Origin of the sequence: Streptomyces aurantiacus, assembly GCF_027107535.1 — a bacterium.
Classification (GTDB): domain Bacteria; phylum Actinomycetota; class Actinomycetes; order Streptomycetales; family Streptomycetaceae; genus Streptomyces.
In genome coordinates this window covers 401,039-458,709 of record NZ_CP114283.1, presented here as the reverse complement: position 1 = coordinate 458,709, position 57,671 = coordinate 401,039, and the positions used below count along the sequence as shown (strand labels likewise).

Sequence of the window (57,671 nt, the reverse complement as noted above, 5' to 3'; positions counted from 1 at the left end):
CGGGACCACCGACGGGCCGACGCCGTCCATCACGAAGTCGGCGTGTCCCTCCAGGAGGGACATCACCGCGGTGAGCCGGCCGAGGATCTCGCGCTGGGCGGGGGTCTGCACGATTTCGACGAGGGAGCGTCCCTCTTCGCCCTCCTCGCCCTCGGGGCGGCTGCCGGCGAGGGACTGGGCGGCCTCGCGGACGCGCTCCAGGACGGTCATGGGGTCGACCTCGGTCTCCGCCAAGAAAGACTGGATTTCGCCCTCGAGGTGGTCGCGCAGCCAGGGCACGGCCGTGAACTGCGTGCGGTGGGTCTCCTCGTGGAGGCAGACCCAGAGCCGGAAGTCGTGAGGCTGGACGTCGAGTTCGCGCTCCACGTGCACGATGTTCGGTGCCACCAGGAGAAGCCTGCCGCCACCGCTCGGTGAGCCGGGAGGGCCGCCCGCCGGCAGGTCCCGTGTGGCCGGGGCGAAGGTCTCGTACTGACCGAGGACCCTGGAGGACAGGAAGGACAGCAGCATGCCCAGCTCGACGCCGGTGACCTTGCCGCCGACGGCGCCGAGGACGGCTCCGCCCGGGGTGCTGCCGCGACGTTCCTGCATCTTGTCGAGCAGCGGCTTGAGGATCTCCCGGAACCCTGCGACGTTCGCCCGGACCCAGCCCGGGCGGTCGACCACGAGGACCGGGGTGTCATGGAGGTCGTCGCCGCCCATCCGCGTGAAGCCGCGGACGTGCTCCTCCGACGCCTTGGCGTGCCGGCGCAGCTCGGCGACGACAGCCCTGGCCTCGTCGCGGCTCACCTCCGGGCCCGGCCGTACCAACCGGGTCGCGGTCGCCACCGCGAGGTTCCAGTCGACCATCTCCGCACCACCGATGCTCGTCATGCAGTCAACCGTACGTGAGCGCTGCCGCTTGGGGCAGGGAGTGGACCGCAGGGGCACGCTCACGGGTCACGTGCGGGTCCGCCGCGGCCGGTCGCGCGGTTGCGCGCGCGCCCCCTGAAGGGGCGCCCTTCCAGGGGGCGTCAGTCGCAGCCGCAGGACGCCAGTGTCGATGCCAGGCGGTCCAGGCCCCGCTGGGTCGTCACCGCGTCCGTGGGCGGGTCGGAGGCGGTCAGGAAGGCGAAGGCCAGCAGGCGGCCCTCGGCGTCGACCACGGTGCCCGCGAGGGCGTGCACGCCGGTCAGGGTGCCCGTCTTGGCGCGTACGACGCCGGTGCCGGCCTGGTCGGTGTAGCGCTTGCTGAGGGTGCCGGTGAAGCCGGCCACGGGGAGGCCGGTGAGGACCGGGCGGAGGGCGGGGCGGGCCGGGTCGGCGGCCTCGGCCAGCAGGGCGGTGAGCAGGCCCGTGGTGAGCTTGTCGGCGCGGTCCAGGCCACTGCCGTCGGCGAATTCCACGCCCTTGAGGGGCATTTCGAGCTTCTTCAGCTGCTCACGGGTCGCCGCGCCGCCGCCCTTGAAGCTCGCCGGCTCACCGGAGGCCAGGGCGGTCTGGCGGGCGAGGGCCTCGGCGATGTCGTTGTCGCTGCTGGTCAGCATGCGTTCGACCAGTGCGGACAGGGGCGGGGACTTCACCGTGGCGAGGGCCTTGGCGCGGTCGCTCGCCTCGGCGGGGCCGGGAGGCGCGGTCTTGATGCCGCGGTCGCCCAGCAGGTCCGCGAACCTCTTCGCCGCCTCGGCCGCAGGATCGTCACTGCGGTCAGCGGTGCCGCTGGTGGAGTCGTCGAGGCGGCCCTCGTCGACCATCAGGGCGGTGACCGGGGCGACGTTGTCGTTGTCGGGCCCGATGGGGTGCACGACGGGACCCTCGTAGAGCGAGGTGTCGTACGAGAGCGTCACCTCGTCGGTCTTGCGGGACTTGAGGGCGCGGGCCGTGTCGTCGGCGAGGGTGCGCAGGCTCGCGTTGCCGTTCGCGTCCTTGCGGGCGGTCAGCGTGGGATCGCCGCCGCCGACGAGGACGACCTTGCCCTTGCCGGGTTCCAGGACCGTGCGGGTCGCGATGCGGTGGTCCGCGCCGGCCGCGGTGAGCGCCGCGACGGCCGTGGCGATCTTCGTGGTGGAGGCCGGGGTCAGCGCGTCGTCCGCGCCCTTGCCGTACAGGCGCTCGCCGGTGGCCAGGTCGACGACGGCGGCCGAACGGTCCGAACCCAGCGAGGCGTCGGCGAGCAGCGGATCGAGGACGTCCGCGAGGGCCTTCGGGGTGGGGGAGGGCGCGGCGCCCACCGCGCCGCCCAGCCCGGCGAGCACGGAACGGGCACTGGGCGCGGGCGCCGGCGCCTTTCCGGACGTACCGGACACATGGCCGTGATCTGCGCCACCTGCGCGCTCCCGCGATGCGGCCCAGTCGCGCTCCGCCGTACGCTGACCGGTGGAGTCCCAGGGCCCGGCCGCGGTGACCACGGTGGCGGCCACGACGAGTCCGAGGGTGGCGGCACCCGTCGTGAACTGCACGGTCGACGGCCGCTTGACCAGCGGTTTCACGGCTCCTGCGGCCCGCGTGAGTGGTGGCTTCACGACTCCCGCGGCCCGTACGAGTTGCGGTCTCACGGATCGCGCGACCCGCACCACATGCGGTCTCGCGGCCCGCCAGGCCCTCAGCTCCGGCACGACCACCAGCCCCTTTCGCGATCACACACCTGCGTGAGGGACACTTAACCACCAGAACTATGTGCTGATCATGGAGGAGCCACCGGTGGAGTTCGACGTCACGATCGAGATTCCGAAGGGTTCACGGAACAAGTACGAGGTGGACCACGAGACCGGTCGGATCCGTCTGGACCGTCGCCTCTTCACCTCGACCAGTTACCCGGCCGACTACGGCTTCGTCGAGAACACTCTCGGCGAGGACGGAGACCCGCTGGACGCGCTGGTCATCCTGGACGAGCCGACCTTCCCGGGTTGCCTCATCCAGTGCCGCACCATCGGTATGTTCCGTATGACGGACGAGGCCGGCGGCGACGACAAGCTGCTGTGCGTGCCCGCGCACGACCCGCGGGTGGAGCACCTGCGGGACATCCACCACGTGTCGGAGTTCGACCGGCTGGAGATCCAGCACTTCTTCGAGGTCTACAAGGACCTGGAGCCCGGCAAGTCCGTCGAGGGCGCCAACTGGGTGGGCCGTACGGACGCCGAGGCCGAGATCGAGCGGTCGTACAAGCGTGCCAAGGAGCAGGGCGGGCACTGACTCTCTGTGGCCTGCGGGCCGCGTGACCCCGACGGGGTCACGCGGCCCGTTCGTCTGTCAGTGCGCATACTGGGGCGTACTGGAGGTGCGATTCGGGAGTAGTGGGTGACGGAGCCGGAGGCGGAAGACCGCAAGCCGCAGTCGGACGAGGCGCGCAGCGCCTTCATTCCGCCGAGCGGTGTGGTGGCGCAGGCCCCGCAGGTCGAGGAGGAGTCGTCGACGACGTCCGAGTTCGCCCTGCCCAAGGGGTTCGGCGTCCTGCAGACGCCCGCCGCCGAGTCGGAGGGGTCGGCGTTCAGCATGCCCCGGACGTACAGCTCCAGGCACGCGCCGCCCGCCTTCACCCCGCCGGCAGGCATACCTCGGGTCGATCTCACGAAGGACGCACCCTGGCAGGACCGGATGCGCACGATGCTGCGCATGCCGGTCGCCGAGCGGCCCGTCCCCGAGACGGTGCAGAAGTCCGAGGACGAGGGCCCGGCCGTGCCGCGCGTCCTCGACCTGACCCTGCGTATCGGCGAGTTGCTGCTTGCGGGCGGCGAGGGCGCCGAGGACGTGGAGGCGGCGATGTTCGCCGTCTGCCGCTCCTACGGTCTCGACCGCTGCGAGCCGGGAGTCACCTTCACCCTGCTGTCCATCTCGTACCAGCCGTCACTGGTCGAGGATCCGGTGACCGCCTCGCGGACCGTACGGCGCCGGGGAACGGACTACACGCGTCTCTCCGCCGTGTACCGGCTCGTCGACGACATCAGCGACGACGAGACGGAGGTCTCCCTCGAGGAGGCCTACCGGCGGCTCGCCGAGATCCGCCGTAACCGGCACCCGTACAACGGCTGGGCGCTGACCACGGCCACCGGGCTGCTCGCGGGTGCGGCCTCCGTGCTCGTCGGCGGTGACCTGATCGTGTTCGTCGCGGCGGCCGTCGGCGCGATGCTGGGCGACCGGCTGGCGTGGCTGTGCGCCGGGCGCGGGCTGCCGGAGTTCTACCAGTTCACGGTGGCCGCGATGCCGGCCGCCGCGATGGGCGCCGCGCTCACGGTCGCGCACGTCGACGTGCGGGCGTCCGCGGTGATCACCGGCGGGCTGTTCGCGCTGCTGCCCGGGCGGGCCCTGGTGGCGGGCGTGCAGGACGGACTGACCGGTTACTACATCACCGCGGCGGCCCGGCTCCTGGAGGTCATGTACTTCTACGTCGGCATCGTCATCGGGGTCCTCGTCGTCCTGTACTTCGGCGTGGCGCTGGGCGCCGAGCTCAATCCGGACGCGGCTCTGCAGTCCGCCGAGCGGCCGTACTGGCAGATCGGCGCGTCGATGCTCCTGACGTTCACCTTCGCGGTGCTGCTCCAGCAGGAACGATCCACCGTGCTGATCGTGACCCTCAACGGGGGCGTGGCGTGGAGCGTGTACGGGGCGATGCACTACGCGGGCGAGATCTCGCCGGTCGCCTCGACGGCCGTGGCGGCCGGTCTCGTGGGGCTCTTCGGACAGCTTCTGTCGCGCTACCGGTTCGCTTCCGCGCTCCCGTACACGACCGCCGCGATCGGGCCGCTGCTGCCCGGCTCGGCCACCTACTTCGGGCTGCTCGCCATCGCGCAGAACAACGTGGACGAGGGGCTGGTGTCGCTCACCAAGGCGGCCGCGCTCGCGATGGCCATCGCGATCGGGATGAACCTGGGGTCCGAGATCTCACGGCTGATTCTGCGCGTGCCCGGCGCCACCGCCGGTGCGCGGCGTGCCGCGAAGCGGACGCGCGGGTTCTGAGCCGCGGGGGTCCGAACCGCGGGGAACTGCGCGGGGTTGACGGCCGTCGTCCTGCGGCCGGCGGCCGTCGTGGGCCGGTCACGCCGGTCCCCGCGCCTCCGAAGGGCGCGGGTTCCGCCGGGGTCAGTTCCGGGGACGGTCCTGGCCGTACGGATAGGGCTGCCGCCCCTGCTGCTGTTGTCCCTGCGGGTACTGCTGGTCCTCGGGGTACTGCTGCTGGTCCTGCCCGTATCCCTGGGGGTACTGCGGCGCGTAGGGCTGGTTCTGCGGATTGCCGTGGTTCTGGTCCGAGCCGTACGCCGACGGCTGTTGCTGCTGCTGGTGCTGTTGCTGCTGCTGGTGCTGCTGGTGCTGCTGGTGCTGCTGGTGCTGCTGGTGCTGCTGGTAGTGATCCTGGCCCTGGTTGCCGTACTGCTGGTCCTGGTTGCCGTAGCCCTGACCCTGATCGCCGTACTGCTGACCCTGATCGCCGTAGCCCTGGCCCGGGTTGCCGTACTGCTGGCCCTGGTTGCCGTAGCCCTGACCCTGATCGCCGTACTGCTGACCCTGGTTGTTGTAACCCTGACCCTGGTTCCCGTACTGCTGGCCCTGGTTCCCGTACTGCTGACCCTCGTTCCCGTACTGCTGACCCTGGTTGCCGTAGCCCTGGTCATGACCGCCGTACTGCTGGTCCTGGCCGTTCTGGCCGTTCTGGTCGGCCGGCGGCACGCGGCGGAGCTGGGCCGTGTGGTCGTCCATGGCGGGGCCCGCCGGGGGAACGTGGGCGCCCTGGGACTGGGCCTGGGGCTCCTGCGGGTTCTTCTTGGACTGACTCCGGGCCCGCATGAACTCGATGATGATCGGGACCACCGAGATGAAGACGATCAGGAGCAGGATCGCCTCGATGTGCTTCTGCACGAAGTCGATCTGACCGAGCCAGGAGCCGAGCAGCGTGACGCCCGCGCCCCAGAGGATGCCACCGACCACGTTGAAGATCAGGAACGAGCGGTACTTCATGCCGCTGACGCCGGCGATGATCGGCGTGAACGTGCGCACGATGGGCACGAAGCGGGCCAGGACCAGGGACTTCGGGCCGTGCTTCTCGAAGAACTCGTGGGCCTTGACCACGTTCTCCTGTTTGAAGAGGCGGGAGTCCGGGCGGGTGAAGAGCGACGGGCCGACCTTCTTGCCGAACATGTAACCCACCTGGTCGCCGACGATCGCGGCGACGCAGATCAGGAGGATGGCGGCCCACAGCGGGAAGTCCAGCTGCCCCGAGGTGATCAGCAGACCCGCCGTGAACAGCAGCGAGTCGCCCGGCAGGAAGAAGCCGATGAGCAGGCCCGACTCCGCGAAGACGATCAGGAGCAGGCCCCAGATGCCGAACGAGTCGAGCAGGTAGTCCGGATCCAACCAACTTGGGCCGAGAGCAAGCGTCGTCGTCACTGTTCCGGGCTCCTGAAGGGTGGTGGATACGGCGGTCGGCGAAGGTGTGGCCGACCAAAGTTATCAACGCGGCAAGATGTGACCAGGTTCCACCGACTCCTACAGGATGCACTGTGCCCCGTCTGGGACAAAGCTGTGAGCCATGGGTATCGAAGAATACGGCGGCGGTCAGGGACCCCAGCCCGACGTCCTGGTCCTGACGACGAACGACGCACCCGGCTACCGGGTCGAACAGGTCATCGGGGAGGTCTTCGGGCTGACCGTCCGCTCCAGGCATCTGGGCAGTCAGATCGGCGCGGGACTGAAGTCGATGATCGGCGGCGAGCTGAAGGGCCTCACCAAGACACTGGTGGAGACCCGCAACCAGGCGATGGAACGGCTCGTCGAACAGGCACGGGCCCGGGGCGCCAACGGCGTGCTGGCGTTCCGTTTCGACGTGACCGAGGCGTCGGACGTGGGCACGGAGGTGTGCGCGTACGGCACGGCCGTGGTGATGGTCAAGGAATAGCGCGACCTACCGGTGAGTACGGGTAAGGGGCGCCCGCCATTGCGGACGCCCCTTACCCGCGGGCGGAGGGAATGCGAGCACCCGCGGGCGGATGCCGTGCGAGCCGCCGCTCGCGGCTTACCTCCGGTCCTCGTGCCGTGCCGCGTTCGCCGTGATGGCCTCCCTCAGGTGCTCGGCCAGCCCGGGGCGGGTGGAGTCGTAGAACGCCTTGAACCGCTCGTCCGACACGTACATCTCACCCAGGCACCGGTGCATCTCGTACGAGCAGTGGTAGAACCACTGCCCGATGTGCTGCCGGTGCTCCTCGGCCATGTCCATGGCCCGCTCCCCCGTGGCGGGCTCACCGGCCTCCATGAGGGCGTCGTAGCGCTCGCCCCAGGAGGCGACCTCGGCCTGCATCCGCTTCCAGTCGTCCTTGGTGTAGCGGGCGGCGCGCCGCTGCGACTCCGCGTACGCCTCCGTGCCGCCCCAGCGGCGCTCGGCCTCCTCCGCGTGCTCGTCGGGGTCCTTGTCGCCGAAGACCTCGAACTTCTCCTCGGGTGTGAGGTTGATTCCCATCGTGCGTGCCTCCATGGCCTGCTCCACGGCCGTGGCCATCTTCTGCAGCTTCTCGATCCGGGCGGTCAGCAGGTCGTGCTGGCGGCGCAGGTGCGCGCGCGGGTCCGTCTGCGGATCGTCGAGCAGGGCCGCGACCTCGTCGAGCGGAAACCCCAGCTCCCGGTAGAACAGGATCTGCTGCAGCCGGTCGAGGTCGGCGTCGCTGTAGCGCCGATGGCCCGCGTGGCTGCGCCCGCTCGGTGCGAGCAGCCCGATCTCGTCGTAGTGGTGCAACGTCCGCACCGTCACCGCGGCGAATCCGGCGACCTGTCCCACGGAGTAGCTCATGGTCTCCGCTCCCTCCTTTTCGGTACGCACCTCAGGCTGGTGCCTCACGTCGCGTGAGGTGCAAGCCGGAAATCCATCGGGCGCCATGTCGGTTTTACCCGCTTATGACGGGGTGGTGGCTCACCATGGAGGCCCCGACCCCGAGGACCGGAGGCATCATGCCGCTCCACAAAGGCCCCGCGAAGCCCGACGAGCGTCCCGTGACCGTCAACCCCTTCTACGGGGAGGCGAATCCGATCGGCGGCATGACCGAGGCCCCGCCCCAGCACCGGCTGCCGGACGGGCCTCTGGCGCCCTCCACCGCCTATCAGCTGGTGCACGACGAGCTGATGCTGGACGGCAACTCCCGACTGAACCTCGCGACCTTCGTCACCACCTGGATGGAACCGCAGGCGGACGTGCTGCTCGGCGAGTGCCGGGACAAGAACATGATCGACAAGGACGAGTATCCGCGCACGGCCGAGCTGGAGCGCCGGTGCGTGGCGATGCTCGCCGATCTGTGGAACGCGCCGGATCCGGCCGCCGCCGTGGGCTGCTCGACGACGGGGTCGAGCGAGGCGTGCATGCTCGCGGGCATGGCGCTCAAGCGCCGCTGGGCCAAGCGGAACGCCGACCGGTATCCGGGAGCCCGCCCGAACCTCGTCATGGGTGTCAACGTCCAGGTCTGCTGGGACAAGTTCTGCAACTTCTGGGAGGTCGAGCCGCGCCTCGTGGCCATGGAGGGCGACCGTTTCCATCTCGACCCGCAGGCGGCCGCCGAGCTGTGCGACGAGAACACCATCGGTGTCGTCGGCGTCCTCGGCTCCACCTTCGACGGGTCGTACGAGCCGATCGCCGAACTCTGCGCCGCGCTGGACGCGTTGCAAGGGCGCACGGGCCTGGACATCCCCGTCCACGTGGACGGGGCGTCCGGCGCGATGGTCGCCCCTTTCATCGACGAGGACCTGGAGTGGGACTTCCGACTGCCGCGCGTCGCCTCCATCAACACCTCGGGGCACAAGTACGGGCTGGTCTACCCGGGCGTCGGCTGGGCGCTGTGGCGCTCGGCCGCCGAGCTGCCGGAGGAGCTGGTCTTCCGCGTGAACTACCTGGGCGGCGACATGCCGACCTTCGCGCTCAACTTCTCCCGCCCCGGAGCCCAGGTGGTGGCGCAGTACTACACCTTCCTGCGCCTCGGCCGCGAGGGTTACCGGGCCGTCCAGCAGACGACGCGGGACGTCGCCCGGGGGCTCGCCGAGCGGATCGGGGCCCTCGACGACTTCCGGCTGCTCACCCGGGGCGACGAGTTGCCGGTGTTCGCCTTCACCACCGCCCCGGACGTCACGGCGTACGACGTCTTCGACGTGTCCCGGCGCATGCGGGAGCGGGGCTGGCTGCTGCCCGCGTACACCTTCCCCGCCAACCGTGAGGATCTGTCCGTGCTGCGGGTGGTGTGCCGCAACGGCTTCTCCTCCGATCTGGCCCAGCTGTTCGTCGAGGACCTGGAGCGGCTGCTGCCGGAGCTGCGCCTGCAGCCGAACCCGACGACGCGGGACAAGGACGCGGCGACGGGCTTCCACCACTGACCCGGGCCGCGACCGCCCTGCCGGCTTCCGTCCCGGGCACGGACGTCCGGATGTCCGGGCCGAGCCGACCTCCCCTACGAGGGAGGACCGGCTCGGCCCGCTTCCCGGCCCGCGGGCCGGGCGCCGTTACTTGCTCAGCGCCGAGAACCTCCGTACCGCCAGCGGGAAGAACACCGCCAGGAGTGCCAGCGGCCAGGCCACCGCCGCCCACACGTGCCCCGCCTCGCCGCCCTCCCCGCCGAGCAGGTCCCGTACGGCCGTGGCCGTCTGTGACATCGGGTTCCATTCGACGACCGTGCCCAGCCAGCCCGGCATGGACTCGGGGGTCGCGAGGGCGTTGGAGAGGAATCCGACGGGCCAGATCAGGATCTGCACGGCCTGCACCATCTCCGGTTTTCCGGCCACCATCGCCAGCAGGATGCCGATCCACAGCATCGCGAACCGGAACAGCAGGAGCAGGCCCATGGCCCCCAGGAAGGCTCCAGGGGTCCCGTGCACGCGCCAGCCGAGCGCGAGTGCGACCCCGACGAGCACGAGCAGGCCGAGCACCGACTGGAGCATGTCGGCGACCGAACGGCCGACCAGCACCGCTCCGTCGGCCATCGGCATCGACCGGAAGCGGTCGATCACTCCCTTGTTGAGGTCCTGGGTGACGGCCAGCATCGTGCCTTCGAGGCCGAAGGCCATGGTCAGCGCGAGCATGCCGGGCACCAGGAAGTCGACGTAGTCGCCGTCGACGCCCCGGCCGCCACCGATCAGGTAGCCGAACATCAGCAGCAGCATCACGGGGAAGACCAGACCGACCAGGACCTGGGCCGGCTGCCGTGCCCAGTGGGCGAGTTCACGGCGGGTCATGGTCCAGGAATCACTCAGCACGTACGTGGTCACACGGCCTCCTTCACAGGGTCGTCGCCCGCGGTGAGGCGCAGGAACACCTCGTCGAGCGTGGGCCGCCGCAGGGCCACGTCCTCCGCCTCCAGGCCGGCCTCCTCCAGCGCCCGTACGACTCCGGCGAGCACCCTCATGCGGTCGGTCACCGGGGCACTCAGCAGACGCCGGTCGACGTCGACCGTGATCTCCTCCTTGTCGAGCGGCAAGAGGGCGACCGCGGCTCCCAGCCGGCCGCCGTCCCGCAGCACGACGTCGATCCGGTCGCCGCCCGCCAGGGCCTTCAGCTCGTCCGCGGTGCCGCCCGCGACGACCTTCCCGTGGTCGACGAGCGAGATCCGATGGGCCAGCTGGTCCGCCTCCTCCAGGTACTGGGTGGTGAGCAGTACCGTCGTGCCGCCGCCCACCAGGGAACGCACCGCCTCCCACACCTCCGCGCGGCCTCGCGGGTCGAGGCCCGACGTCGGCTCGTCCAGGAAGAGCACCTCCGGTTCGGTGATGAGCGAGGCCGCGAGGTCCAGGCGGCGGCGCATGCCGCCGCTGTACCGCTTCACCGCTTTGCGGCCCGTGTCCGCCAGGCCGAAGCGCTCCAGGAGCTCGTCGGCCCGCACGCGGGCGCGGCGCGTGCCGAGGTGGTAGAGGCGCCCGAACATCTCCAGGTTCTGCTGCCCGCCGAGCTCCTCGTCGAGCGCCGCGTGCTGGCCGAGGAGGCCGATGCGGCGACGCACCTCGCGCGCGCGGGTCACCACGTCGTGTCCCGCCACCTCGACACGGCCGCCGCCGGGCCGCAGCAGTGTGGACAGGACCCGGACCAGGGTCGTCTTGCCCGCGCCGTTGGGGCCGAGCACCGCGTGCACCGTGCCGCGCCCGACCCGCAGGTCGAGCCCGTCCAGCGCGTGTTTGTCTCCGTACTGCTTCCGTACGCCCTCGACGACGATCGCGTCGGTCATCGAGCTCCCTTCGTTCCAGGTAATCAAACTTGACTACCAACCCAGCGACAGACGGTATGCCCGCACGGCGGTTTAGTCAAACTTGATTACTTGGCATCCTCCGGATGCGTCTCCCCCGTCGCGTACGGGTTGTCCTCGCCCTCCGCGAGCACCCCCACGAACGGCTCGCCCTCGCCCGCGAAGGTGTACGCGCCGCCCTTGATGCGCTGGATCAGGCCGCGGGTCCACTCGGCACCGCTGTCGGCGGAGTGCACCCAGAAGTTCATGATCTCGCCGATGTGACCCAGCTGTTCGGGACCGTCCTCCGGGACGTAGTGCTCGGTGACGGCCGAACGCCACTCCTCGATGACGCGAACGCGCTCCTCCAGGAGTTCGAGCGCCTCCTCGCGACCGAGGTCCACCACGAAGCCGAGCGCCGCGGAGAGGATGTCCGGCTTCTGGTCGTACGAGGTCAGGGACTCGCGCAGGAGCGTGAAGTACTCCCCCGTGCCCTTCTCCGTGATCTCGTACTCCGTGCGGGGCGGGCCGCCGGCCGTGGAGGGCGCGATCTCGTGGGCGATCAGCATGCCCTGCTTCGCCATCTGCTTGAGCGCGTGGTAGATCGAGCCGGGCTTGGCGTTGGACCACTCGTGCGCGCCCCAGTACTCCAGGTCGTTGCGCACTTGGTAGCCGTGGGCCCGGCCGTGCTGGCGTACGGCACCCAGGACGAGGAGGCGGATCGCTGACATGCGGTCAAGCGTAGGACGCGCCGCGTCGCCCCGGGCACCTGCCCCGGCGGGGGCTCAGCCCCAGCCCTGCTGCTGCGCGACGAGCTCGAAGGCCGTCCTGCCGTCGAGGGACTCGCGGATGACGTCGGCGTGGCCGGCGTGCCGGGCCATCTCGGCGATCAGGCGCAGCAGCAGCCAGCGCATCGAGACGGCCTCGTCGTCCGGGAACCAGGGCTGGTCGGGCAGCGGGAAGGTGTCGTTCAGGCTGGGCACGGCCCGGATGAAGTCCTCGGTCTGCCGGGCGCCCTTCTCCCAGTAGGCGAGCATCGACTCGACCGTCTCGTCGCCGGTCAGCCTGAAGCTGTCGCCCCAGGTCTCCTCGGAGCGCTGGACGTCGGGCGCCACCTGCTGCGCCCTCGACAGCCAGCCCTGCTCGGTCTCGGCGACGTGCTTGAGCAGCCCGGAGAGCGAGAGTTCGCTGGCGCTCGGGCGGCTCGCGGCCTGCTCGTCCGTCAGCCCGAGCAGGGTCCGGCGGATGCCGCCGCGCTGCTCGTCGAGGAAGGCGAGCAGCGCGCCGCGCTCGTCGCCGTGGGCTTCTGCGCGCACGTGCATGACCATGGGAGCCGCCTTTTCGTGGGTGCCGTTTCCTTCTCGACACCCACGAAGTTACGGGCCCTTGCGGTCAGCTTCTGTCCGCAAGGGCCCGCCACGGGAAAGGAATCGGAACCGGGATCAGAACGGGAAGAAGCTGCGTCCGTGCTGCACCGAGATCCACTTCTGGGTGCTGAACGCCCCGACCGTCGCCTCGCCGTTCAGGCGGCCGAGACCCGAGGACTTCTCGCCGCCGAAGGCGACCAGCGGCTCGTCGTGCACGGTGCCGTCGTTCACGTGGAACATGCCCGTGTCGATCTGCTTGGCGAAGGAGACACCGCGCTCGACGTCGGCGGTGTGCACGGCGCCGCTCAGCCCGTAGGGGGTGTCGTTGACGATCCGTACGGCCTCCTCCTCGCCGTCGAACGGGACGAGGAGCGCCACGGGGCCGAAGATCTCCTGCCGGAGGATGTCGGAGTCGGCGGGCAGACCGGTCAGGACGGTCGGCTCGACGAGGTTCTCGTTGACGCCGCCGTGCACGAGGGCGGTGGCGCCCTCGGCGATCGCCTGGGCCACGACGCCCGAAACGGCGTCCGCCTGGGAGGAGTTGATGAGCGGGCCGATGACGGTCTGCGGGTCGTTCGGGTCGCCGACCTTCAGCGTCCTGACCTTGGCGACGAACTTCTCGGTGAACTCCGCCTCGACCGAGCGGTCCACGAGGACGCGGTTCGCGGCCATGCAGACCTGCCCCTGGTGCACGTACCGGCTGAACACGGCGGCGTCCACGGCGTAGTCGATGTCCGCGTCGTCCAGGACCACCAGCGCGCTGTTGCCGCCCAGTTCGAGGACGGAACGCTTGAAGTTCGCGGCGCAGACCGTGGCGACGTGGCGGCCGACCTTGTCGGAGCCGGTGAAGGAGATGACCTTCGGGACCGGGTGCTCGATGAAGGCGTCGCCGATCTCCGCGATGTCGGTGATCACGACGTTCAGCAGACCGGCCGGCAGACCCGCGTCCTCGAAGATCTTCCCGACCAGCGAGCCGCCCACGATCGGGGTGTTCTGGTGCGGCTTGAGCACCACGCCGTTGCCCAGGGCCAGGGCGGGCGCGACGGACTTCAGCGACAGCAGGAACGGGAAGTTGAAGGGGCTGATCACACCGACGACGCCGACCGGGACGAGGTAGAGGCGGTTCTCCTTGCCGTCGACCGGCGAGGGGATGATCTTGCCCTCGGGCCGCAGCGCCAGGTTGATCGACTCGCGCAGGAACTCCTTGGCGAGGTGCAGTTCGAAGCCGGCCTTCAGATGCGTACCGCCGAGCTCCGCGATGATCACCTCGGCGATCTCCTGCTCGCGCTCCTCGATGATCCGCAGGGCCTTCTCGAACACGGCACGACGCGCGTACGGGTTCGTCGCGGCCCATTCCTTCTGGGCGCGGGCGGCGGCGCGGTAGGCCTGATCCACCTCGTCGACCGTGGCTATCGTGATCGAGGCGAGCTTCTCACCGTCGTAGGGGTTGAAGTCGATGATGTCCCAGGAACCGGTCCCCGGGCGCCACTCGCCGTCGATGTACTGCTGAGCGAGGTCGGTGAAGTAGGACGACATGTGATCCCTCAATCCCTTGCTGCCGCGGCAGCCAGCCTGATCATCTTCACGGTCTGATCACACGTCATCGTACTGGTGTCGCAAGGGAGTTGAGGCCGACCTCGACAGAGAGGGAGCGGGGGACGGCGTCAGGAGAGCTGGAGCAGGCCCCTGAGCAGGTCGCGGCTCTCGTCGGGGCCCGGACTGTCCTGCTGGAGCTCCTTCATCGCCTTCTCGTACTGGGTGACGTCCTCGCGCTTGTCCAGGTACAGCGCGCTGGTGAGCTGCTCCAGGTACACGACGTCGGACAGGTCGGACTCGGGGAAGCTGAGCACCGTGAAGGCCCCGCTCTCGCCCGCGTGCCCGCCGAACCGGAACGGCATGACCTGGAGCCGTACGTTGGGGCGCTGCGAGATGTCGATGAGGTGCTGGAGCTGACCGCGCATCACACCCGGGTCGCCGTACGGCCGCCGGAGCGCCGCCTCGTCCAGCACGACGTGGAACTCGGGCGCGCTCTCCGACACCAGGTACTTCTGGCGCTCCAGGCGCAGGGCCACGCGCCGCTCGATGTCGGCCGCGCTCGCACCCCGCATCCCGCGGGCGACGACGGCGTGCGCGTACGCCTCGGTCTGCAACAGGCCGTGCACGAACTGGACTTCGTACGAGCGAATCAGGGACGCGGCGCCCTCCAGGCCCACGTACGTCGGGAACCAGCTGGGCAGGACGTCCGAGTAACTGTGCCACCAGCCCGCGACGTTGGCCTCCTTGGCGAGGGAGAGCAGCGAGGTGCGCTCCGCCTCGTCGGAGATCCCGTAGAGCGTCAGCAGATCCTCGACGTCCCGCGTCTTGAAACTCACCCGGCCCAACTCCATACGGCTGATCTTCGATTCGGAGGCTCGGATCGAATAACCGGCCTTCTCCCGGGTGATCCCGCGCGACTCGCGCAGCCGCCTCAGGTGAGAGCCGAGCAGCATGCGCCGTACCACCGATCCCGACTCCTGCGCGCTCACGTTCGTCCGCCTCCCCAACCCGTTCTCAAGGGCCGCAGTCTGCCACTAAAACACTTCAAGCAGTACTCGTTCGGTTACAGAAACGGCAAGCTTTCAAGTGAGACGCACAGGAATCGGCAAGGAGAAGACAAGCCAGACCCGAGAAAGCGGCAAGAAGATGGCGGAAAAAATGACCCAGAAGCGGTATGGGAAGGCCTAATTCGGGCGCGTGCACGTGCATCTGCCCTTGCATCTGCTGAACGCATTCGGAACGATGGTCTCGCGCCACCGCTGCATCGCAACGACCGCGAACCCCGGGAGTGCCTCGCATGGGGACGAATGGATCGACCATGCTCGAGCCGTTACGGCAGGGGCTTCCGCCACTGGACCCCGCGGCCGTGTCCAACGCCGCCTCCTGCGCCCTTCCGCCCCGTTACGAAGCGGTGCGCGACGCACGGCAGTTCACCCGCCGCACGCTGGATCAGTGGGATGTCGGAAACCGCTTCGACGACGTCTGTCTGGTCGTCTCGGAACTCGTCACCAACGCGCTGCGGCACGCGCTGCCCGCGGACACCCCACGCCCGGCCGACCAGGGCCCGCCCGTACGGCTGCACCTGATGCGGTGGACCGAGCGGGTCGTGTGCGCGGTGCGCGACCCCAGTCACGACAGTCCGGTCGCGGGCGACTCCGAGGACTTCTCGGCGGAGTCCGGACGCGGCCTGTTCCTCGTCGACTCGTTCGCCGACAGCTGGGGATGGCACCCGCTGGCCGGCACGCTCAACGGCAAGGTCGTGTGGGCGCTGTTCCGGCTGGGGCCTTCCGCCTGAGGGGCCGCGGCGCTTTTTCGGGCCTCGGTTCTACGCGCGTTACGCGCTCCGGGGGCAGGCCGGACACCCCGAGCGCGCGGGCGCTCCGGGCGGCTTCGGCCGTCAGCCCGCGACCAGGTGGTCGAACTCGCCGTCCTTGATGCCCAGGAGCATGGCCTCGATCTCCGCACGCGTGTAGACGAGGGCCGGGCCGTCGGGGAAGCGCGAGTTGCGCACGGCCACCTCACCGCCGGGCAGGCGGGCGAACTCCACGCAGGATCCCTGCGAGTTGCTGTGCATGCTCTTCTGCCAGGCCGCCTCGTGCAGCTCCGTGGCAGCCATGCCGTTGTACACGTCGTGGTCCACAGGTCGCTCCCCGGTGGTGCATTGGCGTCTGTTGCCATTGATTCAGCGATCAACTGCCCCGGATCATAGCTGCCTTCACATGCAGATGCATGGGCAGATGCACGTGCACGGGGGGTGGTCTCCTGATTACAGCTTTGACGGCGGCGGGGTCCGAATCGTTCCCATGCCGTCCCCCACCGGTGAGAGAGACGCGCGCCGGGCCGTTCCTGTTCCAGAACAGCCCTGTCCCGTCCGTTCGATGAACGGACGGGACAGGGCTGTGGGGGCCGTTGCGGCCGACGGGACCGCCGGGGCTACCGCGACGCGTACGGCAGCAGGGCCATCTCACGGGCGTTCTTGATCGCGCGGGCCAGCCGGCGCTGCTGCTGGACGGAGACCCGGGTGACCCTGCGGCTGCGGATCTTCCCGCGGTCGGAGATGAACTTCCGCAGGAGGTCGGTGTCCTTGTAGTCGATGTACGTGATCTTCGCCGCGTCCAGGGGGTTCGGGCGGGGCGACAGCTTGCGCTCGGGCTTGCGGGGCATGGTCAGACCTCCAGGAGGGTGTCGAAGGCGGGCGGGAGCCGCTTCCAGGCGGGACGGCCGGCGGCGTACTCCGCGTCGGTCAACAGGCAGGACTCCAGGAGCAGTTCGAGTCCGTCGCGGTCCAGGCCCGGCGAGGTGAAGACGAGGTGCTGGCAGCAGTCGCCGTGCTCGGGGTGCCAGTCGAGCGCGGCGGCGGCCCGGCGCACCGGCGGAACCATGTCCCAGGCCGCGTCGGGCAGGGAGGCCAGCCACGGCCCGGCGCTCTCCACGCACAGGGCGCCGCCGGCCGCGTCCCAGTGCAGCAGCGTGTCGGGCCGGTCCGCGAGCCAGAACCGGCCCCGGCTGCGGGCGGCCGCGCAGGTCAGGTCCTCCAGCGCCGCGTACAGCCGCTCCGGGTGGAACGGCCGGCACCGGTGCCATACGAGCGTGGAGACCCCACATTCGTCCGCCTCGGCCGGCAACAGGGCACACGCCGGATGCTGGGCCGCGGCGGCCGCCTCCACGTCGAACCCGGCGAGCGCGAGTTCCGCGAGCGCGGAACCCACGGGCTCGGGGGTCACGGACTCGGAACCAGCGGGCTCGGGAGCCGTCGGAACCGTACGGCCGCCGGGACCATCACGGCCTTCGGAGCTCGCAGCGTCGTCTCCGGCGCCTTGCCCCGCCGGCCCGGGGTGCCCGGAACCCTCGAAGTCCGGACGGTCGGTCGTGGGCGCCGCGCCGGAGTCGGCGGCACGCGGGTCCTCGCCTTCCCGGCCCGCGCCTCCCCGGCCCGCGGATTCCTGGCCCGCGAACCAGGACTCCCAGCCCCACGGGTCCGGCAGCGCGACGGGGCCGATCGGTACCTGGCGGGCTGTCGGGTGGAGCTGGACCAGCAGCGCGCGGTCCTCGTCGTCGGCCTCCTCCGAGTCGGCGAGGGCCAGGACCGGGGCGTACTCCAGCTGCCGGGCGAAGGTGTCGGCGACGGTGCGCTGGTCGGTCGCGGCCGCGGCGAGGCCCGCGTCGGCGAGGTCGTCGCCGTTGCCGAGGTACGGGAGCACCAGCGCGGGATCGACCGCGGTGATGACACCGGTGAGGTGGAGACCCGCGCTCGCGACCACCTCGGCCATCGCCTTCGGCTCGACCGAGTCCCACAGCTCGACGATCGCAAGGCGGGTCAGACCGTCCGCCGCGAGCCGCTCCAGCTCCGGGACCAGGTCCTCGCGCAGGGCGCAGCACGCGCAGTCGTTGACCAGCGGTGCCTCACCGGCCGAGACGATGCCGGTGTGGTCGCGGACCGTGCGGACCACGGTGCCCTGTACGGCGGTCGAGAGGTCGTGGTGCAGCGCCACGGCGCCCGGCACGTCGACGAGCAGCCGCTCCACCGCCTGCCTGCGGGCGTCGGCGTGCAGTCCGCCGACGATGGCGACGCTCAGCATCACTGCTCCCCGCTCACGGCGTCCCGCTTGCCGTCCGCTTCGCCGTCGCGCCCGGCGTCCCGCCCGCTCTCCCGGTTGTCGGCCCGTCGGCCGTCACGCCGGCCGAACCGTCGCTCGAAGCGCTCCACGCGGCCGGCGGTGTCCATCACGCGGGCCGTGCCCGTGTAGAAGGGGTGGCTCACGTTCGAGATCTCGACGTCGACGACCGGGTAGGTGTTGCCGTCCTCCCACTCGATGGTCTTCTCGCTCGTCATGGTCGAGCTGGTCAGGAAGGCGTGGTTCGCGGCCCGGTCCCGGAAGACGACGGGCCCGTACGCCGGGTGGATTCCCTCGCGCATGACGCTCAGCGCTCCTCTCGGAAGTCGACGTGCCGGCCTGCGACCGGGTCGTACTTGCGCAGGGTCATCCGGTCGGGGTCGTTACGGCGGTTCTTGCGGGTGACGTACGTGTAGCCGGTCCCGGCCGTGGACCGGAGTTTGATGACCGGGCGGAGTTCATTGCGTGCCATGTGGCTAGTATATGAAAACGAATCCCATTATCGACAACGGAGAGAACAGAGAGGTACGTCACTCACATGTCCGCGCACTGCATGCTGACCGGGACCCGGCCCCGCTTCGGCAACTCCATCTCCCACTCGCACCGGCGCACGTCGCGCCGCTTCGACCCCAACATCCAGAGCAAGCGCTACTGGCTGCCCAGCGAGGGCCGGTACGTACGGCTGAAGCTGAGCACGAAGGGCATCAAGACGGTCGACGTCCTCGGCGTCGAGGCCGCCGTGGCCCGGATCCGGGCCCGTGGGGTGAAGGTCTGATGGCCAAGAAGAGCAAGATCGCCAAGAACGACAGGCGCCAGGAGATCGTCGCCCGGTACGCCGGGCGACGGGCCGAGCTCAAGGAGATCATCCGCAAGCCGTCCTCGACGGACTCCGAACGGGCAGCTGCCAAGCGGGAGTTGGAGCGGCAGCCGCGTGACGCCAGCGCCACGCGCGTGCGCAACCGGGACAGTGTGGACGGTCGCCCGCGTGGCTACCTGCGGACGTTCGGGCTCTCGCGGGTGAACCTGCGGGACCAGGCGCACAAGGGGTTCCTGCCGGGGGTCCGGAAGTCCTCCTGGTAGCGCGGCCCGATGGCGGCGGGGTCGTCCCCGAGGTGCTGAGAGGAGCGGCTGGTAGCTTGCTCCGGTCGTTCCGGTGACATCGGCGCCACCGGTGGTACCCGGCGGGTACCGGCGACCCGTCCGGCCAGACCCTTGGGGGCTTCAGTGACTTCGGCGACCTTCTCGCGCAGGCAGGCGCGGATCGCGGGCTCGGTGGCGGCGCTGGCGGCCACGCTCGCCCTGACCGCGGGCTGCAGCGGCGACAGCGGCGCGGACGGTGACAAGGACCCGTCGTCCGGCACGAGCGCGGCGCCGACCGGGTCGGCGGACACCGGTGGCGGCTCCGGCGACGGCTCGGCCGAGGCCGGGAAGCTGGAGGGCAGTTGGCTGGCCACCAAGGGCGGCAAGGCCGTGGCCCTGGTGATCACCGGCGAGGAGGCCGGGCTGTTCTCGACGAGCGGGTCCGTGTGCAGTGGCACCGCCCGTGAGACCTCCGGCATGCGGATGATCGAGCTGAAGTGCTCCGACGGGAACAAGGACCGGGCCGAGGGCATGGTCCACTCCGTCGGCTCCACGACCCTGAAGGTCACCTGGGAGGGCTTCGGCGAGGAGACGTACACGAAGACGGAGGGCGGGAAGCTGCCGTCCGGCCTGCCTACGGCGAGTCTGGGTTCCTGACACCGTCGCCGCCGGTCCCGCGGGCCGCGGAATCCTCCGGGTTCCGCGGCCTGTCCGGCTTCGGCGGCCCGTCCGGCTTCTGCGGGGGCGCGGTCTCCGAAGCGGCCGCCGTCCCGTCGAGCGTCATGGGCGCCACGGCGGTGTCGAGAGCCTCGGACAGCTCGATGAGCGCGTCGAGCACGCGCCGCGCCGCCTCCCGGACGAACTGGTCGTTGTCGGAGGTGGCGGCCGCACCGGTCCTACCGGTCTCGCTGATCCCACCCGGCTCACCGGGCTCCCCTCCCCCGCCGGTCTCCGTCGTCTCCCAGGTGGTCAGAGCGGTGCGTACGGCGTCCCAGGTGGGAATCCGGCGCTCGCGGATGGCCTTGGCACCGTGCTGGGTGGACTCACGCAGGGCCTCGGCGAAGGCGGCGGCGGCCGGGACCGGCGTCGCGCCGTGTTCCGGGAGATGGGCCTCCAGGAGCATGGCGACCCGGCCCAGCTGGGCGAGCGCGTCCTCGGCGTCGTCGGCGGCGGTGCGGGAGAGGCCCCGGTGGCGGACCGGTTCGGCGGTGGCGCGGGCCACGGCGGCATGCCAGGCCGCGCGGGCGGTGCGCGCGGAGAGCAGGGCCTTGCGGACGTCCGGGACGCTGCGGTGCGCGGGGTCGGCGTAGGCGCCGAAGACCACGTCCGCGTAACGGCCCTGCGTGGCCAGCCAGTCCGCGAGCCGGGTGCGCAGACGCGGGGTCTCCCACGCCGGGTAGACGGCGTACGCGAGCATCGCCAGCAGGCCGCCGAGCAGGGTGAGCAGAACGCGTTCGGGCACGGTCTGGTTCCACTCCTCGCCGCCCATGCCGAGCAGGAGCACGACGTACGCGGCGATGCAGGCCTGGGCCGCGAACTGCCCCGTACGCATCAGGAGGTACATCAGGCCGGCGCACACCACGGCGAGGGCGCCGGAGAGGTACGTGCCCGGGTCGGCCAGCCGCACCACGGCCGTGGCCACGGCCACGCCGACGACGGTGCCACCGAGTCGCGCCACCGCCCTGCTGTACGTCTGCGAGAAGTCCGGGCGCATGACCATGACCGAGGTCAGCGGCGCCCAGTAGCCGTGGCCGAGAGGGAGCCAGGAGCCGAGGACGTATCCGGTGGCGGCGACCACCGACACGCGCGTGGCGTGGCGGACGATGGGGGAACCCCTGCGGAACTCCTCGCGCATCGCTTTCAGCGCCACGGGGATCAGGCCGAGGAAGGTGGGACGGCTGCGGGGGCGGTGGGACGCGGCGGCCGGGCGCCCGCCGGTTTCCGGGAGCCGGGCGCGCGCCTCCTCACGCCCTTGCGGGGAGGCGCCGCCCGCTGTTTCCACCACGTCCTTCAGGAGGGTGTCGAGTCGGGCGGCCGCGCGGTAGGGGCGGCCGGTGAGGATGCTGCCGGTGTCCGGGGTACGGAACGCGGCCAGTGCGGCGGGCGGGACGGTCACGGGCTCGCCGTGGCGGATCGCGTGGGCCGCCGCGTCGAGGACGGCTGCGGCGGCGCCGAGGAGTTCACGGACCCGGTCGCGGGCGCGGCCCTCCGCCGGGACGCCCGTCGCCGGGTCGGCCAGGGAGGCGAGGACCGGGCGGATCCGCTCGGCGAGGCCGCGGGCGCCGTGCAGTTCGGCGGGACGACGGCGGGCCTGGCGGGGGGTGACGGCGGCCGCGTTGCGGGCTTCCATCAGGGGCAGCGGGTCGAAGGCCGCGAGGGGGTCGTGGCGCAGGCGGCGCGCGTAGTCCCCCTCGGCGGCCAGGGCGTCGGCGAGCGCGTCCCGGTGCGCACCCCAGCGCCGTACGGGGAACAGCACGATCAGCGCGGCCTGGACGACACCGCCCACGATCATCATGGCGGCGTGGCCCGCGGCCTGGGCGACCGAGGTCGGCAGGGTGACCGTCACCAGCATGATCGCCACGTTCGAGGAGGCGATCAGACCGATGGTCGGGCCCGCCGCCCAGCTCATCCCCGCCGCGAACGTCCACGCCACCAGCAGCGCGAGGAAGAGCGGCTCGTAGGAGACCGTGAGGTAGGCGAGGAACGTGGAGACGGCGAGGCTCGTACCGGAGGCGAGGGCCAGTTCGGGCCGGGGGCGCCAGCTGCGCTGGAACGTCGCGATGGCCGCCTGGAACGCGCCGAACGCCGAACTCGCGGCCGCGACCGGGCCGAAGGCCCACAGGGACACCGCGATCACGATCGCGAGCCCCACCGCTCCGCGCACCGCGACGAGGGGTTCGAGCCGCGTCTTCTCCACGGCGAGGCCCGAGCGCGCGGTGTCCTTCAGCGCCCGTCGCCAGCTCACCGGGCCAGCGTACGGGAGGGGACCGGGTGGGCGGAGCATCCGGGGCCCGGGACGTGTGAAGCTTCAACGGGCGAAGGTGCAGGGGTCGGTGGAATCCCGGCACGCGGAACCGCATGATGATCCACGACCGAGCAGCACGACCCACAGGCCAGAGGAAACCCATGCGCACCCTGCCGATCGCCGTCACCGCCCTCGCGGCGGCTCTCACCCTGACCCTGACCGCCTGTGGCGGCGACGACGACGGTGGCGGTGACAAGAAGACCGGTGGCAAGAAGACCGGCTCCTCGGACACCTCCTCGACCGCCTGCGCGGCCGGCAAGCTCGACCAGGAGGTCGTCGCCAGTGAGGCCCCGGCCGCGGGCGACACCGGGACCGTCTCCGTCACCCTCACCAACGGCTCCGGAGCCGACTGCACCCTGGAGGGCTTCCCCACCGTCGAACTGACCGCGGGCACCACGGCCTTGGCCGTCGCTCCGGAGAAGTCCGCGGAACCGGAGAAGCTGACCGTGAAGCAGGACGAGACGGTCAGCTTCACGATCACGTACGTACGGGGCCCGGCCGGTGACGCGGCGAAGGGCGCCGCGGTGAAGCGCGCGAAGTTCGGGCTGCCCGGGGCGGGGGCCGATCAGTCCTTCGACTGGAAGTACGGCGAGGTGGCCCTGCGGAGCGCGAGCGAGCCGGACGCGTCGGTGACCCCGTTCCAGCGGGCGGGCGACTGAGTCAGGGGCGTCGCAGCGGCGGCCGCGCCCCGACCTGGGCCCGGTCCGCCGCGGCGGCCCCCTCCTGCCAGCCCGCCGCGTCGTTCACCCCACGCATCCGGGTCGTGACGGTGTCCGGGAACATGCGCTCCGTCTCGTCCGCGACCGCCACGTCGCGCGCCACGAGGACCGGCAGCAACTCCCCCTCCGTCGCGGTCACCTGCCCCTCGGCCGCGTCGGCGAGCCGGTCGCCGATGCGGTGCGCGTACGCGGCGAGGAAGGACTGCCGGAAGGTCTTCGTACGTTTCCTGCCGCCCGCGCGCTGGGCCGCCTCCGCCTTGGTCATCGCGGCCGTGGCCTGCACGAGGAGTGAGGTGTGGAGGAGTTCGACCGCCTCCAGGTCGGGTTCGAAACCGACGACCGTGGAGAAACCGAGGGCCTCGTTCCACACCGCGCGGCAGCGGTTCGCCCCGGCCACCGCGTCGAGGAGGACCGCCTTCGCGGTCTCGTAGGGCGCGTCGACTCCGATCCGGCAGGCGCCGGGCGCGTCCTTCGCGTGCGTCCGCGCGGCGAGCAGCGCCTCGTCGATGCTGTGCCGCGCCATCAGTTCCTGCGCCTTGGCGCTCAGCGCCTCCGCCTCCTCCGGGAACCCGGTGGCCTCCGCCTTGGCGAGCAGCGCGCGGATGCGGGTGAGCATGCGGGTGTCCCGCGGGGCGGCCGCCCGGGACGACGGGGGTGCGTGCGCGTCCAGCGGTTCCAGGGAGGGCAGGCGCAGCAGCAGGCGGTACAGCTCCAGAGCTGCGCTCGCGTACGAGAAGCGGTCCGTGCGGAGCGCTCCCGGGCCGGCGTCCAGTTCGTCGAGCTGTGCGGCCCAGCGCGCGCCCCGGGGTCGGCGGTCCCGGCCGGCCTCGGCGAGGACCAGCTCCGACACGAGGCGTTCGTGCACGTCGTCCAGCTCGCGCCGCACGATCCGTACGACGTCGGCCGGCTGCCAGCCGCGCCGCCAGGCCGCCGCGACGAACTCCTCGCCGCGGCGGGCGAGTTCGGCGTCGGACGCGGGGTCGGCGGCCAGCAGGGAGGCGCCCGTGTCGAGGGCCGCGTCGGTGTCGGAGTAGAGAGCGGCCTCGAAGGCGCGCTCCACCGTGCTGGACGTACTGCTCATTCCTCGATCGTGTCACGGGCGGAAAAGCACTCAGAAGTCACCCACGAGAGTCACCCACAAGTGTCAACTTGAGGTTGACACCCCAGCACTGTCAACTTACGGTTGACACATGACCACGAATCCACGCGGCACCACCCCCGTACGCCTCGACGACCTCATCGAGGCCATCAAGAAGGTCCACGAGGACGCCCTCGACCAGCTCCAGGACGCGGTGATCGCCGCCGACCACCTCGGCGACGTGGCCGACCACCTGATCGGGCACTTCGTGGACCAGGCCCGGCGCTCGGGCGCGTCCTGGACGGACATCGGCAGGAGCATGGGCGTCACCCGGCAGGCGGCCCAGAAGCGGTTCGTGCCCAAGGCCGAGTCGGACCTCGACCCGAGCCAGGGCTTCAGCCGCTACACGCCACGGGCCAGGAACGTGGTGGTCGTCTCCCAGGAAGCGGCCCGCGCCGCCGACAACGACCAGATCCGCACCGAGCACCTGGTCCTCGGCCTCCTCGCCGAGCCCGAGGGCCTCGGGGCGAAGGCGATCACCGCGCAGGGCGTCTCCCTGGACACCGTGCGCGAAGCCGCGACCGCCGGTCTCCCCCCGCGCGCCGAGACCGTTCCCGCCCTCATCCCCTTCGACGCCAACGCGAAGAAGTCCCTCGAACTCACCTTCCGCGAGGCCCTGCGCCTGGGCCACAACTACATCGGCACGGAGCACATCCTGCTCGCCCTCCTGGAGCACGAGGCCGGGACGGGCGTGCTCAGCGGGCTCGGCGTCGACAAGACGGCGGCCGAGGCGAACATCGCGGAGCAACTGGAGAAGATCCGGCAGCCCCTTCGGGAGGAGTGACCGGCCGGTGCCCGGCGCCCCGCGACCCCGTGCGCGGGGGCCGGGCCTTGTCCGGACGCGGCTCCGAACGCGGTTCGGGGCCGTTGTCGGACCCTCCTGCGACACTCCAGTCATGACCGACCGGTGGGCTCTCGCACCGACCGAGGACGGCGGCGCCGAGCTCGCCCCCCTCGGCCCCGACGGCCTGCCCGCCGGACCGGTCCTGAGGGAGCCGGACCTCGCCGGGTCCGTGCGCTCCCGGCCGGACGTCACCCGCTGGATCTGGCGGTCGACGGCCGAGGTCTACCCGCGGCTGCGCACCGCGGGCGTCCGCGTCGAGCGCTGTTACGACCTGGAGGCCGCCGAGACCCTCCTGCTCGGCCACGAGGGACGGCTCGGCGAGCCCCGCTCCGCGGCCGCCGCCCTGGCGAGGCTGCGCGGCGGCCCCGTCCCGCCCGACCCTCCGCAGCGCTCCGCCGAGCCCGGCTCGCAGTCCTCCCTCTTCGAGCCGCGGCCCGGTCCCGGCAGCCACGTATCGCTGGAACAGCTCATCGAGGTGTACGGACACCAGCAGCGCAGACACGACGCGACCGCGCACCCCCAGCGGATGCGGCTGCTCACGGCCTCCGAGTCGGCGGGCATGCTCGTGGCCACGGAGATGAACGCGACCGGGCTGCCCTGGAGCACGGACGTGCACCGCGAGGTGCTGCACGAACTGCTCGGCGAGCGGTACACGGGCGGCGGTGAGCCGCGGCGGCTGGCCGAGCTGACGGAGGAGGTGTCGGCCGCCTTCGGGCGCCGGGTCCGGCCCGACCTGCCGGCGGACGTCGTCAAGGCCTTCGCACAGGCCGGGATCAAGGTGAGGTCCACGCGGCGCTGGGAGATCGAGGCCATCGACCACCCGGCCGTGAAGCCGCTCGTCGAGTACAAGAAGCTGTACCGGATCTGGGTCGCCCACGGCTGGTCGTGGCTCCAGGACTGGGTGCGGGACGGGCGGTTCAGACCGGAGTACCTGGCGGGCGGTACCGTCACCGGCCGCTGGGTGACCAACGGCGGCGGCGCGCTGCAGATCCCCAAGGTCATCCGCCGGGCGGTGGTCGCCGACCCCGGCTGGCGGCTCGTCGTGGCGGACGCCGACCAGATGGAGCCGCGCGTGCTGGCCGCGATCTCCCGCGACCCCGGACTGATGGAGGTGGCCGGCCGCGAGAGCGACCTCTACCAGTCCGTCTCCGACCGGGCCTTCTCCGGCGACCGCGCCCAGGCGAAACTCGCCGTGCTCGGCGCGATCTACGGCCAGACGTCCGGCGACGGCCTCAAGAACCTGGCGCTGCTCCGCCGCCGCTTCCCCAAGGCCGTGGCGTACGTGGACGACGCGGCGCGGGAGGGCGAGGAGGGGCGGCTCGTACGGACCTGGCTGGGGCGCACCTGCCCGCCGGCCGTGGGCTCGGAATCCGCGGAGGAGGAGGCGGGGATGCCGCAGGACGGGCCGGCCGAGGGGACCGACGACGGCCCGGGCGGGTCCGGAGGGCCCGGGGGCGACGAGTGGGTGCCGGGGTACGCGTCCACCAACTCCCGCGCCCGGGGCCGCTTCGCCCGGAACTTCGTGGTGCAGGGCAGCGCCGCGGACTGGACCCTCCTCGTGCTCGCCGGGCTCCGGCGCGCCTGCCGGGACATGGCTGCCGAGCTGGTCTTCTTCCAGCACGACGAGGTGATGGTGCACTGCCCGGCGGAGGAGGCCGACGCCGTGGTCGAGGCGATCCGGGAAGCGGCGGAGCTGGCGGGGCGGCTGACGTTCGGACAGACACCGGTGCGGTTCCCGTTCACGACGGCGGTGGTGAAGTGCTACGCGGACGCGAAGTGATCTCCCCCGCAGACCGCCTTCGGTGGAACCTGCGCGAAGCACCCTCGGCGCGCGCTGGTGAACTTTCCTGCACGCAAGGTCAGTTGAGCTGCCCCAGCAGCAGGTCCCTCAGCTCCTCGATGACCGGGCTGTCGGTGCCGTCGAGGTCGTCGAGGGCCAGTTCCCACTGCTCGTACGCCTCCTCGGTGCGGCCCGAGGACCGGAGCAGCAGGCCTTGTTGGTGGCGGGCCAGACCGGCGGTGTAGCTGTCCGCCCGCTGCTCGGCCCGCTCCAGCAGCGCGGCGCACTCCCGGGCCGCCCGCTCCGTACGGTCGAGGTCGCGCAACGCGCGCACCAGGCCGAGGCGGGTCTGCGAACCGCTCTGCCAGTCGACCCCGTCCGAGATGTCCAGGGCGCGGTCGAAGTGCTCCAGGGCACCGGCGGGTTCGCCGAGCGCGAGGTGGGCGAACCCTATGTTGCAGTGCCCCGACTCACGGACCCGTGAGTCGCCCACGGCCTCCCCGAGCGCGAGGCTCCGCTCGTGCCACTCGATGGCGGCGCGCGGGTCGCTGTGCTCGTACAGGTTGCCGAGATTGCTGTAGGCGATGGCCTCACCGTCCGTGTCGCCCAGCTCCCGTGCCAGTTCGAGGCCCTCCCGCAGGGCGATCTCGCACTCGACGTACCGGCCCAGGCTTTCGAGCAGCAGCCCCCGGTTGTTCAGACAGCGCTGGACGCGTGACGTGACGCCGAGGCCGCGCCAGCGCGCGAGTGCCTGGTCGGTCAGGACGAGCGCCTCGCCGGCCTGGCCCCGCATGAAGTGGAGAGCGGCCAGATCGGAGAGCGCGACGGCCTCGGCCGCATCGTCCCCGAGCCGCCGCGCCACTTCCAGCGCCCGCCGCCCGAGCGTGGCCAGTTCACGCAGCCGGCCGCGGCGCTGCAGGTACGGGAAGAGGGAGCGGACGAGGACGGGGACGAGCGGGGAGGCGGCCGCACGGCACTCGACGAGTGCGACGACGTTCGCCACCTCACGGTCGCCCCAGGCGACGGCCTCAGCGGCCGAGCCGAAAGGAGGAAAAGAGGGAAACGGGGGAACCGACTCGCACGCGGTGATGGCGGTGAACGGGGCGCCCTCGCCCTCCTCGAAGGCCGCGCACGCCCGCTCGGCGGAGGTCACGCCGAGCCGGTTGTCCCGGTCGACACCGGACGGGGCGAGGGCGAGCACACACTGACGGGCGGCGGCGATGTACCAGCGGAGGGCTATGTCCGTGGGATCGCCGGGATCGGGAACAGCGAGGCCGGGGCTCATGGGGCCGAGCTCCGCCCCTCCGGGGTCCGCTATGCCGGGGCCCACGGCGTCCGGACTCGCCGTGTCCGGATGCGCGGTGTCCGGATGCGCCGCATGCTGACCCGCCGCGTCGGCCGCCTCTCCCGACGCCTCGGCCGCCACCTCGCGGGCGAAGTCCCGTACGAGGTCGTGGGGGGTGTAGCGGCCGTACGCGCTCTCGTCGAGGAGGGCCACGTCGACGAGACGGTCGAGGGCGGCCTCGGCGCGCCGTTCGCCGGTGCCGAGCAGCCGCGCGAGGAGCGGGACCCCGTACGTCGGAAGGTCGAGCGCGCCGATCCTGCGCAGGGCCAGTGCCGCGTCCCGGTCGGCCTCCCGGTCCGAGGCGCGCAGCGCGTCGAGGGCGACCGCGAGCGAGCGGCGCACGCTGAGGTCGTCGTACTCCAGGTGGTGCAACCGTTCGTCACTGGCCGCCAGTTGACCGGCGAGCGCGTCCGGGGTGAGCACCCGGCGGGCGGCGAGCCGGGCCGCGACGATCCGCAGCGCGAGGGGCAGCCGGCCGGTGAGGCCGACGAGAGGGTGCGTACCGTCGAGGCCGTCCCGCCCGGAGACGGCGCGCAGCAGCTCGGCGCTCTCCTCGTCCGAGAGCGGTGCGAGCGGGAAGCGCGTCGCGCCGTCCAGAGCCGTGAGGGGCGAGCGGCTGGTGACGATCACGGCGCAGCCGGGGCCCGCGGGCAGCAGGGGGCGGACCTGGGCGGCGTTCGCGACGTCGTCCAGTACCAGCAGGGTGCGGGTGGGTGCCAGCAGCGAGCGGAGCAACGCGCTCGCCGCGTCCGGGTGTTCGGGTACGTCCCGGGGCCTTGTGCCCAGGTCGCGGAGAAGCGCGGCGAGGGCCTGCCCGGCGGTGAGCGGCGGCACGCCCGGCGTCGCCCCGTGCAGGCGCACGTACAGCTGGCCGTCGGGGAACTCCGCCCGCAGCCCGTGCGCCACCCGCACACCCAGCGCGCTCTTCCCGACCCCCGCCATGCCACTGACGACGGCCACGCGCGGGCTGCCGTCCCCGGTCGGGACCAGCGCGGTGCGCAGCGCCTGGACGGCTGCCTCGCGGCCTGTGAAGTGAACCGGTGCGGGCGGCAGTTGGGCAGGCGTGGGGGCAGGAGCGCCGGCTCCGGCCGAGCCGACCGGAGTGGTGGATCCGGCCGGTCCGACGGGAGCGGCGGGTCCGGCCGCGTCGACGGGAGCGGCGGGTTCGGCCGCGTCGACGGGAGCGGCGGGTCCGGCCGCGCCGACGGCAACGGCGGGTTCGGCCGAAGCCGGCTCCGGCGGGGTCGCAGTCCGGCCTCCCGTGGTCGGGGTTGCCGTCTCACCTCCCGCGGTCGGGGCCGTTGCTTCAGCGGTTTCGCCGGGAGCCGTTGCCTCGGCACCAGCGGTCGGGGCCGGCTGAAGGGCTTCGGCCGGGGCCGTCCGAGGAGCTTCCGGCCGGGCCGCCCGAGTGGCCCCCGGCGCCTCCGTCCGGGCGGCTTCCGAAAGGTCCGGTCGAGGCGCATCCGCCGGGGAGGCAGGGACGGCCTCCTCCTGACCTGCGGGGAAGCCCTCCGCCGGTGGCGTCGGCGTGTCGTGCGCCCTGGGCCGGGCCGATTCGCCGGAGCCCGCGCGGAAGGCCTCCGGATCGGCGGGCTGCCCCTGCGAGAGAGCGCCGCCCTCGGTCCCGGCTGCCGGAATCCCGGGAGAACGCGCTCCCGGCAGCCCTTCCTCGACCGTGGCGGCCTCCGCGATCCCGCCCGCACGCACCCCGGCCCCGCCGATTCCTGCCCCTGCCCCTGCCCCTGCCCCTGCCCCTGCCTCGGGATCCCGCAGGATCTCCAGGTGCGCCTCCCGTACCGCGGCCCCCGGCTCCACGCCGAGTTCACGGACGAGCCTGCCGCGCAGGTCACGGTGTGCGGCGAGGGCCTCCGCCTGGCGCCCGGTCCGGTACAGGACCAGCATCAGCTGACGGTGAAAGGCCTCGCGCAGCGGGAACTCGGCGACCAGCGCGGCCAGTTCGGGAGCAAGACCGGCAAGCCGTACACCCCGGTCGGCCGCCCCTCGGCTCAGCTCCAGCTCCGCGTCGTACCGGCATTCCAGCGCGAACAGCCGTGCCTCCTCCAGCCGTTGGACGAGAGGGATCCCACCGGCCTCCGGGGTCCAGCCGCCCAGTGGGGTACCCCGCCACAGTGCGAGCGCCGCCACAGCCTCGGTCGCGGCCCTCCCCCACTGGCGCCGTGCGTGTGCCGCGCGGGCGGCCACGACCCGAGCCTCGAAGACCCGGACATCCAACTCGCCTTCGCCGACGCGCAGTTGGTAGCCGGGCGGTACCGACCTCAGCCGGTCCGGGTCGTCCAGGAGCCGTCGCAGACGGGTGACATGGTTCTGCAGGGAGGCGTGCGCCGACGCGGGCGGAGCCCCGCCCCACAGCGCGTCCTTGAGCACGTCCAGGGAGACGACCCGTCCCGGTTCCAGGAGCAGAGTGGTGAGCAGGACGCGTCCCTTGGCGCTGCTGACCGGCCGGGGGACGCCGTCGGCGCCGTACACGACCGTCGGCCCGAGCAGCCCGAACCGCAGCCGGGGCGAGACCGCGGGCGAGGACTCGAACGAACCGGCCGGGACCCCGGACGAAGGCGCGGACGAAGGCGCGGCCGGGGACCTGGGCGAAGGTGTGGACGGGGGCCTGGACCGGAGCCCGGGAGGAGAAGCGTGCGCTGACGGCCGGACGGACATCGGTTCGGAGGAGGGCGGTGCCGCGGATATCGGGCCGCAGGACGGTTCGGAGGAGGAGCCGGACGACCGCCGGGACGACCGACCGCCACGCAGCCCGGCCTCCCGCTCCGACCGCTTCCCGCCGCCCACCTGTCCGCCTCTTCCCGTCGGCGACGCCCAGCGGCCTGAATCCGCCGCTCCGCCGTCCTTCAGGCGAAACTCCGTGCCCCGCCACACCGTTCGCCCCATGTTAGCGATCGGTTGGCGTGGCCTGATTTGATCACTTCATCGGACCCGGTCGCTCCGGCACGCGGTTGGCGTCATAGGTCGCCGCGACTCGGGGGAGTGTCGCCGTCGCGACCGGGTCCGAAAGTCCCGCAGGGCACGCGAAGGACATCCGGCGGCGGACGCCCACGAACGCCGCCGCGCACCCGCCGCCCCTGACCGGACCTCACCACTCCGGATCACCACGGCCGTCCGCCCTGACGGCCCGCCGCCGAACGGTCACCGGCACCGACGCCGCGTCAGACGACCGGCGGCCGCCCCAGACGCGTGAGCCTCCACACGGTCCGCCAGCGCATCGGCCTGCGCTCCCCGGCCGGAGCCCTCAGCCCTTCCACGAAGCCGCCGAACCACGCCCGCAGCCCACCGACGGACCGCGTCCGTACGAGGGTCAGGGCGATCCACACCGCCAGATGGACGGGGACGAGCGGAAGCGGCAGCCGCCGCCTGACCAGCCAGACGCGGTTGCGGGCGGTGACGCGGTGGTAGATGGCGTGCCGGGCGGGTGACGTCTTCGGATGCTGGAGCAGCAACTCGGGCGCGTACCGGATGGTCCAGCCGGCGTCGGCGGCCCGCCACGCCAGGTCGGTCTCCTCGTGCGCGAAGAAGAACTCGGCGGGCCAGTCCCCGGTCTGCGCGAGCATCTCCATGGAGAGGGCGTGGCCGCCGCCGAGGAAACAGGTCACCTCGCCGCCGCGCATGGGGTCCTTGGCGCCGAGCCTCGGGACGTGCCGCCGCTGGGTCTCGCCGTTCTCGTCGGCGATGCGGAACCCGACGATGCCCAGACGCGGTTCGGCGGCGTACAGGTCCCGTACCCCGCGCAGGACATCGGGGTCGATGAGCAGCCCGTCGTCGTCCAGCTCGACGACGACGTCCACGTCCGCGAACTCCCGCAGCCGCCGCAGCGCGACGTTCCGGCCGCCCGGGCAGCCGAGGTTCTCGTCGACCTCGATGGCCGTGACCTCACCGGGCAGGTCCAGCCGCTCGGCGAACTCCGGGAGCGGACACCCGTTCCCGACGATCACGATCCGCTCGGGTGCGACGTCCTGCTTGGCCACCGACGCGAGCAGCGCGTCCACTTCCTGGGGCCGCGTCCCCATGGTCACCACGGCCACCGCGATCCGCGGCTCCACCGACACGACGCCCACCCCGATCTCGACTCCGCCGACAATCAGCCGACAATCAAGGGGCGATGCTAGCCGTTCACGGCCAGGACTCCTCAAGTACGCGATTTCTTAAGGGTGTCGGACCGCAATTCCGCGCGACTTCCCGGCAGAGGGTGCGAGGGGCGTCCGCGTCCTCCGGCCCGGCAGGCGGCGCGTGCCGGAGCACCCCGCCGCGCGGTCCCGCCCCGCGCGTCGTACCGCCACCACCACCGGCGCCGCCCATGCCATGCCACCGCTCACGCCACCGACGGTCGCGTGCGCTGTGACGTCACGCCGATCATTGCCTCCGGGGGCCCGAGGCCGGGTAGCGTGTTCACTACCGCTCACTCTCCCTGCCCGGCCACGGTCACGCACCACGGGCCGACGGCCCACGGCCGGGGAGAAGCGAATGCGGACGGCGGCCGACGACAGGGCGACCGCGGAACGACCCGGCGGAGTGAAAGGAAGGGGCCCACGACATGACCGTATCCATCTCCCTCCTGCTGATGGCGGCCGTCGCCCTGACCACCGCGGTCGTGGCCCCGCGTGTCCTGACCCGCGCCTCCTGGCCCGAGCGGGAACCGGTGCTCGCGCTGTGGGTGTGGCAGTGCCTGGTCGCCACGGTGCTGCTGTGCTGTCTGACGTCGCTCGTGCTGAGCGCCTCCGCCGTCTTCCACACCGTCCGCGCCCACGTCTTCGCGCCCGCGCCGCCCGCGGTCACCGCGGCGTACGACCTGGCCGCCGCCCCGCCGTGGACCACCGCGCTGACGCTGCTGCTGGCCGGCGGGGCCGCCTGGACCACGGCCATGCTCGCCCGGGAAGTGGTGGAAGCCCGTCGGCGCGGCCGCCTGCGCCGGGCGCACCTGCGCGAGCGCGCCCCCGAGCTGCCGGCCGGCCTCCCGGCCTCCCGCGGCCCGCTCCTCGTACTGGAGGACGAGTACCCGGACGCCTGGTGGATGCCGGGCAACCCGCCCCAGCTCGTCGTCACCACGGGCGCCCTGAGCCGCCTCACCGACCACCAGCTGGACGCCATCCAGGCCCACGAGCTCGGCCACGCACGGGCCCGTCACGACTGGCTCCTGCACCTCTCGCAGGCCCTGGCCGGCGGCTTTCCGGGCATCCCGGTCTTCACCCACTTCCGGGACCAGACCCACCGCCTCGTCGAGCTGTCCGCCGACGACACGGCTTCGCGCCGCTGCGGCCACCTCACCACCGCGCTGGCCCTCATCGAGCTCAACCAGCACCGGGGCGTCCTGTCCTGCGCCACCCCCCGCCCCCTGCTCCACCAACGCGTGGAACGTCTCCTGGACCCACCGCCCCGCCTCACCCGTACCCACCGCCGGGGCACCACGACGGCCGCCGCGCTGGCCCCCCTCGTCCCCCTGCTCATCGCCTTCGCCCCGGCACTGGCGACCCTGACCTCCTAGTCCGGCCGGGACACCAGGCCCTCCCCGCTGCGTCCCTGGGCAGCCGTGACAACCGCTGACGACCGGCGACTGCCACTGGCGGCTACTGGCGGCTACTGGCGGCTACTGGCGGCAGAGCTTCCCGGCGACGGCAAGGAAGACGTAGAGGTTCGGCATGCCGCTGACCGCGACCGTGGACCATGTGTCGGCCGTACCGGACCTCAGGACCCGGACACTTCCTCCCTGAACCAGGATCTCCTGGACCTCGGACCAGGGAAGACGACCGTTCCTGGTGGAGGACACACCCTTGCTGGAGAGCGAGAGGGCTCCGAAGTCCACCGTCCCGCCCTCCAGAATCGCCTTCAGGACAGCCGGCCCCTGGGCGCGGAGGACCGCGTCCTGCAGAGCGGGACCCCAGCTCTCGGGGTTCTCGTAGAACTCCGTGATCTCCGCGCCGCCGTATCTCGGGGCGACCACGGAGTAGACGTACTTGGTCGGGGTCGGGACACCGTTGACGAACAACTGGGTGATGTCCTGGTAGAGCTTCACGGAATCCCAGCGGAAGGCGGTCATGCCGTCGCCGAACTGCGGTTGCACGATCATCCCGTGCTCGAACAGGTAGAGGCGCTTGGCGGCCTGCTTCCTGCTGAAGTTCGGGAAACGGCGCATCCACCAGTAGCAGAGCAGACCGGGAACCACGAAGAACGCCGTGAAGGTGAGGATCATGTTGACGTAGACGACGAACATCAGCGTCCCGAGCCGCTTGGGGGCGAACGCGCCCGCGAGTTCGCCGAGTTGATGACGGGCGGCCAGTTCGGCGACCTCGGGCGGCTGAACGGTCGATGCGGTCATGGGCCTCTTCCTCGTGTGGAGTGACGGAGAGTTCGGGGCGCTTGCCCGCTTCCGGGGCCGGAGCTTCCGGGGCCGGAACGTTCCTGCTGCGGTCACCGGGCGGGCCCTCGGCAGATCTGGGCGACGAGGTGCGCGAGCAGCTCGGTGCGCGGGACCATCCGTGCGACCTCCACGTGCTCGGTGTCCGCGTGGGCGCCGCTGCCGACAGCGCCCAGGCCGTCCAGCGTCGGGCAGCCCACGGCCGCCGTGTGGTTGCCGTCCGAGGCACCGCCGACGGCGACACCCCGCAAAGGCTCCTGGCCCAGCTCCGACGCGATGCGGGCGGCGAGGGCGAACAGCGCGGCGGAGGACTCCGGTTCCATCGGCGGCCGCCTCCTGCCGCCCAGCACCGTCAGGCGGGCACCGGGGTTCCGCACGGTGAGCCCCCGCATGAGTTCGTCGATCCGGTCCTGCGCCGCCAGGGTCGGTACGCGCACGTCCACCGACACCTTCGCCGTCGCGGGCACCGTGTTCAGGGTGCTCCCCGCCGACAGAAGGGTGGGTGTGACGGTCGCCGCTCCCAGCACCGGACTGTCTGTGCCGGGGCCGACATCGATGCCGGTCCCGGGGCCGGTCCCGGGGCCAGGGCCAGGGCTGTCGACGGAGGCCCCGGTGTCGTCCACCGCGGCACCGAGACCGGCGATGGCCAGGACCTGGTGGGCGGCCTCGACAGCGGCGTTGATCCCCCGGTGCGGTTCGAGACCCGCGTGGGCGGCCCTGCCGTGCACCACGATCTCGTACCGCGAGGTGCCGCTGCGGGCGGTCTTGAGTGCGCCCGTGGCATCCGCGGACGCCTCCAGCACGAGGGCGGCCGCGCAGCCGCGCGCGGATTCCTCGACGAGTGTCCGGGAGGTGGGGGAGCCGACCTCCTCGTCCCCGTTGACCAGCACGCACACCCCGTCGAGGGTCGGCAGGGCGGCCAGCGCGTGGAACATCTGCACCAGCCCGGCCTTCATGTCCAGGACTCCGGGGCCCCGGGCCACCCCGTCGGCCACCGACCAGGGGTGGCTGTCCAGCGAACCGAGGGGCCACACCGTGTCGTGGTGCCCCACCAGCAGCACGCCCGGCCTGCCGAAGGTCCACCGCAGGTGGGTGACTCCGCCGGCCACGATCGTCTCCGGCTCGGCGCCCAGCAGCCTCGCCCCCTGGGCGCCGACCACCTCGGCGCTGCGGGCCACCGCCGCATGGTCGGCCGAGAAGGACTCGCAGGCCACGAGCTCCTCCAGGTCGAGCAGCATGGCAGGCAGATCGATCACGGTTCCCCCTCGGATCGGCGATGTCATGAGACGGTATGGGGCCACAAGGCATTCCACCAGCGACTGGATCGCATGGAATCCATGCACTGAACGCATGCGTCTGGGCAGTGCCCTGCCTGCATGCGCAGAGGGAGCACACAGGGGGGAAGGAACGTGTTCGAGACCGACGCGCTGCGCCTGCTCGTGACCGTGGCCGAGACCGGGTCCTTCACCGGGGCCGCGACCAGGCTCAACTACACGCAGTCCGCGGTGTCCCGGCGGATCGCCGCACTGGAACAGCAGGCGGGCGGCCCTCTGTTCGAACGGCTCCCCAGGGGCGTACGACTGAACCCCTCCGGCCGAGCGCTGCACCGCCACGCCGTGGACGTGCTGGAACGGCTGTCACGCGCGGAACACGAGCTGACCGTGATCCACGCGGGCCACGGCGGCATGCTGCGCGTGGGAGCCTTCGCGACGGCGAACATCTCGTTGGTCCCCGAGGCCCTGCGCCGGTTCAGGCACACCAGCCCGGATGTCGAGATCGTCTCGGTCGAGGGACGGAGCGGCACACTGATGCGGCATCTCACGGAAGGCGCGCTGGACCTCGCCGTGGTCAGCGACTACCCGTCCGGCCTGCCGTCGGCCGACGGCATCACGACGGCGGTACTGCTGGAGGACGAGTTGCTCGTCGCCCTCCGCCGCGACCATCCCCTGGCGGGATCCGGGGCGATCGGCCTGCACGACCTGCGCGACGAGGCCTGGATCCAGGACGCGTACGGCGACCGCCCCACGATGCTCGCCGACGCCTGCGCACGGGCCGGCTTCACCCCGAGAAAGATCATCAGAATCGCGGAGTGGACCGGCAAGTTCGGCTACGCGGCCGCCGGACTCGGAGTGGCCCTCGTCCCCTCACTGGCAGCGTGGGCGGTCCCGGCCGAAGTCATCCTGTGCCGCCTCGACGACCCCGCACTACGCCGAACGGTCCACCTGGCACTGCCCGCCACCCCACTGCCGGCGGCCCTGAAACTGCGGGACGCACTGCGCGACACGACCACCTGACCCTCCGCGCCACGCACCCCACACGGCGACCCGCCCCGAAAAAAGCAAAAGCCCCAGGTCACGGCGAGTGAGTCCTGAGGCTTTTACAGAGCCGCCTTCGGGATTCGAACCCGAGACCTACGCATTACGAGTGCGTTGCTCTGGCCATCTGAGCTAAGGCGGCGCGCTGCCGGAACTATGGTGCGATCGGCAACGCCGGTAAGTCTACACAGTTTCCGGGGGTGCTCCGAACCCGCTCCGGACGCACCCCCGGCAGGCCCGTCGGCGACCTGGCGACGGGCCTGCCGGAGCCCGGCGATCAGGTCGCTGAGCAGCGCTTTCCGTTCTGTGGCGGGGTGCCCTCGATGAGGTAGAGATTGATCGCGGAGTCGATGCACGCGCTGCCGCGTCCGTACGCCGTGTGGCCGTCGCCGTCGTAGGTGAGGAGCGTTCCCGAGGAGAGCTGGGCGGCGAGCGCCTGCGCCCACGAGTACGGGGTCGCCGGGTCGCGGGTGGTGCCGACCACGACGATGGGCGCGGAGCCCTTCGCCTCGATGCGGTGCGCCTCGCCGGTTGCCTTCACGGGCCAGTAGGCGCAGTTCAGGGAAGCCCAGGCGAGGCCCACGCCGAAGACCGGGGAGGCCTTCTCGAAGGCGGGGAGGCCCGCCTCGACCTCTTCGGGGGAAGCGAAGGCGGCGGGCAGGTCCAGGCAGTTGACCGCCGCGTTGGCAAACATCAGGTTCGCGTACTGACCGTCGGCGTCCCGGTCGTAGTAGCTGTCGGACAGGACGAGCAGGCCCGCGCCGTCCTTGTCCTGCATGGCCATGGTGAGGGCCTCCCGCAGCTGCGGCCAGGCCCCCTCGTCGTACATCGCGGCGATGACGCCCGTCGTGGCCAGTGCCTCACCGACCTTGCGGCCGTCCGCGTCGCCCGCGTCGATGGGTGCGGAGTCCAGCTGCCGGAAGAAGGCCTTCAGGTTCCTGCCGACCTGGTCCGGCGACGTCTTCGCCCCGCCCAGCGGGCAGTCCGGCTCGCGTACGCAGTCCTTCGCGAAGGACTGGAAGGCCGTCTCGAAGCCGGCCGTCTGGTCCTGGTTCAGCTGCCGGGCGGACAGGGACGGGTCCAGCGCGCCGTCCAGGACCAGCCGGCCCACCCGCTCCGGATACAGGCCCGCGTAGGTCGCCCCGAGGAACGTGCCGTACGAGGCACCGACGTACGTCAGTTTGTCGTCGCCCAGGACGGCCCGTACGAGGTCCATGTCGCGGGCCGTCTCGACCGTGGACACGTGGCGCAGCAGGTTCGCCGACCGCTGTCCGCAGCCCTCCGCGAATTCCTTGAAGGCGTCGACCAGTTCAGTGGTCTCGCGCGCGTCGTCGGGGGTCGTGTCCGTCTGCGTGTACGCGTCCATCCGCCGCCCGGTGAGGCATTCGACGGGCTCGCTGCCGGCCACGCCCCGCGGGTCCACCGCGACCATGTCGTAACGGGCGCGCACCTTCGCCGGGTAGCCGATGCCGGCGTACGCCTCGAGGTAGTCGACCGCCGATCCGCCCGGCCCGCCCGGGTTGACCAGCAGCGAGCCGAGCCGCTTGCCCGGTCCGGTCGCCTTCTTGCGGGCCACGGCCAGCCTGATGTCGCCCTTGGCCGGTTCGGCGTAGTCGAGCGGTGCCTTCACCGTGGCGCACTCGAAGCCGGGGGCGCCGCACGAGCGCCAGGTCGGCCGCTGCCCGTAGTGCGACGTCAGTTCGGACGGGGTGACCTCGGGCAGCGCGCGCAGCGCGCCCGCCCCGGCCGGGCTGGCGGAACTCGTCGAACTCCCCGCGGAGCAGGCGGAGACGAGCAGTGCGGCAACGGCGACCAGCGTGCCGCACGCGCGAAGGGATCGGTGGGCCCGGGATGCCCCGGGCCGGCGCCTGGTGTCCATCGAGCGAGCGTAACCCTGCGCGACGACACGATCGCTAAGAGTTGCAAGCGCGCCTCGTACGAGTGACGGCGTCAACTCACGGACCGGCGACCGCCGGCCGGGACAGCCCGAGCCGGTCCGCCGTCAGCCCGCCCGCAACGCCATCGTCATGGCCTCCACCGCGAGCAGCGGCGCCGCATTCCGGTCCAGGGCCTCGCGGCAGGCGGCGATCGCCTCTATCCGGCGCAGGGTGTTCTCGGGCGACGACCCGCGCGCCAGTCGGTCCAGGGTGTCCTGCATGTCCGTGTTGGCAAGGGCGAGGTGTGTGCCGAACTGGAGGGCGAGCACGTCGCGGTAGAAGGCCGTGAGGTCGATCAGGGCCAGGTCCAGGCTGTCGCGCTGCGTACGCGTCCTGCGGCGCTTCTGCTTGTCCTCCAGCTCCTTCATCACGCCCGCGGTGCCGCGCGGCATACGGCCGCCCTGGGCCGCGCCGAGGGCCGCCTTCATGTCCTCGGTCTCCTTGACATCGGTCTCCTCCGCGACCTGTCTGGCATCCTCGGAGGCCGCGTCGATCAGCTCCTGGGCCGCCCTGAGACAACCGCCCACGTCGCCGACGCGAAGCGGCAGCTTGAGGACGGCGGCGCGGCGGGCGCGGGCCCGCTCGTCCGTGGCGAGGCGGCGGGCCCGTCCGATGTGGCCCTGGGTGGCGCGGGCCACGACGGCCGCGACATCCGGCTCGATGCCGTCGCGGCGCACGAGGACGTCGGCGACCGCGGCCACCGGGGGCGTCCGCAGGGTGAGGTGGCGGCACCGGGAGCGGATCGTGGGCAGCACGTCCTCCAGGGAGGGCGCGCACAGGAGCCAGACCGTACGGGGGGCGGGCTCTTCCACGGCCTTCAGCAGCACGTTGCCCGCGCCTTCGGTGAGGCGGTCGGCGTCCTCCAGGACGATGACCTGCCAGCGGCCGACAGCGGGCGACAGCTGGGCGCGGCGAACGAGGTCGCGGGTCTCCTTCACACCGATGGAGAGCAGGTCGGTGCGGATGATCTGCACGTCCGCGTGGGTGCCGATGAGGCTCGTGTGACAGCCGTCGCAGAAGCCGCAGCCGGGGACGCCGCCGAGTGCGCGGTCGGGGCTCACGCACTGGAGGGCCGCCGCGAAGGCACGCGCCGCGGTGGAACGGCCCGATCCCGGCGGGCCCGTGAAGAGCCAGGCGTGCGTCATCTTCGAGGCCTCGGGCACCGGGGTGGCGGCCGCGACCGCGGTGACCAGGGCGTCGGCGTCCCGCGCGGCGGCCGAGAGCTGCGCGCTCACCTTCTCCTGGCCCACCAGGTCGTCCCATACGGTCATGGGGTGCCGCCCTTTCGTCACACCTGTGCCCTGCCGCGTCCATTGTGCGGGAGGGGACTGACAACGAGATCCGTCGGTGCCCGTGCGACGGGGCACCGACGGGCGAAGAGGCCCGGGCAGCGGCGGGGCGCCCCCGACCGGACCGGCGCGGGAGGCCGACACCGGACCGCGTCGGCGCAACCCTGCCGAGGTGACCACAGCAGAGCCGGATCGGCGCCGCCACCCGGCGTCGGCACGACCACCCGGCGTCGGCACCGCCGCTCCATGCCGGCGCCGCCATCCGACGTCGGCGCCGGCGCCCGCTGTCGGCGCCGGCGCCCAAGGTCAGCGCCGCCGCCCGCGCCCCTCGTCCGGCTCGTCGCCCTCGCGTCGGCCCAGCAACTCGTCGGCCAGCGTCGGCAGATCGTCCAGCGGGGTCTCCTCCGCCCAGTCCGAACGGGGGCGTCGCCTGGGCGTACCCTCCGCGTCGACCTGGGGCAGCTCGCGCGTGCGGGCGTCGGAGGGTCCGGAGTCCGGCCGCTCGTCGCGGAAGTACCCGGGAGGCACCCGGTCCGCGGCCCCGCTCCCCTGCTCGCCGTCCCGGTCGGCCCGGTCGTCCCGGTCGTCCCGGACCGGAGGAAGGACCGCCGTCTCGTCCGCACCGGACTCCGGCCGGACCGGGGGCAGCACGGCCGTCTCGTCCGGGCCGCGATCCTGCCGGACCGGCGGGAGTACCGCCGTCTCGTCCGCGGCCGGGCCGCGACCCACCGGGGGCAGCACGGCCGTCTCGTCCGCGGCTCCCTGCGGGGCCGGGGGCTGCGGGAGCACGGTCGTCTCCTCGGAGTCCGGGCCGGCGCCCCGCGGCGGTACCGGGGGCAGGACGGCCGTCTCGTCGGCCGGTCCTCCGGACGCGTTCGTGGGCGTCACCAGGGGCGTCGACACCGTGGTCTCGTGGTCGCCCGCACCCGCCGACGCACCGGAACCAGTCCCTCCGGAAGTCCTGGAGGCCCGGGAGGTCCTGGCGGTCTTGGAGGTCCTGGCGGTCTTGGAGGTCCTGGAAGTCCTGGACGGGCCGGAGGATTCCGAAGCACCGCCGGCACCCGTGCCGGTACCGGCCACCCCGGCAGCCGGCCCCTCGGCCACCGCGCTGGAAGCCGCGACCGCGGCAGCCGCCGCCCGCCGGGCCTCCTCGGCCCGCACCAGTGCCTCCTCGGCCCGCACCAGTGCCTCCTCGGCCTTCCGCTGCTTCTCCAGGCGCCGTTCCTCGGCCTCGGCCCGCAGCCGCGCCTCCTCCTCGGCCTGCCTGCGCCGGCGCTCCTCCTCGGCCGCGCGGGCCTTCTCCTCCGCGAGCTGCCGGGCCTGTTCCTGCTCGGCACGCACGCGTGCGGCCTCCGCGCGCTGCCGCGCCTCCTCCGCCTGCCGCTCGGCCTCGCGCCGCTGAGCCTCTTCCAGCTCGCGCTGCTTGCGCTCTTCCTCCTCCGCGCGCAGCCGGGCGAGCTGCTCCTGGCGCTCGCGCTCCAGCCGCTCCTCCTCCGCCTTGCGGGCGGCCTCTTCCTCGGCCTTGCGGCGGGCCTCCTCCTCGGCTGCCCTGCGGGCCTCCTCCTGGGCCTTGATCTCGGCCTCGGAGAGCGGGAGGACCACGTCGAGCCGGTGCCGGATCACGGTGGTGACGGCCTCGGGTTCCTGCCCGGCGTCGACGACCAGGTAGCGGCCCGGATCGGCCGCCGCCAGCGTCAGGAAACCGGACCGCACGCGCGCGTGGAACTCGGCGGGCTCCGACTCCAGCCGGTCCGGCGCCTCGGTGAACCGCTCGCGTGCGGTCTCCGGCGCCACGTCCAGCAGGACCGTCAGATGGGGTACGAGCCCGTGGGTCGCCCACCGGTTGATGCGGGAGACCTCGGTCGGGGAAAGGTCGCGCCCGGCTCCCTGGTAGGCCACCGAGGAGTCGATGTACCGGTCCGAGACCACGACCGCGCCCCGCTCCAGCGCGGGCCGCACCACGGTGTCCACGTGCTCCGCGCGGTCGGCCGCGTACAGCAGCGCCTCCGCGCGGTGCGACAGCCCCGCCGACGACACGTCGAGCAGGATCGACCGCAACCGCTTGCCAACGGGGGTGGCGCCCGGCTCGCGTGTCACCACGACCTCGTGGCCCTTGGCGCGGATCCACTCCGCGAGCGCCTCGGCCTGGGTCGACTTGCCGGCCCCGTCACCGCCCTCCAGGGCGATGAAGAACCCTGAGGCGGTGGACGCCTGCACCGGATCGTCGCCGCCCCGCAGCGCGTCCCGCAGGTCGTGCCGCAGGGGCACTCCGGAGCGGTCGTCGGCCTTGGCGAGGACCAGCGCTGCGACCGGCAGCAGGAGCGCGCCGACCAGCATCAGGGTGAAGGCGGCGCCGCCGTGCGCGAACACGAACTTGCCGTTCTCCAGGCGGTGCGGCCCTATCGCGGCGGCGACCAGCGGGGCCGCGAGCACGCCCAGGGCCACGAAGACCCGTACGACCGCGTGCAGGTGTTCCGTCGTCCGCGTCCGCCGGTATTCCTCGGCCTCCTGGTCGAGCAGCGCGTGCCCGGTGTTCGCGGCGACGCCCGCGCCGACGCCCGCGAGGCCGGTGATCAGCAGCACGGTGGTGCCGTCCGGGACGAGCCCGGCGGCGAGCAGTGCGATCCCGGTGAAGGCGATCGCCAGGGCGAGCAGCCGTCGGCGGGACAGGGAGGGCAGCAGTTTCGCGGCGTTGCGGATGCCGATCACGACACCGCCGGTCAGCACGAGGACGAGCAGCCCGTACGTCACTGGGCCGCCGCCCAGGTCCTTGGCGTGCAGCACGGCCACCGCGACGGCGGCCGCGACGGCCCCGGCGACGGCCGCGCAGGCGAGCACCAGGAGCGGGATGGCCCCGGTGCGGCCCTTGTCGATGCCCGAACCTGTCTTCGGGCGGCGCAGTCCTTCGAGCGGCGACCGCGCGCGCGGGGTCCGTGTGTCAGGCAGTTCGAGGAAGGTGAGCACCGACAGGGAGGCGGCGAACAGGCCCGCGGAGACGTACGAGGCGAGCGCCGCCTGATGCTGGTCGAACCACGCGAGTCCGGCGCCCAGCAGGTTGTTGACGAGCCCGGCGGCGACGAGCGTCGCCGCCGCGAGGGGCGCGGTCACGAATCCCGTACGCAGTGAGAGTCGGCGCAGCGCGTCCATGTGGTCGGGCAGCGGCCGTACCGTCGCGCCCTCCAGCGGCGGCGCGGGCAGGAGCGCGGGCGCCGCGCTCTCGCGGCACACCGTCCAGAAGCGCTCGGCGACCCCGATCACGAACGCCGTCACGAGGAGCAGCGCCAGCGCGTTCTCGGGAGTCCAGTCGATCCACAGGGGCGCGATGATCAGCAGCGCGGCCCGTACGCCGTCCGCGCCGACCATGGTCCAGCGGCGGTCGAGGGGGCCGTCCTGGGCGGTGAGGGAGGAGAGCGGGCCGAGGAGGACCGCCCCGAAGAGCAGGGTGGCGAGAATGCGTGCCCCGAAGACCGCCGACACGGCGACGGCCACTCCGCGGTAGCCGCCTCCGAAGGATCCCTCGGCGACCGCGGTCTGGAGGGCCAGCAACACCAGGACGAGCAGTGCGAGGGCGTCGCCCACGCCTCCCACCAGCTGGGCGCTCCACAGCCGCCTCAGTTGCGGTACGCGCAACAGCGCCCGGACGGCGCGCTCCCGTGAGTCTGCGACCAGGGCGTTGTCGGGGGCCGGAGTGTGGGCCGTTGGCTGCTCGGCTCGCGTCATCCTGCCAGCCTATCCGGACGGGCCCGCTCCCCGAAGAGGCCCCCGAACATGCGAACGGCCCCGACACCAAGTGGTCCCGGGGCGTTCGTTCGGCGAACGGAAAGTGAAGGAGGCGGTCCGCCACCGGACCGGTCCTCGACCGAAAACAGTGTGTGGCCCGGGCGGCACCGAAAAACGGTGTGCCGCCCGGCCGTTCACCGGAAAGAGGATCAGTCCTCGGCCGTCGCCCTGGCCGCGGTGACCTTCTTGGCCGTCGTCTTCTTGGCGGTGGTGGTCTTCTTTGCCGCCGTCTTCGTGGCCGTGGTCTTCTTGGCGGCGGTCTTCTTCGCGGGCGCCTTCTTGGCCGGTGCCTTCTTGGCGGGGGCCTTCCTCGCCGTCTTCTTGGCCGGCCCCTTCGCCCGCTTCTCCGCGAGCAGCTCGAAGCCCCGCTCCGGAGTGAGTTCCTCGACGCTGTCGCCGGACCGCAGGGTCGCGTTGGTCTCGCCGTCGGTGACGTACGCCCCGAAGCGTCCGTCCTTGACGACGACCGGCTGCCCGCTGACCGGGTCGGCGCCGAGCTCCTTCAGCGGCGGCTTGGCGGCCGCCCGGCCGCGCTGCTTGGGCTGCGCGTAGATCGCGAGGGCCTCGTCGAGGGTGATCGTGAAGAGCTGGTCCTCGGCCGTGAGCGACCGGGAGTCCGTGCCCTTCTTCAGGTACGGCCCGTACCGCCCGTTCTGCGCGGTGATCTCCACGCCCTCGGCGTCCTTGCCGACGACGCGCGGCAGCGACATCAGCTTGAGCGCGTCCTGAAGCGTGACGGTGTCCAGGGACATCGACTTGAAGAGCGACGCGGTACGCGGCTTCACGGCGTTCTTGCCGGTCTTCGGGGTGCCCTCGGGGAGCACCTCGGTGACGTACGGGCCGTAGCGGCCGTCCCTGGCGATGATCTGGTGGCCCGTCGCCGGGTCGGCTCCGAGCTCGAAGTCGCCGCTGGGCTTGGCGAGCAGCTCCTCCGCGAGCTCGACCGTCAGCTCGTCGGGGGCCAGGTCCTCGGGGACATCGGCCCGCTGGTGGTTCTCGGAGTCCTTCTCGCCGCGCTCGACGTACGGACCGTAGCGACCGACGCGCAGCATGATGTCGCTGCCGGCCACGGAGAACGACGACACCTCGCGGGCGTCGATGGCGCCCAGGTCGGTGACGAGCTCCTTGAGACCGCCGAGGTGGTCCCCGTCGCCGTTGCCCGCCTCCGCCGCGGCGGCTGCGCCGACCGCGTCGCCCTCGCCGAAGTAGAAACGCCTGAGCCACGGGACGGACCGGGCCTCGCCCCGCGCGATGCGGTCGAGGTCGTCCTCCATCCTGGCCGTGAAGTCGTAGTCGACGAGCCGTCCGAAGTGCTTCTCCAGCAGGTTGACCACGGCGAAGGACAGGAAGGAGGGCACGAGGGCCGTCCCCTTCTTGAACACGTATCCGCGGTCGAGGATCGTGCCGATGATCGACGCGTACGTCGACGGGCGGCCGATCTCCCGCTCTTCGAGCTCCTTGACGAGGCTGGCCTCGGTGTAGCGGGCCGGGGGCTTGGTCGCGTGGCCGTCGACCGAGATCTCCTCGGCGGACAGCGGGTCGCCCTCGCCGACCTGCGGCAGGCGGCGCTCGCGGTCGTCCAGCTCGGCGTTCGGGTCGTCCGCGCCCTCGACGTACGCCTTCAGGAAGCCGTGGAAGGTGATCGTCTTGCCGGACGCGCTGAACTCGGCGTCCCGGCCGTCGGAGGCCCTGCCCGCGATCTTCACGGTGACGGAGTTGCCGGTGGCGTCCTTCATCTGGGAGGCGACGGTCCGCTTCCAGATCAGCTCGTACAGCCTGAACTGGTCACCGGTCAGACCCGTCTCGGCCGGAGTGCGGAAACGATCGCCCGACGGGCGGATCGCCTCGTGCGCCTCCTGCGCGTTCTTGACCTTCCCGGCGTACGTGCGCGGCTTGTCCGGCAGGTAGTTCGCACCGTAGAGCTGCGTGACCTGCGCCCGGGCCGCGGAGACCGCGGTGTCCGAGAGGGTCGTGGAGTCGGTACGCATGTAGGTGATGAAGCCGTTCTCGTACAGCTTCTGCGCCACCTGCATCGTGGCCTTCGCGCCGAAGCCGAGCTTGCGGCTGGCCTCCTGCTGGAGCGTCGTCGTACGGAACGGCGCGTACGGCGAGCGGCGGTACGGCTTCGACTCGACGGACCGTACGGAGAAGTCCGTGTTCTCCAGGGCGGCGGCGAGCGCGCGGGCGTTCGTCTCGTCCAGGTGGAGGGTGTTCGCACCCTTGATCTGCCCGAGCGAGTCGAAGTCGCGGCCCTGTGCGACGCGCTTGCCGTCGACCGCGGTCAGCCGGGCTACCAGGCTCGACGGGTCGCTCTGGTCACCGGCGCGGCCGGTGCCGAAGGTGCCCGTGAGGTCCCAGTACTCGGCGGAGCGGAAGGCGATGCGCTCGCGCTCCCGCTCGACGACGAGGCGGGTCGCCACGGACTGGACGCGGCCCGCCGACAGACGCGGCATGACCTTCTTCCACAGGACCGGCGAGACCTCGTAGCCGTAGAGGCGGTCGAGGATACGGCGGGTCTCCTGGGCGTCGACCATGCGCTGGTTGAGCTCGCGCGGGTTGGCGACGGCACTGCGGATCGCGTCCTTGGTGATCTCGTGGAAGACCATCCGGTGGACGGGGACCTTGGGCTTCAGGACCTCGAGAAGGTGCCACGCGATGGCCTCGCCCTCGCGGTCCTCATCGGTTGCGAGGAAGAGCTCGTCGGAATCCTTCAGCAGGTCCTTGAGCTTCTTGACCTGGGCCTTCTTGTCAGCGTTGACCACGTAGATCGGCTGGAAGTCGTTCTCGACGTCCACGCCGAGCCGACGCACCTCGCCGGTGTACTTCTCGGGCACCTCCGCGGCGCCGTTGGGGAGGTCGCGGATGTGCCCGACACTCGCTTCGACGACGTATCCGGGGCCGAGATAGCCCTTGATCGTCTTCGCCTTGGCAGGCGACTCGACGATGACGAGTCGGCGGCCGCCGTGTGCGGTCTCGCTGGTCGGGGACAACTTCGCTCTTCTCTCCGGTCGACGCAGGGGGTCTCGCCCCAGGCCTGGAACCCGGGGCTCGGGTCATGCTGACGCTGCGGAGTGTGACGGTACATCCCGCCCCCGTGTCAAACGGGAAAAGCCCGCAACGGCCACTCGAACGGTAACCCGACTCCCGCCATTCCTGCCGCCCGGAGTGCCGACCTGCCGTTTCCGGGCCATCCGGAGGGTGACCTCTCAATTACCGGAGAGGAGGGGCGCGGGAGGTGTCGATCATGGCCGTACCCGCCGGAGGGCGGCGATTCCCGGACACCGCGGGCGGCGTTCCCCGGCCGGGGAAAGGCCCGTGCGTGTCGGTGGCCCGGCACTCAGGTGCGGGTGAAACACCACACGGCGAGGAACACGGCGGCCATCCCGGCGAAGCCCGCGACCGCCGCCGAGGCGACGGGATTCACTTCGTGGGCGATGGGGGCCCGCTGCCGCAGCCGGACCGCCGTCCACAGCAGCAGCCCGCCTCCGAACAGGGCGAACACCGATCCCGTGAAGATCGCCGGTCCGCTCTCCATGGCTCGTCCCTTCGCCCGTTCGTGCCCCGGGTCGGACGCTGGCACCTCCGGGAGACCGGGATCCCAACCCCGGGTGAACGGGAGGCGGACAGCGCTGTGCGGCCCGATGCGGAATCAATCACACCGCGACCGCATCCTCCGCACAGGGCCGGCCACCGCACCTGCCGGAAGTCGGCCATCTCTCGAATGGAGTCCGTCACACCGCACGGGAAACCGCTCGTTCCCCTTCGTTCCCCTTCGTTCCCGTGCCGACGCCACGGTCCACCGCTCGACCGGATACGACGCCGGCCTGAACGCCGAACCCGGCTTCCCCCGGGCTCCGCGCCGCGTGCCGTGCCACGGCGGGCCGCACGCCGGCGCCGGGCCCGGCTGTGCCGTCGGTGCCGGGCCCGGCCGTGCCGCCGGTGTCGTCCGCCCCGGACGTCACTGTGCGGGTTCGATGAAACCCTGCTCGACCAGCAGCCGGATCTGGGCGGGCGTCCGGTCCCGGAGCAACACCGGGTCCTCTCCGACCAGTTGGGCGATGGCGTCCAGGATCCGCCCCGCGCTCAGCGTGCCGTCGCAGACGCCCGCGAAGCCGGCGCCGACCGTGTCCACCTTCGTGGCCCGCCGCATGCCGCGGTGCTGGCGCAGCACGACGTGCTCCGGGTCCTCCGCGCCGGGCAGTCCCACCTGCTCCTGCACGATCTCGTCGGCGAGCCTGAAGTGCCCGGCGAGCAGGGCCGCGTCGTCATGCGCACGCAGATAGTCCACCCGCTCGAAGTGCGCGCGCACGGTGTCGCCGAGCGGCTGCTCGACGGGGTGCGGCCACTCCTCCAGGACGACCGAGGGCAGCTCGGCCCCCGACCTGCGCAGGGTGATCCAGCCGAAGCCGACGGCCTTCACCTTCCGCGCCTCGAACTCGTCCAGCCAGGCGTCGTACCGGGCCTGGTACTCCACGGAGTCGCCGTGGTGGTCGCCCGCGTCGCGCAGCCACAGCTCCGCGTACTGCGTGACGTCCTGGACCTCGCGCTGCACGATCCACGCGTCACAGCCGCGCGGCACCCAGGAGCGCAGCCGGTCCTGCCAGTCCTCACCCTCCACGTGCTGCCAGTTGGCCAGGAACTGCGCGTATCCCCCCTCGTTCAGACGGGCTCCCGCCTCCTGAACGAGCGTGCGGCACAGATCGTCCCCGCCCATTCCGCCGTCGCGGTAGGTGAGCCGGGCGCCGGGCGAGATCACGAAGGGCGGGTTCGAGACGATCAGGTCGAACGTCTCGTCGGCCACCGGCTCGAAGAGGGACCCCTGACGCAGATCGGCCGCCGGAGCCCCGGAGAGGGCGAGCGTGAGCGAGGTGATGTGCAGCGCACGGGGGTTGAGGTCGGCCGCGCTGACGCGTGTGGCGTGCTGTGCGGCGTGCAGCGCCTGGATTCCGGAGCCGGTGCCGAGGTCGAGCGCGGAGGCGACGGGGGTGCGCACGGTGACGCCCGCGAGGGTCGTGGAGGCGCCGCCCACGCCCAGTACGACGGCGGCACCGGTCTGCGTGCTCCGGCTGCCGACGCCACCGGCCCCGCCGACCGCGCAGCCCAGGTCCGAGACGATGAACCAGTCCTCGCCACCGGGCCCGCCGTACGGCCGTACGTCGACCGCCGCCGCGACCTCGTCCCCGCCGACGCGGATCAGCCAGCCGCTCTCCAGGCAGTCCTCCACCGGCAGGACGTCCACCACGCGCGCGTACGGCACGGGGTGCTGGAGCAGGAACAGCCGTACGAGCGCCTCCAGCGGGGAGTCGCCCCTGGTCGCCCGGAGCGCGGGCACGGTCTCGCTGCGCGCCAGTGCCGCGTAGGCGGGGGCGCCGAGGAGGTCGAGCAGACCGTCGGCGCTGAAGGAGGCGCCCAGGAGGGCGTCGCGCAGCCGCGCGATGACGTCGGTGCGGTCGGACGAGGGCAGCGGTGCCAGGCTGGTGTTACTCACCCGCCCATTGTGACGCGCAACCGGCGAAGGGCGGGCGCGCCGCTACCGCCGCGGACGATCCTTCCGCGGAGCGGGGCCCGTGCGCGCCCCACGGTGCGGAACAGGTCGCCGTCGGCGAGGCAAACAGGTGAGCCGCCCGACAGCGCCGGGCGGCTCACCGAAGTACCTGGCCCCGGAGGGCGCCCCGGCGCCGGGAGGGCGCGAGCGGCGCCCCGGCTCCGGGAGGCGACGCCGAGGGTCAGCTCTTCGTCGCCGAGGCCGAGGCGGACGCGCTCTTGCAGCTCTCCTGCTTGGCCATCGCCTTGCCCACGTCGCCCTCCTCCAGCTTCTTGAGGGCGTCGTTGCCGCTCTGACTCAGCTTGTCCAGCTGGGTGGCGATCCCCTTCAGACCGTCGGCGAACTTCGCCTGGTCCTTCGTGTCGAGGTCGTCGACCTGCTTCTTGAGGTCGGCGTACGACGAGGAGATGGTGTTGAGCTCCTTGACGGCGTCCGTCTGCTTCTTCTCGCCGTTCTCCACGTCCGGGGCCCCGGCCTTGTTCACGGCCGTGCCGATCGCCTTGTAGGCGTCGGACATGTCCTGGAAGGCCTGCGAGTCGGTCTTCTGCACGTCCGCCGGAGTGCTGTTGTCCGAGGTCTGCTTCTGGATCGCGGTGTTGGCGGCCTCGATCTTCTTCGCCTGCGGCTGCACCGCGTCGCAGACCTCCTTGGCCCAGGAGTTCAGCTTGTCACTGCTGTCGTCACTGCTGCATCCAGACATCGCCAGTACCAGTACCGCACCGCCGGACAGTGCGGCCGCGAGCTTCTTGTTCACCGGATTGGTCCCTTCCATGGCTCTCGGCCCCGGAACATACACGCCGAGCGGGCGACCCCACCGTGACGAACATCCGTTTGGACCACTATTGAAGCCATTTGCACCAAGCGAGATATGGCTCACGAACAGGGCGCGCACACAGACGGACGGGCGGACGGCGCGTCAATACGCGCCGCCCGCCCGTCCGTTGAGCCGAACCTGGCCAGGTGATGGCCCAGGTGTTACGAAACCACCGCCGGATCAGCCGACTTGGCCACCCGCTCGGAGTTGCCTTCGTCACCCACCGCGATGCCGCGCCGCTTGGACACGTACACCGCGCCCACGATGACGGTGAGCGAGAGCACCGCGATGAGAACCCGCATGCCCACGCTCTTGTCCTCGCCGTAGCTGAATTTGACCACCGCGGGCGCGATGAGCAGCGCCACGAGGTTCATCACCTTCAGGAGAGGGTTGATCGCCGGCCCCGCGGTGTCCTTGAAGGGGTCGCCGATCGTGTCGCCGATCACCGTCGCGGCGTGGGCCTCACTGCCCTTGCCGCCATGGTGGCCGTCCTCGACGAGTTTCTTGGCGTTGTCCCACGCGCCACCGGAGTTGGCGAGGAAGACCGCCATCAGCGTGCCGGTGCCGATGGCGCCCGCGAGGAAGGAGCCGAGTGCGCCGACCCCGAGCGTGAACCCGATCGCGATCGGCGTCAGTACGGCGAGCAGACCCGGCGTGGTCAGCTCGCGCAACGCGTCCTTCGTACAGATGTCGACGACGCGCCCGTACTCGGGCTTCTCGGTGTAGTCCATGATCCCGGGATGCTCTCGGAACTGCCGCCGCACCTCGTAGACCACGGCCCCGGCGGACCGCGACACCGCGTTGATCGCCAGCCCCGAGAAGAGGAAGACGACCGCGGCGCCCGCGATGAGCCCCACCAGGTTGTTGGGCTGTGAGATGTCCATCATCAGGTTCATCGGTGCGCCCGGGCCCGAGACCTTCTCCCCCACGTCGTTCGCGGCCGTGAGGATGGCATCCCGGTACGAGCCGAAGAGCGCCGCCGCCGCGAGTACGGCGGTGGCGATGGCGATGCCCTTGGTGATGGCCTTGGTGGTGTTGCCGACGGCGTCCAGGTCGGTGAGCACCTGCGCGCCCGCGCCCTCGACGTCGCCGGACATCTCGGCGATGCCCTGCGCGTTGTCGGAGACCGGGCCGAAGGTGTCCATCGCGACGATGACACCGACCGTGGTGAGCAGACCGGTACCGGCCAGGGCCACCGCGAACAGCGCCAGCATGATCGACGTGCCGCCGAGCAGGAAGGCCCCGTACACGCCGAGGCCGATCAGCAGAGCGGTGTAGACGGCCGATTCGAGACCGAGCGAGATTCCGGCGAGGACGACGGTGGCCGGGCCGGTGAGCGAGGTCTTGCCGATGTCCTTCACCGGGCGACGGGTCGTCTCGGTGAAGTAGCCGGTCAGCTGCTGGATCAGCGCGGCCAGCACGATGCCGATGGCGACGGCGAGGAGGGCGAGGATCCGCGGGTCGCCCGCGTTGCCGAGGATGGCCTCGTCCGTGACTCCGTCCAGGTCCGCGTACGAGGACGGCAGATAGACGAAGACCGCCACGGCCACCAGCGCCAGCGAGAACACCGCGGAGATGAAGAACCCACGATTGATGGCACTCATCCCGCTGCGGTCCGCACGGCGCGGAGCCACCGCGAAGATGCCGATCATCGCGGTGAGCACGCCGATCGCGGGCACGATCAGCGGGAAGGCGAGCCCGGCGTCGCCGAAGGCCGCCTTGCCGAGGATCAGCGCGGCGACGAGCGTGACGGCGTACGACTCGAAGAGGTCGGCGGCCATGCCTGCGCAGTCGCCGACGTTGTCACCCACGTTGTCGGCGATGGTCGCGGCGTTGCGCGGATCGTCCTCCGGGATGCCCTGCTCGACCTTGCCGACGAGGTCGGCGCCGACGTCGGCGGCCTTGGTGAAGATGCCTCCGCCGACACGCATGAACATGGCGATCAGCGCGGCGCCGAGACCGAAGCCCTCCAGGACCTTCGGCGCGTCGGCCGCGTACACCAGCACCACACAGGAGGCGCCCAGCAGACCGAGCCCCACCGTGAACATGCCGACGACGCCGCCCGTGCGGAAAGCGATCTTCATGGCTTTGTGCGAGACGGCGGTGAGATCCTTTTCGGGCTCACCCTCCGCCGGAGTCGCTTCCCGTGCCGCGGCGGCCACGCGCACATTGCTGCGTACGGCGAGCCACATACCGATATAGCCGGTGGTCGCCGAGAACGCCGCGCCGATCAGGAAGAAGATCGATCGTCCGGCGCGCTGATTCCAGTCGTCCGCGGGCAGCAGCATGAGCAGGAAGAACACCACGACGGCGAAAACGCCGAGCGTTCGCATCTGCCGGCCCAGGTAGGCATTCGCGCCCTCCTGGATCGCCACCGCGATCTCCTTCATGCTTTCGGTGCCCTCGCCCGCGGCGAGTACCTGGCGTACCAGGACCCCGGCCACGACAAGCGCCGCAAGGGCGACCACCGCGATGACGATCACGATGAGTCGGTTGTCGTCGGTCAGTACCGCAGCTGCGAGGGTTGTGGGCTGGTCAAACTGATGAGGGGTAGAAAGCCCCGCCATTCGTCCTCCTTGACGCTTGGACCGAGCTCAAGATGTGGACGGATTGTAGGTACCGGAACCTGATCAAAACAGTGCGCGGTAAGCGGAATTGGCCTTCACGTGCTCTTCAGCAAATGATCCATGGACCGCCGCGGGACCCGAAAGCAGTAATGCCTCAAAAGCATTGACGCCAGGTCGATTGCCATGCGGCGCGACGTAAGGCTGATCGTATTGTTGATCGTAATCGAGATCGTGAATTCATTCACGAAAAACGCGTGGCTTGATCCGGTGACGGATGAGGAGCCGACCGGGCCGTGCCGAGTGGCTGTCGGCCCGTCCGCGGGTCCGGGACACAGGACGGTACGGAGCTGCCGCCGGGGCGGCCGACGAGGGCCGGGCGATCCCGGGGACACCGAGCGGTGCCGACGCGGGCCCAGGGGCGGCCGGAGGGCGGTAGGGCGGCGCCCAGGAGGGCCGCTCCGGAGGCAACGGGCCGGGGTTCGGGCCGGACATGCGCGGCCGGACATGCGAAAGGGCCCTGGTGAGCAGGGCCCTTTCGCACAGGTTGGGGCAGTACCGGGGGGTGGATCAGGAAAGGAGCACGGCCGGCGGCGTGGTCGGCCAGCTCATCCTGATCAGTCCGCCGTTCTCACTGGCGGTCACTTCCACGTCGTCGACGAGGCCGCTGATGACCGCGAGGCCCATCTCGTCCTCCTCGGTCTCGACGTCCGCGCCGTCGCTTCCGCCATGGGCGCCCGGTGTCTTGTCACCGGGAACCGTGTGCGGTGCCTCGTCGCCGACCTCGATGGAGAACTGCTTCTCCTCCTCGATCAACGACACCCGCACCGGCGCCGAGATTCCGCCGCTCTGGTGCAGGCCGACGGCCCGGGTGCAGGCTTCGCCGACGGCGAGCCTGACCTCGTCGAGGACGGCCTCGTCCACTCCGGCCCTGCGCGCCACCGCTGCCGCCACCAGTCGGGCGGTCCTGACGTGCTCGGGCAGCGCACTGAAGCGGAGTTCAACGGTGGCCATGCATCCCCCTCGGAACTACGGGCGTGCGGTCGGGGGGCCGGGTCGCCGAGACCCGACCCCCCTCCATTGACTTCTGCCTCCCGGGCCAGGCCCGGGATCCGGCTGTCGGCGACTGACCGGCCAGTCAGGGACGGGCCGGACGACGGCCGCTAGTCGGTGGCCGCCACCGCTTCCTCGACCGAGGTGTGGATCGGGAACACCTTGGTGAGGCCGGTGATGCGGAAGATCTTCAGAATGCGCTCCTGGTTGCAGACCAGCCGGAGCGAGCCCTCATGGGCACGCACCCGCTTCAGGCCACCCACGAGCACGCCGAGACCGGTGGAGTCGAGGAAGTCCACGCCCTCCATGTCGACGACAAGATGGAAACTGCCGTCGTTCACCAGCTCGACCAGCTGTTCGCGCAACTTGGGCGCGGTATATACATCGATTTCGCCACCGACCTCGACGACCGTACGATCGCCGACGGTACGGGTCGACAGGGACAGGTCCACGGATCCTCCAGCACCTTGCTATCGAGCGGTCATCCCAAGGGACACCTCGGCGGAGCCCCCGGGACGGTTCGCCAGCCGCGATGGCATTCAATCACTTACCGGCAGGCGTGCACGACGCCTTGGGTCCATTGTCCGTCACGCCAGTGACACACTCGATGCCGATGGCCGAGAATCTCCGACCCGATCGAACCTCGACGGACACCGCATCCCGCCCCTCGCCGGGCGAGATCCTGGACCGGCTCGCCTCGGGGCCGAGCCGGGCTTCGCGCATCACTCATACGGAGCACTTGCCCCCACGTGCGGGTCGCCATGCAGTGTGGCCCGACCGGATCCGTTCGGAAGTCGTCGCCGCCGTGGCGTCCGCCGGTGTCGAACACCCCTGGGCCCACCAGGCGCTCGCCGCCGAGCACGCCCTGGACGGCGAATCGGTGATCGTCTCCACGGGTACGGCCTCCGGCAAGTCCCTGGCCTATCTCGTCCCGGTCCTGTCCACCCTCCTCGACGGTTCCGAAGCGCCGAACGGCCGCGGCGCGACCGCCCTGTACCTCGCGCCGACCAAGGCCCTCGCCGCAGATCAGCGGCGATCCGTGAAGGAACTTTCACATCCTCTGGGCCACGCCGTGCGCTCCGCGGTCTACGACGGGGACACCCCGGTCGAGGAACGCGAGTGGGTACGGCAGTACGCCAACTACGTCCTCACCAACCCCGACATGCTGCACCGCGGGATCCTCCCCTCCCACGCCCGGTGGGCCTCCTTCCTGCGCGCGCTGCGCTATGTCGTCATCGACGAGTGCCACACCTACCGAGGTGTCTTCGGGTCACACGTCGCCCAGGTGCTCCGCCGGCTGCGCCGCCTGTGCGCCCGCTACGGCTCCTCCCCCGTCTTCCTGATGGCCTCGGCGACAGCCGCCGAGCCCTCGGTCGCCGCCTCCCGCCTCACCGGCCTTCCCGTGGTGGAGGTCGCCGACGACGCCTCACCGCGCGGCGAGCTGGTGTTCGCCCTCTGGGAGCCGCCCCTCACCGACCTGCACGGCGAGAAGGGCGCCCCCGTCCGTCGCACCGCCACCGCCGAGACCGCGGACCTCCTCACCGACCTGACCGTCCAGGGCGTCCGGTCGGTCGCCTTCGTACGGTCCCGGCGCGGGGCCGAGTTGATCTCGGTGATCGCCAAGGAACGGCTCGCCGAGGTCGACCGCTCCCTGGTGCGGCGCGTGGCCGCCTACCGCGGCGGATACCTCCCCGAGGAACGCCGCGCCCTCGAACGTGCCCTCCACTCCGGCGAACTCCTCGGCCTCGCCGCCACCACCGCCCTGGAACTCGGCATCGACGTCTCCGGGTTGGACGCCGTCGTCATCGCCGGCTACCCGGGCACCCGCGCCTCCCTGTGGCAGCAGGCGGGCCGCGCGGGCCGCTCCGGGCAGGGGGCGCTGGCGATCCTGGTCGCCCGCGACGATCCGCTGGACACGTTCCTCGTCCACCATCCGGAGGCCCTGTTCGACCAGCCGGTGGAGTCCACCGTCCTCGATCCGGACAACCCGTACGTCCTCGCGCCCCACTTGTGCGCCGCAGCGGCCGAACACCCCCTCACCGAGGAGGATCTCGTCCTCTTCGGACCGGCCACGGCAGAGCTGCTGCCGCAGTTGGAGGCCGCGAAGCTGCTGCGCCGCCGCACGAAGGCGTGGCACTGGACGCGCCGGGAGCGGGCCGCCGACCTGGCCGACATCCGCGGCGGAGGCGGCAGCCCGGTGCAGATCGTGGAGGCCGGTTCCGGACGGCTGCTGGGCACGGTCGACGCCTCGGCCGCCCACACCACCGTCCACGAAGGCGCGGTCCACCTCCACCAGGGCCGTACGTACCTGGTCGACGAACTCCTCCTGGACGACTCGGTCGCCCTGGTCCAGGAGGCCAACCCGCCGTATTCGACGGTCGCCCGCGACACCACCGCCATCTCCGTCCTGGAGACGGACGTCGAAGTCCCCTGGGGCGACGGCCGCCTGTGCTACGGCTCCGTCGAAGTCACCAACCAGGTCGTCTCCTTCCTACGTCGTCGTCTCATGACCGGCGAGGTGCTCGGTGAGACGAAACTCGATCTGCCTGCCCGCACGCTCCGTACGCGGGCCGTGTGGTGGACGGTCACCGAGGACCAGCTCGACGCCGCCCGGGTGAATCCCGAGATCCTGGGCGGTGCCCTGCACGCCGCCGAGCACGCGTCGATCGGCATGCTTCCGCTCTTCGCCACCTGCGACCGCTGGGACATCGGCGGTGTCTCCGTCCCGCTGCACCCGGACACACTCCTGCCCACCGTCTTCGTGTACGACGGTCACCCCGGCGGCGCGGGCTTCGCGGAACGTGCCTTCCACACCGCCCGCGAGTGGCTCACCGCCACCCGCCAGGCCATCGCCTCCTGCGAGTGCGAGGCGGGCTGCCCGTCCTGCATCCAGTCCCCCAAGTGCGGCAACGGCAACGAACCGCTGCACAAGCGGGGGGCTGTGCGCCTGCTGACCGTCCTCCTGCGCGACGCCCCGGAGGCGCACACCGGAGAAGAACCGGAGGTGCGTCGCGGAGAGGAACCGGTGGAGCGCCGCGCGGAAGAACCAGGGCACCGCGAGGAGGGGCGCACCAAGTAGTCGGGCATCTCGTCGGCACCGGAACCAGGTCACGCCGTCGGCCAGGAGGGCGTCACCGGCAAGGTGCCGGCAGCCACGGAGGGCCAGTGCCAGGGGGGCGTGGTCCTGGCCCTCGCCTCCCCCCTCCGCTCGCCCCGGATTCCGGCCGGCGCCGGTTCCCCAGGGGTGACCTGAGGCACCGGAGTTATGGAACCCGGTGCGGTCACCGGACCCACCGGCTGCCCGGCCCCACGGGGCCGTCGGGGCCGACGGGGCCGACCGGTTCGCCCGATGGCCCAAGGCCAGGCGGCCCGCCCGGTGTCAGGGGCCCGGCCGGGCCGGCCCTCGACCTCACCTCGGCGGTCAGCGGCCCTCTTCCCGCCGCGACCGTGACGTCCGAGATGTCACCCCGGACCGCGCACCGCACGATCCGGGTGCCCTGGGCCCGCGCCACCCGGTCCGCCAGGGCACACGCCCGCGTCCCGCCGTCCGTCCAGTGGTCGGCCGCCGCGAGGGCCGCCAAGTCGGCAGCGCCGCCCGCACGATGACGGACCACCACCGCCTGCCCCATCGCGAGCACGGCGCCGAAGACCACGCACAGCATCGCGAGCGCACCCACGGTCCAGACGGTCGCCGACCCCCGGTCCGACGCCGGCCACAGAGCACGTGGTCCCTTACGCGTCCCGAGGCCTGCCCTTCGCGCCCGTCCCCCTGTTCTCACCGGGCCGCCCCCACCGTCTCCTCGGCGAGGGCCGTGGCCTCCTGGCTCAGGTCGAGGGCCAGCGCGTCAGGCCCCGGTGTGTCGGCCTCGACCCGCACGCGCACCAGGTCGCCCTCCCTC

The 57,671-nt window shown here is 71.7% G+C and carries 46 protein-coding genes, 1 tRNA gene and 1 pseudogene (2 of these 48 running past the window's edge); 14 read left to right on the top strand and 34 right to left on the bottom strand.

Annotation, left to right across the window (positions count from 1 at the left end):
* Together O1Q96_RS03735 and dacB are read right to left on the bottom strand one after the other, a co-directional pair.
* On the bottom strand, positions 1-873 hold the 5' portion of the coding sequence (locus tag O1Q96_RS03735; protein WP_269246839.1) for a zinc-dependent metalloprotease. Its footprint begins 267 nt before the window's first position; the window shows 873 of its 1,140 coding nt (coding positions 1-873); its start codon is at positions 871-873; the stop codon falls past the left edge of the window.
* Between the two features lie 140 nt (positions 874-1,013).
* Positions 1,014-2,600 (bottom strand): D-alanyl-D-alanine carboxypeptidase/D-alanyl-D-alanine endopeptidase, encoded by a 1,587-nt coding sequence (gene dacB / locus O1Q96_RS03730; RefSeq protein ID WP_269246838.1) that lies wholly within the window; start codon positions 2,598-2,600, stop codon positions 1,014-1,016.
* Positions 2,601-2,679: 79 nt separating this feature from the next.
* On the opposite strand from dacB, the gene O1Q96_RS03725 reads away from it, so the two are divergent.
* Positions 2,680-3,171 carry an inorganic diphosphatase gene (locus O1Q96_RS03725; protein ID WP_055610781.1) on the top strand — a complete coding sequence of 164 codons (492 nt, stop codon included), beginning with the start codon at positions 2,680-2,682 and terminating at the stop codon, positions 3,169-3,171.
* A gap of 105 nt (positions 3,172-3,276) precedes the next feature.
* Complete coding sequence (locus O1Q96_RS03720; protein ID WP_269246837.1) at positions 3,277-4,932, top strand: threonine/serine exporter family protein; 1,656 nt, start codon at positions 3,277-3,279, stop codon at positions 4,930-4,932.
* Between the two features lie 123 nt (positions 4,933-5,055).
* Here the strand turns inward: O1Q96_RS03720 and O1Q96_RS44420 are convergent, their stop codons facing one another.
* Positions 5,056-6,357: a DedA family protein gene (locus O1Q96_RS44420; protein ID WP_419586419.1), complete on the bottom strand. Its 1,302-nt coding sequence runs from the start codon at positions 6,355-6,357 to the stop codon at positions 5,056-5,058.
* Positions 6,358-6,499: 142 nt separating this feature from the next.
* Between O1Q96_RS44420 and O1Q96_RS03710 the strand changes: the two genes are divergently transcribed.
* A complete protein-coding gene (locus tag O1Q96_RS03710; protein WP_269246836.1) occupies positions 6,500-6,865 on the top strand; it encodes a YbjQ family protein in 366 nt (121 codons plus the stop codon).
* Positions 6,866-6,982: 117 nt separating this feature from the next.
* Here O1Q96_RS03710 and O1Q96_RS03705 read toward each other — a convergent pair whose 3' ends face one another.
* A complete protein-coding gene (locus tag O1Q96_RS03705; protein ID WP_269246835.1) occupies positions 6,983-7,750 on the bottom strand; it encodes a MerR family transcriptional regulator in 768 nt (255 codons plus the stop codon).
* Between the two features lie 158 nt (positions 7,751-7,908).
* Between O1Q96_RS03705 and gad the strand changes: the two genes are divergently transcribed.
* The gene (gene gad, locus O1Q96_RS03700) at positions 7,909-9,315 is read left to right on the top strand and encodes a glutamate decarboxylase (RefSeq protein WP_269246834.1); all 1,407 of its coding nucleotides are present in this window, start codon (positions 7,909-7,911) and stop codon (positions 9,313-9,315) included.
* 126 nt (positions 9,316-9,441) lie between these two features.
* Here gad and O1Q96_RS03695 read toward each other — a convergent pair whose 3' ends face one another.
* From O1Q96_RS03695 to O1Q96_RS03670, 6 genes are all read right to left on the bottom strand, one after another.
* Positions 9,442-10,203: an ABC transporter permease gene (locus tag O1Q96_RS03695; protein ID WP_269246833.1), complete on the bottom strand. Its 762-nt coding sequence runs from the start codon at positions 10,201-10,203 to the stop codon at positions 9,442-9,444.
* A complete protein-coding gene (locus tag O1Q96_RS03690; RefSeq protein WP_269246832.1) occupies positions 10,200-11,153 on the bottom strand; it encodes an ATP-binding cassette domain-containing protein in 954 nt (317 codons plus the stop codon). Before O1Q96_RS03690 ends, O1Q96_RS03695 begins: the two co-directional genes overlap by 4 nt.
* A gap of 86 nt (positions 11,154-11,239) precedes the next feature.
* Complete coding sequence (locus O1Q96_RS03685; protein WP_269246831.1) at positions 11,240-11,881, bottom strand: PadR family transcriptional regulator; 642 nt, start codon at positions 11,879-11,881, stop codon at positions 11,240-11,242.
* A gap of 54 nt (positions 11,882-11,935) precedes the next feature.
* Entirely contained in the window at positions 11,936-12,478 is a 543-nt protein-coding gene (locus O1Q96_RS03680; RefSeq protein WP_269246830.1) for a DinB family protein, read from the bottom strand.
* Between the two features lie 114 nt (positions 12,479-12,592).
* Positions 12,593-14,053, bottom strand: coding sequence for an aldehyde dehydrogenase family protein (locus O1Q96_RS03675; RefSeq protein WP_269246829.1), 1,461 nt, complete (start codon positions 14,051-14,053; stop codon positions 12,593-12,595).
* 128 nt (positions 14,054-14,181) lie between these two features.
* Positions 14,182-15,006: a helix-turn-helix domain-containing protein gene (locus O1Q96_RS03670; protein WP_269253461.1), complete on the bottom strand. Its 825-nt coding sequence runs from the start codon at positions 15,004-15,006 to the stop codon at positions 14,182-14,184.
* 365 nt (positions 15,007-15,371) lie between these two features.
* Here O1Q96_RS03670 and O1Q96_RS03665 point away from each other — a divergent pair, with 365 nt between their 5' ends.
* Positions 15,372-15,848 (top strand): ATP-binding protein, encoded by a 477-nt coding sequence (locus O1Q96_RS03665; protein ID WP_269246828.1) that lies wholly within the window; start codon positions 15,372-15,374, stop codon positions 15,846-15,848.
* Between the two features lie 102 nt (positions 15,849-15,950).
* Here O1Q96_RS03665 and O1Q96_RS03660 read toward each other — a convergent pair whose 3' ends face one another.
* The 5 genes and pseudogenes from O1Q96_RS03660 to rpmG all read right to left on the bottom strand — a co-directional run bounded on the left by O1Q96_RS03660 (position 15,951) and on the right by rpmG (position 18,640).
* On the bottom strand, positions 15,951-16,193 hold the full coding sequence (locus O1Q96_RS03660) for a DUF397 domain-containing protein (protein ID WP_269246827.1): 243 nt from the start codon (positions 16,191-16,193) through the stop codon (positions 15,951-15,953).
* 293 nt (positions 16,194-16,486) lie between these two features.
* Positions 16,487-16,717 (bottom strand): 30S ribosomal protein S18, encoded by a 231-nt coding sequence (gene rpsR, locus O1Q96_RS03655; RefSeq protein WP_269246826.1) that lies wholly within the window; start codon positions 16,715-16,717, stop codon positions 16,487-16,489.
* A 2-nt stretch (positions 16,718-16,719) separates the two neighbouring features.
* Positions 16,720-18,132 carry a GTP-binding protein gene (locus O1Q96_RS03650; protein WP_269246825.1) on the bottom strand — a complete coding sequence of 471 codons (1,413 nt, stop codon included), beginning with the start codon at positions 18,130-18,132 and terminating at the stop codon, positions 16,720-16,722.
* A 95-nt stretch (positions 18,133-18,227) separates the two neighbouring features.
* Positions 18,228-18,470 (bottom strand): annotated as a pseudogene (locus O1Q96_RS03645) (type B 50S ribosomal protein L31); the annotation flags it as partial.
* Positions 18,471-18,475: 5 nt separating this feature from the next.
* Positions 18,476-18,640 carry a 50S ribosomal protein L33 gene (rpmG, locus tag O1Q96_RS03640; protein ID WP_030573688.1) on the bottom strand — a complete coding sequence of 55 codons (165 nt, stop codon included), beginning with the start codon at positions 18,638-18,640 and terminating at the stop codon, positions 18,476-18,478.
* 66 nt (positions 18,641-18,706) lie between these two features.
* Here rpmG and rpmB point away from each other — a divergent pair, with 66 nt between their 5' ends.
* From rpmB to O1Q96_RS03625, 3 genes are all read left to right on the top strand, one after another.
* Complete coding sequence (rpmB, locus tag O1Q96_RS03635; RefSeq protein WP_269246824.1) at positions 18,707-18,943, top strand: 50S ribosomal protein L28; 237 nt, start codon at positions 18,707-18,709, stop codon at positions 18,941-18,943.
* A complete protein-coding gene (gene rpsN / locus O1Q96_RS03630) occupies positions 18,943-19,248 on the top strand; it encodes a 30S ribosomal protein S14 (protein WP_269246823.1) in 306 nt (101 codons plus the stop codon). Before rpmB ends, rpsN begins: the two co-directional genes overlap by 1 nt.
* A gap of 144 nt (positions 19,249-19,392) precedes the next feature.
* Positions 19,393-19,905: a hypothetical protein gene (locus O1Q96_RS03625; protein WP_269246822.1), complete on the top strand. Its 513-nt coding sequence runs from the start codon at positions 19,393-19,395 to the stop codon at positions 19,903-19,905.
* On the opposite strand, the gene O1Q96_RS03620 is transcribed toward O1Q96_RS03625, so the two are convergent.
* On the bottom strand, positions 19,883-22,213 hold the full coding sequence (locus O1Q96_RS03620) for an FUSC family protein (RefSeq protein WP_269246821.1): 2,331 nt from the start codon (positions 22,211-22,213) through the stop codon (positions 19,883-19,885). The genes O1Q96_RS03625 and O1Q96_RS03620 overlap by 23 nt on opposite strands.
* Positions 22,214-22,374: 161 nt before the next feature.
* Between O1Q96_RS03620 and O1Q96_RS03615 the strand changes: the two genes are divergently transcribed.
* The gene (locus tag O1Q96_RS03615; RefSeq protein WP_269246820.1) at positions 22,375-22,932 is read left to right on the top strand and encodes a DUF4232 domain-containing protein; all 558 of its coding nucleotides are present in this window, start codon (positions 22,375-22,377) and stop codon (positions 22,930-22,932) included.
* A gap of 1 nt (position 22,933) precedes the next feature.
* Here O1Q96_RS03615 and O1Q96_RS03610 read toward each other — a convergent pair whose 3' ends face one another.
* Entirely contained in the window at positions 22,934-24,073 is a 1,140-nt protein-coding gene (locus O1Q96_RS03610) for a DUF2786 domain-containing protein (protein ID WP_269246819.1), read from the bottom strand.
* Positions 24,074-24,182: 109 nt separating this feature from the next.
* Here O1Q96_RS03610 and O1Q96_RS03605 point away from each other — a divergent pair, with 109 nt between their 5' ends.
* Together O1Q96_RS03605 and O1Q96_RS03600 are read left to right on the top strand one after the other, a co-directional pair.
* Positions 24,183-24,914 (top strand): Clp protease N-terminal domain-containing protein, encoded by a 732-nt coding sequence (locus O1Q96_RS03605; protein ID WP_269246818.1) that lies wholly within the window; start codon positions 24,183-24,185, stop codon positions 24,912-24,914.
* A gap of 112 nt (positions 24,915-25,026) precedes the next feature.
* Positions 25,027-26,754 carry a bifunctional 3'-5' exonuclease/DNA polymerase gene (locus tag O1Q96_RS03600; RefSeq protein ID WP_269246817.1) on the top strand — a complete coding sequence of 576 codons (1,728 nt, stop codon included), beginning with the start codon at positions 25,027-25,029 and terminating at the stop codon, positions 26,752-26,754.
* 79 nt (positions 26,755-26,833) lie between these two features.
* On the opposite strand, the gene O1Q96_RS03595 is transcribed toward O1Q96_RS03600, so the two are convergent.
* Together O1Q96_RS03595 and O1Q96_RS03590 are read right to left on the bottom strand one after the other, a co-directional pair.
* Entirely contained in the window at positions 26,834-30,586 is a 3,753-nt protein-coding gene (locus tag O1Q96_RS03595) for an AfsR/SARP family transcriptional regulator (protein WP_269246816.1), read from the bottom strand.
* A gap of 689 nt (positions 30,587-31,275) precedes the next feature.
* Positions 31,276-32,166, bottom strand: a complete 891-nt coding sequence (locus tag O1Q96_RS03590; RefSeq protein WP_269253460.1) for a glycosyltransferase family 2 protein — start codon at positions 32,164-32,166, stop codon at positions 31,276-31,278.
* Positions 32,167-32,657: 491 nt separating this feature from the next.
* Here O1Q96_RS03590 and O1Q96_RS03585 point away from each other — a divergent pair, with 491 nt between their 5' ends.
* Entirely contained in the window at positions 32,658-33,605 is a 948-nt protein-coding gene (locus tag O1Q96_RS03585) for a M56 family metallopeptidase (RefSeq protein WP_269246815.1), read from the top strand.
* Between the two features lie 102 nt (positions 33,606-33,707).
* On the opposite strand, the gene O1Q96_RS03580 is transcribed toward O1Q96_RS03585, so the two are convergent.
* Entirely contained in the window at positions 33,708-34,436 is a 729-nt protein-coding gene (locus O1Q96_RS03580; RefSeq protein WP_269246814.1) for a DUF6585 family protein, read from the bottom strand.
* 92 nt (positions 34,437-34,528) lie between these two features.
* Positions 34,529-35,713, bottom strand: coding sequence for a M20/M25/M40 family metallo-hydrolase (locus O1Q96_RS03575; RefSeq protein ID WP_269253459.1), 1,185 nt, complete (start codon positions 35,711-35,713; stop codon positions 34,529-34,531).
* Positions 35,714-35,884: 171 nt separating this feature from the next.
* Here O1Q96_RS03575 and O1Q96_RS03570 point away from each other — a divergent pair, with 171 nt between their 5' ends.
* Positions 35,885-36,769 carry a LysR family transcriptional regulator gene (locus O1Q96_RS03570; protein ID WP_269246813.1) on the top strand — a complete coding sequence of 295 codons (885 nt, stop codon included), beginning with the start codon at positions 35,885-35,887 and terminating at the stop codon, positions 36,767-36,769.
* A gap of 89 nt (positions 36,770-36,858) precedes the next feature.
* On the opposite strand, the gene O1Q96_RS03565 is transcribed toward O1Q96_RS03570, so the two are convergent.
* The 11 genes from O1Q96_RS03565 to bldG form a co-directional block, all read right to left on the bottom strand.
* Positions 36,859-36,932, bottom strand: a tRNA-Thr gene (locus tag O1Q96_RS03565).
* Positions 36,933-37,067: 135 nt separating this feature from the next.
* Complete coding sequence (locus O1Q96_RS03560) at positions 37,068-38,669, bottom strand: alpha/beta hydrolase (protein WP_269246812.1); 1,602 nt, start codon at positions 38,667-38,669, stop codon at positions 37,068-37,070.
* Between the two features lie 123 nt (positions 38,670-38,792).
* On the bottom strand, positions 38,793-39,998 hold the full coding sequence (locus tag O1Q96_RS03555; RefSeq protein WP_269246811.1) for a DNA polymerase III subunit delta': 1,206 nt from the start codon (positions 39,996-39,998) through the stop codon (positions 38,793-38,795).
* Between the two features lie 324 nt (positions 39,999-40,322).
* The gene (gene tmk, locus O1Q96_RS03550) at positions 40,323-43,736 is read right to left on the bottom strand and encodes a dTMP kinase (RefSeq protein ID WP_269246810.1); all 3,414 of its coding nucleotides are present in this window, start codon (positions 43,734-43,736) and stop codon (positions 40,323-40,325) included.
* A 209-nt stretch (positions 43,737-43,945) separates the two neighbouring features.
* On the bottom strand, positions 43,946-46,786 hold the full coding sequence (gene topA / locus O1Q96_RS03545; protein WP_269246809.1) for a type I DNA topoisomerase: 2,841 nt from the start codon (positions 46,784-46,786) through the stop codon (positions 43,946-43,948).
* A 347-nt stretch (positions 46,787-47,133) separates the two neighbouring features.
* Complete coding sequence (locus O1Q96_RS03540) at positions 47,134-47,331, bottom strand: hypothetical protein (RefSeq protein ID WP_217458949.1); 198 nt, start codon at positions 47,329-47,331, stop codon at positions 47,134-47,136.
* Positions 47,332-47,754: 423 nt separating this feature from the next.
* Positions 47,755-49,284 (bottom strand): DUF7059 domain-containing protein, encoded by a 1,530-nt coding sequence (locus tag O1Q96_RS03535; RefSeq protein WP_269246808.1) that lies wholly within the window; start codon positions 49,282-49,284, stop codon positions 47,755-47,757.
* 238 nt (positions 49,285-49,522) lie between these two features.
* A complete protein-coding gene (locus O1Q96_RS03530; RefSeq protein WP_269246807.1) occupies positions 49,523-50,113 on the bottom strand; it encodes a small secreted protein in 591 nt (196 codons plus the stop codon).
* Positions 50,114-50,316: 203 nt separating this feature from the next.
* Positions 50,317-52,722, bottom strand: a complete 2,406-nt coding sequence (locus tag O1Q96_RS03525) for a sodium-translocating pyrophosphatase (RefSeq protein ID WP_269246806.1) — start codon at positions 52,720-52,722, stop codon at positions 50,317-50,319.
* A 567-nt stretch (positions 52,723-53,289) separates the two neighbouring features.
* Positions 53,290-53,733, bottom strand: coding sequence for an ATP-binding protein (locus tag O1Q96_RS03520; RefSeq protein WP_269246805.1), 444 nt, complete (start codon positions 53,731-53,733; stop codon positions 53,290-53,292).
* A gap of 149 nt (positions 53,734-53,882) precedes the next feature.
* Positions 53,883-54,224, bottom strand: coding sequence for an anti-sigma factor antagonist BldG (gene bldG / locus O1Q96_RS03515; RefSeq protein WP_003975386.1), 342 nt, complete (start codon positions 54,222-54,224; stop codon positions 53,883-53,885).
* Positions 54,225-54,304: 80 nt separating this feature from the next.
* Between bldG and O1Q96_RS03510 the strand changes: the two genes are divergently transcribed.
* Positions 54,305-56,851, top strand: coding sequence for a DEAD/DEAH box helicase (locus tag O1Q96_RS03510; RefSeq protein ID WP_269246804.1), 2,547 nt, complete (start codon positions 54,305-54,307; stop codon positions 56,849-56,851).
* 202 nt (positions 56,852-57,053) lie between these two features.
* On the opposite strand, the gene O1Q96_RS03505 is transcribed toward O1Q96_RS03510, so the two are convergent.
* Together O1Q96_RS03505 and O1Q96_RS03500 are read right to left on the bottom strand one after the other, a co-directional pair.
* Positions 57,054-57,491 carry an Rv3654c family TadE-like protein gene (locus O1Q96_RS03505; protein ID WP_331276100.1) on the bottom strand — a complete coding sequence of 146 codons (438 nt, stop codon included), beginning with the start codon at positions 57,489-57,491 and terminating at the stop codon, positions 57,054-57,056.
* 56 nt (positions 57,492-57,547) lie between these two features.
* Positions 57,548-57,671, bottom strand: partial view of a TadE family type IV pilus minor pilin gene (locus O1Q96_RS03500; RefSeq protein ID WP_269246803.1) — the final stretch only. It continues 311 nt past the right edge of the window; 124 of the gene's 435 nt are visible here — the last part of the coding sequence; its start codon lies off the right edge, out of view — the gene reads right to left on this strand; its stop codon occupies positions 57,548-57,550.

Coding starts and splice junctions, on each gene's coding strand:
- O1Q96_RS03710 (WP_269246836.1), top strand. CDS start 6,500: ATGGGTATCGAAGAATACGGCGGCGGTCAGGGACCCCAGCCCGACGTC.
- O1Q96_RS03705 (WP_269246835.1), bottom strand. CDS start 7,750: ATGAGCTACTCCGTGGGACAGGTCGCCGGATTCGCCGCGGTGACGGTG.
- gad (WP_269246834.1), top strand. CDS start 7,909: ATGCCGCTCCACAAAGGCCCCGCGAAGCCCGACGAGCGTCCCGTGACC.
- O1Q96_RS03690 (WP_269246832.1), bottom strand. CDS start 11,153: ATGACCGACGCGATCGTCGTCGAGGGCGTACGGAAGCAGTACGGAGAC.
- O1Q96_RS03685 (WP_269246831.1), bottom strand. CDS start 11,881: ATGTCAGCGATCCGCCTCCTCGTCCTGGGTGCCGTACGCCAGCACGGC.
- O1Q96_RS03680 (WP_269246830.1), bottom strand. CDS start 12,478: ATGGTCATGCACGTGCGCGCAGAAGCCCACGGCGACGAGCGCGGCGCG.
- O1Q96_RS03675 (WP_269246829.1), bottom strand. CDS start 14,053: ATGTCGTCCTACTTCACCGACCTCGCTCAGCAGTACATCGACGGCGAG.
- O1Q96_RS03670 (WP_269253461.1), bottom strand. CDS start 15,006: ATGCTGCTCGGCTCTCACCTGAGGCGGCTGCGCGAGTCGCGCGGGATC.
- O1Q96_RS03665 (WP_269246828.1), top strand. CDS start 15,372: ATGCTCGAGCCGTTACGGCAGGGGCTTCCGCCACTGGACCCCGCGGCC.
- rpsR (WP_269246826.1), bottom strand. CDS start 16,717: ATGCCCCGCAAGCCCGAGCGCAAGCTGTCGCCCCGCCCGAACCCCCTG.
- O1Q96_RS03650 (WP_269246825.1), bottom strand. CDS start 18,132: ATGCTGAGCGTCGCCATCGTCGGCGGACTGCACGCCGACGCCCGCAGG.
- rpmG (WP_030573688.1), bottom strand. CDS start 18,640: ATGGCACGCAATGAACTCCGCCCGGTCATCAAACTCCGGTCCACGGCC.
- rpmB (WP_269246824.1), top strand. CDS start 18,707: ATGTCCGCGCACTGCATGCTGACCGGGACCCGGCCCCGCTTCGGCAAC.
- rpsN (WP_269246823.1), top strand. CDS start 18,943: ATGGCCAAGAAGAGCAAGATCGCCAAGAACGACAGGCGCCAGGAGATC.
- O1Q96_RS03615 (WP_269246820.1), top strand. CDS start 22,375: ATGCGCACCCTGCCGATCGCCGTCACCGCCCTCGCGGCGGCTCTCACC.
- O1Q96_RS03610 (WP_269246819.1), bottom strand. CDS start 24,073: ATGAGCAGTACGTCCAGCACGGTGGAGCGCGCCTTCGAGGCCGCTCTC.
- O1Q96_RS03605 (WP_269246818.1), top strand. CDS start 24,183: ATGACCACGAATCCACGCGGCACCACCCCCGTACGCCTCGACGACCTC.
- O1Q96_RS03600 (WP_269246817.1), top strand. CDS start 25,027: ATGACCGACCGGTGGGCTCTCGCACCGACCGAGGACGGCGGCGCCGAG.
- O1Q96_RS03585 (WP_269246815.1), top strand. CDS start 32,658: ATGACCGTATCCATCTCCCTCCTGCTGATGGCGGCCGTCGCCCTGACC.
- O1Q96_RS03580 (WP_269246814.1), bottom strand. CDS start 34,436: ATGACCGCATCGACCGTTCAGCCGCCCGAGGTCGCCGAACTGGCCGCC.
- O1Q96_RS03575 (WP_269253459.1), bottom strand. CDS start 35,713: ATGCTGCTCGACCTGGAGGAGCTCGTGGCCTGCGAGTCCTTCTCGGCC.
- O1Q96_RS03560 (WP_269246812.1), bottom strand. CDS start 38,669: ATGGACACCAGGCGCCGGCCCGGGGCATCCCGGGCCCACCGATCCCTT.
- O1Q96_RS03555 (WP_269246811.1), bottom strand. CDS start 39,998: ATGACCGTATGGGACGACCTGGTGGGCCAGGAGAAGGTGAGCGCGCAG.
- tmk (WP_269246810.1), bottom strand. CDS start 43,736: ATGACGCGAGCCGAGCAGCCAACGGCCCACACTCCGGCCCCCGACAAC.
- O1Q96_RS03540 (WP_217458949.1), bottom strand. CDS start 47,331: ATGGAGAGCGGACCGGCGATCTTCACGGGATCGGTGTTCGCCCTGTTC.
- O1Q96_RS03530 (WP_269246807.1), bottom strand. CDS start 50,113: ATGGAAGGGACCAATCCGGTGAACAAGAAGCTCGCGGCCGCACTGTCC.
- O1Q96_RS03525 (WP_269246806.1), bottom strand. CDS start 52,722: ATGGCGGGGCTTTCTACCCCTCATCAGTTTGACCAGCCCACAACCCTC.
- O1Q96_RS03520 (WP_269246805.1), bottom strand. CDS start 53,733: ATGGCCACCGTTGAACTCCGCTTCAGTGCGCTGCCCGAGCACGTCAGG.
- O1Q96_RS03510 (WP_269246804.1), top strand. CDS start 54,305: ATGGCATTCAATCACTTACCGGCAGGCGTGCACGACGCCTTGGGTCCA.